Below are 56156 nucleotides of genomic sequence, written 5' to 3' on the forward strand. Positions count from 1 at the left end.
TGGCCAGTGCGTTGATCTTCGGGCTGATGCCCATGCGCACTGAAGCAAAAACCTTCATCGGCAACGTCGTCGAACTGGGCCCCGCCACGAAGCTGGCGATCACCACGTCGTCCAGCGACAGGGTGAAGGCCAGCAGCCAACCAGCCAGCAGCGCCGGGGCGATGATCGGCAGGGTGATCTTGAGGAACACGGTCAGCCGGCTGGCACCCAGGTCCATCGCGGCCTCTTCCAGGGATATATCCAGCTCCTGCAGCCGCGAAGACAGCACCACCGTCACGAAGGACAGGGTGAAGGTCACGTGGGCGATCCAGATGGTGGCCGCGCCCCGTGCCGGGAAACCGGGAATGCCGCCCATCGACACCAGCAGGGTCATCAGTGAAAAGCCCAGGATCACATCCGGCATCACCAGCGGCGCGGTGATCAACGCACTGAAGGCGGATTTGCCACGGAAGTGCCGGAAGCGGGTCATCACCATGGCCGCCATCGTGCCCAGCACGGTGGCCGCACAGGCGGTCCAGAACGCCACTTTCAGGCTCATCCACAGCGCATCCATCAGTGCGCGGTCGTTGAACAGTTCGCCATACCAGCGGGTGGAAAAACCGGCCCAGACCGTGGCCAGCCGCGAGCTGTTGAAGGAGAACACCATCAGCAGCAGGATCGGCAGGTACAGGAAGGCAAAGCCCAGCGCCAACGCGCCCCAGCCCATCCAGCGGTAACCGCGCAGGGTGCTCATGCCTGCTTTCCTTCCAGCACGCGCTGCTGGGACCGGTTGAACAGGAAGATCGGCACCAGCAGCAGCAACAGCATCACCACCGCGACCGCCGAGGCCACCGGCCAGTTGCGGTTGTTGAAGAACTCGCCCCACAGCACGCGGCCAATCATCAGTGTGTCCGGTCCACCGAGCATTTCGGGAATCACGAATTCGCCCACCGCCGGGATCATCACCAGCATGCAGCCGGCGATGATGCCGGCCCTGGACAGCGGCAGAGTGATGCGCAGGAAGGCCTGCCACGGCCTGGCGCCGAGGTCGTAGGCGGCCTCCAGCAGGCGCTGGTCATGCTTGACCAGATTGGCATACAACGGCAGCACCATGAACGGCAGATAGCAGTACACGATGCCGATGTAGGCTGCGGTCGGGGTGTACAGGATCTGCAGCGGCTGGTCGATCAGGCCGGTTTTAAGCAGCAGCTGGTTGAGCAGGCCGTTGCGGTCCAGGATGCCGATCCAGGCGTACACGCGGATCAGGAAGGAAGTCCACGACGGCAGCACCACGAGCATCATCATGATGTTGCGTGTGGAGGGCTTCATGCGCGCGATGGCATAGGCCATCGGATACCCGATCAGCAGGGTCAGCACGGTGGAAATGGCAGCGATCCTGAACGAGCTGACATAGGCCAGCACGTACTGCTGGTCGCGCACCAGCTGCAGGTAGTTTTCCAGGTTCAGCTTCAGCGCAAGCGCGCCATCCACGTACTGCAGCAGCCAGGTGTACGGCGGCGAACCCACCCGGGTATGCGCGAAGGAGATCATCAGGATGATCACGAACGGCACCGCGAAGAACAGCAGCAGCCACAGGTACGGCACGCCCACCACCGCATCGCGCAGTCCCGGCATCCAGCGCTTGCGCACGGCCGCGCTCATGAGGTCAGCACCACGCCGTCGTTGTCGCGCCAGTGCACCCACACCTCATCGCCCCAGGTCAGGCCATCGCTGGCCCAGCGCTGCGAATTGGCGAAGTTGGCCATCACCCTGGCCCCGCTGGGCAGTCGCACGTGGTACACCGAATGGCTGCCGAAGTAGGCGATGTCCTCGATCACGCCCTGGGCCTTGTTGGTCTGCCCTTCCGGCTCGTCCTTGCCGATCATGATCTTCTCCGGACGCACCGCGAAGGCGACCGGCTGGCCTTCGTAGCAGGTGATGCCGTGGCCGATGTAGATCGGCGCGGGGAACGCCGGCGAGCGCACGGTGACGTACTCCGGCAGGTCCTCGTCGATCACCCCTTCGAACGAATTCACCGAGCCGATGAAGCCGGCGACGAAGCGGTTGGCCGGTTGCTCGTAGACATCCTCCGGCTTGCCCACCTGCTGGATCCAGCCGGCGTCCATCACCGCGATGCGGGTGGCCATGGTCATCGCCTCTTCCTGGTCGTGGGTGACCATCACGCAGGTCACCCCGGAGGTTTCGATGATGTTGACCAGCTCCAGCTGCATCTGCGAGCGCAGCTTCTTGTCCAGCGCCCCCATCGGTTCGTCCAGCAGCAGCAGCTTGGGCCCCTTGGCCAGCGAACGGGCCAGCGCCACGCGCTGCTGCTGGCCACCGGACAGCTGGTGCGGCCGGCGCTTGGCCAGCTGGGTCATGTGTACCAGCTCGAGCATTTCGCCCACCCGGCGGCGTATCGCGTCACTTGCCAGCCCATCCTGCTTCAATCCGAAAGCGATGTTCTGCTCCACGCTCATGTGCGGGAACAGCGCGTAGGACTGGAACATCATGTTGACCGGACGCTTGTACGGCGGCAGCGCCACCAGCGGCTGGCCATCGAGCACGATGCTGCCCTTGGTGGGCGTTTCGAACCCGCCCAGGCAACGCAGCAGCGTGGATTTGCCACTGCCCGAGCCACCCAGCAGGGCGAAGATCTCGCCCTTGCGCACGTCCAGGTTGACGTCGTCGACCGCGACGAAACCGTCGAATTCCTTGCGCAGGTCACGGATGGACAGGTAGCCGGGCTCGCCGTGGGTATCGGCGACGACGGCTTCCGGCAGGGCTTCAGCGGGCATGGGGGGCTCCGGGAGCGGATGGTGGACAGCGGCGCCATTCTAGCCATGCCCGTGCCGAAGCGACATGACGGCAGTTGGCGGCCGGCGGCGCACCACTGCGGCGCGTCGCGGTCCGCTCTTACCCTGCGCGCGGTGGACAGGCACGCTCATCCCTGGACCTGCACCGCAGTCCCCGAAGCCGAGATCCCTTCCATGCGCACCCTCCGCCCCCTCGCCGCCCTGATCCTCGCCTGCGCACCGCTGGGTGCCTGGGCCTGCAGCCCTACCGGCTACCCCGGAACCGGCCAGACCATGCTGTCGGACTTCACCAACGGCGCCTTCCTCATCCATTTCCACGACGACGGCTGTACGGCCAGCTTCTGGGGAGTCAGCGGTGATGCAATCGGCAACAACAACACCGTGGAGTACGCGTACACGCCCATGGGCGCCGGCCTCCACAGGCTCACCTGGGTGGCATACAACCCGGAGAAAGTGGTGTTCGCCAACGTGGTGCACATACAGAACTGGAACACCTGCATGGTCAATAGCAGCTTGAGCAAGCCGGATATGACGTTCGAGCACTGGCAGGGCCCGCAGATCCGCAACTGGGACAGCACGTCAAACTCCGCCACCTGCCCCGGCACCAGCATGTCCCCACCCGAAGGCGGGGATCTGGCTGGCTGACCGCACCGATCAACGGCCGGTTTTGATTTCCGTCCACAAGCGGGTGTACAGCTTGTCGGTTTCCGGGGTGTTGATCGAATAGGTGAACATCTTCTCCGCCACGTCTGCCGGCGGGTAGATGGTCGGATCGGTACGGATCGCCTCGTCCACCAGCGGCGTCGCCTCGCTTACCGGGTTGGCGTAGTGGATGAAGTTGGTGTTGGCCGCGGCGACCTTCGGTTCCAGCAGGTAATTGATGAACTGGTAGGCGGCTTCCGGGTTCTTGGCATCTTTCGGGATGGCCAGCATGTCGAACCACTGCGGCGCCCCTTCGCGCGGGATCGAATAGGCCACGTGGACGCCGTTGGCCGCTTCTTCGGCGCGGTCACGCGCCTGGATGATATCGCCCGACCAGCCCACCACCAGGCAGGTACCGCCGTTGGCCAGCGAGCCCACGTACTGCGAGGAGTGGAAATTCTGCACGTACGGGCGGATCGACTTCAGCAGCTCGCCGGCCTTCTGGATGTCGGCCGGGTTGTTGCTGTGCGGGTCCAGGCCCAGGTAGTGCATGGCCACCGGAATCATGTCGGCCGGGGTGTCCAGCAGGGTCACGCCGCAGTCCTTCATCCTGGCGATGTTTTCCGGCTTGAACACCAGGTCCCAGCTGTTGGCGATGTCGGCGCTGCCGCCGAAACGTTCCTTCAGCATGTCCACGTTGTAGCCGATGCCGGTGGTGCCGATCATGTACGGCACGCCGTACTTGTTGCCCGGGTCCTGGGTGGCGATGCGCTCCATCACCTTCGGGTCGAGCTTGGCCAGGTTGGGGATCTTCGCCTTGTCCAGCGGCAGGAACACGCCGGCCTGGATCTGCCGGCCGAAGAAGTTCAGCGTCGGCACCACCACGTCGTAGCCGCTGTTGCCGGCCAGCAGCTTGGTTTCCACCATCTCGTCACTGTCGAACACATCGTAGGTGACCTTGATCCCGCTCTGCTTTTCGAACTCCGGGATGGTGTCTTCGGCGATGTAATCACTGTAGTTGTAGACGTTCAGGACCTTGCTGTCCTGCGCGGTGCCGCTGCCACCACCGCCACCACAGGCGGCAAGCAGGGCGGCGGAAAGACCGAGGGTCAGGGTGCGCAGCTTCATGGGAGGGGGCTCCATAGCGGGGTGGGGGCCGATGCCGGCCTGCAGGGGCTGCCAGCCTAACGCCGCAGCGCCGGAACGGGTAGCGCCGAGCCATGCTCGGCCGAATGTATCCACTGTCTAGACATTCAGCAGCAGAAACTCGCGTTCCCACGAACTGATGACCCGGAAGAAGGTCTCGTATTCCTTGCGTTTCACCGAAATATAGGCCCTGCAGAAGCGCTCGCCGAGCAGCGCCTGCAGTTCGGCGCACTGCTCCAGCCCATCCAGTGCCTCGCCCAGTGATCGCGGCAGGTCGTAGCCCAGTTCCTTGGCGCTGCCGCTGATCGGCGCATCCGGTGCCAGCTGTCCCCGCAGGCCCAGCAGCCCGCAGGCCAGGGTGGCCGCCATCGCCAGGTACGGATTGGCATCTGAACCGGCAAAGCGGCTTTCCACCCGCATGTTGTCCGGCGTATCCATCGGCACGCGCAGGCCGCAGGTGCGGTTGTCGAAGCCCCAGTGCACGTTGCTCGGTGACACCTCGCCGAATACCAATCGCCGGTAGGAGTTCACGTTGGGCGCGAAGAACGCCATCGCCTGCGGCGCGAACTTCTGCAGCCCGCCCAGGTAATGCCCGAACACCGGACTGAACTCCCCTTCCCCATCGCCATCGCCAGCGAACACATTGGCTCCGTCGCTGATCCGCAGCAGGCTCTGGTGGATGTGCATGGCACTGCCCGGCTCGTTTTCCATCGGCTTGGCCAGGAACGTGGCATACACCCCGTGGCGCATGGCTGCCTCGCGCATGGTGCGCTTGAACAGGAATACCTGGTCGGCCAGGTTCATCGCATCGGCATGGGTGAAATTGACTTCCAGCTGCGCCGCGCCGGATTCGTGAATCAGCGTATCCACGTCCAGCTTCATCGCATCGGCGTAGTCGTACATCAGATCCAGGATCGGATCGAACTCGTTCACTGCATCGATGGAATAGGACTGCCGCGCGGTCTCCGGACGGCCCGAGCGACCGGCCGGCGGCAGCAGCGGGAAGTCCGGATCGGTGTTCTTCTGCACCAGGAAAAACTCCAGCTCCGGCGCCACCACCGGGCGCAGGCCCAGTTCGGTGTAGGCATCCAGCACGCGGCGCAGCACGTTGCGCGGCGCCAGTTCGTGCGGCTGGCCGTTCTTGGTGTAGCAGTCGTGGATGATCTGCGCGGTGGGATCGGTGGCCCACGGCACCATGCGCACCGTTTCCGGATCCGGGCGCAGCACCATGTCCGAATCCGAAGGCGAAGTCAGTTCGTAGTAATCATCCGGATAATCACCGGTGACGGTGGTAGCGAAGATACCCTCAGGCAGGCGCGTGCCGTAATCGTGGGAGAACTTGTCGGCCGGGATGATCTTGCCGCGCGCGATGCCGGTGATGTCCGGTACCAGGCACTCCACTTCGGTGATGCGGCGGTCCTTCAGCCAGCGCAGCAGGCTGCTTTCCTGCGCATCTTCCTCCGTTGGCATCCTGCGCGTGCGGCTGTCGGTACTCATGCGGAATCCTGTTGAAATCGTTGTCGCTGCCGGCAAGCTTGGCCGAACGCATGCAACACAGCGTGATAGAAGGGATTGTGGGTGACGCGCCACTGCGGATGCCACGGCAGAACGCCCGCCGTGCCACTGCGCCAGCCCGCCGCCCGCGGGCAGCGGCGGCTGCAGCGAGGGCAGCAGCACCGGGGTCACCACAGCGGCATCCACCAGCGCACGCACATACATCCCGCCGGCCATCGCGAAGCGATGATGGCCCTGCAACGTGCTGTCGGTCGGCAATCCCACGAGGGGCGGAAGGCGCATGCGAAGGTCCTCGGCGCTGCGCACACGGTAACCCCGGCAGATGACCGCAGCAACCTTACCGGCAGTCACACCATCACCGTGGCAACTGCGCCAGACTATGCCCATGGACCCCACGCACGCCCTGCGCGAAGACCCTGCCCTGCCACCCAGCTGGTATGCCGCCAGCGTACGACCCCGCGCCCCGCTGCCGGCGCTGGACGGCGATGTCCACGTTGACGTGGCGATCCTCGGCGCCGGCTACACCGGGCTTTCGGCGGCCCTGGAACTGGCGCGCCGTGGTCTGCGCGTGGTGGTGCTGGAAGCCTGCCGGATCGGCTGGGGGGCCTCCGGCCGCAACGGCGGACAGGCACTGGTCGGCTATGGCTGCGAGGTGGACGTGCTGGAAAAGCAGGTCGGCGCGGAAGACGCACGCACCCTGTTCGACTACTCCCGCCAGGGCGTGCAGCTGCTGCGCGATCGCATCGACCAGCACCGGATCGACTGCCATTGGGTGTCCGGCCATGCCAACGTACCGATCACCACGCGACAGTCGCAGGCGCTGCAGCGCGACGCGGAACGGCTGACCACCCAGTACGACTACCCCATGCAGTGGTGGGACCGCGCTACCCTGCGCGCGCAGCTGGACAGCCCGCGCTACCAGGGCGCGATGTTCGACCCGCTGAGCGGCCACCTGCATCCGCTGGCCTACGCGCAGGGGCTGGCCGATGCCGCGATCGCCGCCGGCGCGATGATCCACGAACACACGCCCGTGCTGGAACTGCAGCGCACGCCGCGCCCTGCCCTACGCACCGCCACCGGCACCGTGCATGCCGCCCACGTGCTGCTGGCCGGCAATGCCTGGCTGGAAGGCATCGCCCCGGAACTGGAGCGCCACGTGATGCCGGTCGGCACCTATGTCGGCGCCACCCCGGTGCTGGGCGAAGCGCGCGCGCGGTCGCTGATCCGCAACGACATGGCCGTGTCCGATACCGGGCTGGTGCTGGACTATTTCCGGCTCAGCCACGACCACCGCGTGCTGTTCGGCGGCGGCGCCAGTTACTCCTCGCGCCCCCCGGCCGGCCTGGACGCGGTGATGCAGCGGCGCCTGTGGCAGGTGTTCCCGCAGCTGCACGGCGTGCCGCTGGACTACCTGTGGGGCGGCTACGTGGACATCACTCCCAGCCGCGCCCCGCACTGGGGCCGGCTGACCCCGGACATCTACTTCGCGCAGGGCTTTTCCGGGCATGGGGTGGCCTCGGCCAACCTGGCCGGGCAGGTCATCGCCGAGGCCATCGCCGGCCAGGCCGGACGGCTGGAGGTATTCGAGCGGCTGCCGCACCGGCCCTTCCCCGGCGGACGCCTGCTGCGCACCCCGTTGCTGGTCGCCACGATGGCATTTGTAAAGCTGCGCAATCTAATTTGGTGACGCAGTTCAAGTTTTCAGGGGAGCGGCCGATAGCCTTGAAGACCCAGCCCGTTCCGAGCGCACGCCTCATGCCCGCCTTGCTGCAGGGCGCTTTCGTAAGCGACCCCGGTGTTGATCCCCTGCCCCAGCGCATCCTGCTGGTGGAGAATTCGCGAACCTTCACCACCCTGGTGCGTGAAGCCATCGAACAGCGCCTGGAGCTGAAGGTAACGGTGGCTTCGACCCTGGCCGAAGCCGGCGGCCTGCTGGAGCAGGAACAGGGCTGGTTCCTGGTGCTGACCGGGCTGGTGCTTGCCGATGGCGACCGCGAAGCCGTGGTGGATTACTTCGTTTCCCGCGGCCTGCCGACGGTGGTGGTCAGCGGGGTGTATGACGAAGACGTGCGCCGCCGCGTGCTGGAACAGAAAGTCATCGATTACGTGCTGAAGAACACCCCCGGAAGCGTGGATTACCTGGTGTGGCTGGTGCAGCGGCTGGACCGCAACCGCCGCATCGCCGCGCTGGTGGTGGATGATTCGCCGTCCGCGCGTGCCTATGCCGCCGCCCTGCTGCGCATGTACGGCCACCCGGTGTATGAGGCGGCCGACGGTGAAAAAGGGCTGGCAGCGATCGATGCACATCCGTCCATCCGGCTGGCCGTGGTGGACCAGGAAATGCCCGGCATGCAGGGCGTGGAGTTCACCCGCCGGCTGCGCATGCAGCGTTCGCGCGACAAGGTGGCGGTGATCGGCCTGTCCGGCAATACCGATGCCTCGCTGATTCCCCGTTTCCTGAAGAACGGCGCCAACGACTTCCTGCGCAAGCCGTTTTCGCGCGAAGAGTTCTTCTGCCGCGTCTCGCAGAACGTGGACCAGCTGGAACTGATCGGCACCCTGCAGGATCTGGCCACCCGCGATTTCCTGACCGGCCTGCCCAACCGCCGCTGCTTCCTGGAACACAGCCAGCGCCAGTTGCACGGCGTACAGCAACAGGACGACTGGATCGCGGTGGCGATGGTGGACATCGACCACTTCAAGCACATCAACGACACCTTCGGCCACGACGGCGGCGACGACGCGCTGCGTGCCTGCGCCGATACCGTGGCCACGCACGCGCGCAGCGGCGATCTGGTCGCCCGCTTCGGGGGTGAAGAGTTCTGCCTGATGGTGCCCGGGCTGGCGCCGGACGAAGCGGTGGAGTACTTCGAAACCCTGCGCCAGAGCATCGCCGCGCTGCAGGTTCCCATCGCCGGCACCGCGCTGCGCATGACCGTCAGCATCGGCCTGTGCTGCATCCGCCCCCAGCATGACAGCCTGCACGAACTGATCACCGAAGCCGACCGCCAGCTGTACCTGGCCAAGGCCGGCGGCCGCAACCGGGTCTGCAGCGCCGCACTGAACGCCACCCCCGCCTGACCACCGCCCTGGTGGGTGACGACCGTTGGTCGTCACGCTGTTAGCTCGGCGGCCTTTCGGCGCGGACTGCGACACCTGGAACATTCCGCCGAGCATGGCTCGGCGCTACCGGCCTACCGCCTTGGTGGGTGACGACCGACCGCCCCGGTGGGTGGCGACCGCCGCCCCGGTGGGTGACGACCGTTGGTCGTCACGCTGTCACCCGCTTTGATCCAGATCAGTGTCGCAATCGGCACGCCCGCCCAGACTCGGTCCCATCGCACACAGGGAGCACGCAGATGGCCTTACTGGTCTGGCAGGACGATCTCAACATCGGCATCGAGGTCATCGACAACCAGCACAAGCGGATCGTGGAGATGCTCAACCATTTGCACGTGGCCCAGCAGGGCCTGCAGCGGCTGGCCGTGGCTGATGTGATCGACGAACTGGTCGACTACACCATGTCCCACTTCGCCTTCGAAGAAGAGCTGATGGAAGAAGCCGGCTACCCGTTCTGCGCCGCGCACAAGCGCGTGCACGAGATCTTCGGCAAGCGCGTGTCCGACTACCGCCTGCGCTTCCAGGCCGGCGAAGACGTGACTGACGAACTGCGCACCATGCTCTCGCGCTGGCTGTTCAACCACATCCGCGGCGATGACAAGGCCTACGCCGAATCGGTCAAGCACCACCTCAACCAGTTCACCCGCGAACACCAGGGCGGCAGCTGGCTGGGACGCACGCTGAAGCGCTTCTTCGGCTGATCAGCGCACCCGCCGCTGCAACGCCAGCAGCGCGCAGATGGTCACCAACGCGGCGATGCACAGGTAATAGCCGACCGCCACCAGCCCGAAGCGTTCGGCCAGCCATGTCGCCAGGTACGGTGCCGGCGCCGCGCCCAGGATGCCGGCCAGATTGAACGACAATGACGCGCCGGTGTAGCGCACCTCCACCGGGTAGATTTCTGCCAGGAACGTGCCGCACGGACCGTAGGTGAGGCCCATCAGGAACAACCCCAGCGACAGGAAACCCAGCACCATCCACGGGCTGCCGGCCTGGAACATCGGCGCCAGCAGCACCCCGAACACCACGATCAGGCCACTGGCGACGATCATCGTGCGGCGCGTGCCCCAGCGATCACCGTAGCGCGCCGAAATGGGAATACCGGCGGCGAAGAACAGGATGCCGACCATCTGCAGCAGCAGGAACTGCTCGCGGCTGTAACCCAGAACCGCGGTGCCATGGCCGAGCGCGAACACGGTCATCAGGTAGAACAGCACGAAGGTAGCGAACGCGCCCAACGTGCCCAGCAGCATCGGCACGGCGTGGTCGCGCAGCACGGTCAGCATCGGCAGCTTGACCCGCGCATGCGCATCCAGCGCCTTCTGGAAGGCAGGCGTCTCATGGATGTTCAGGCGCACCCACAGGCCCAGGCCGACCAGCAGCGCACTGGCCACGAACGGAATGCGCCAGCCCCACTGCAGGAAGTCATCGGCGCTGAGCAGGCGGCCCAGGATCAGGAAGATGCTGGCCGACAGCAGGAAGCCCAGCGGCGCACCCAACTGCGGGAACATGCCGTACCAGGCACGCTTGCCCGGCGGCGCGTTTTCGGTGGCCAGCAGCACCGCACCGCCCCATTCACCGCCCAGCCCCAGGCCCTGCCCGAAACGACACAGCGCCAGCAGTGCCGGCGCCCACAGGCCGATCTGCGCATGCGTGGGAAGCAGGCCGATCAAAACGGTGGACAGGCCCATCGTCAGCAGCGCCGCCACCAGCGTCGCCTTGCGCCCGATGCGGTCGCCGAAGTGCCCGAACACCGCCGACCCCACCGGCCGGGCGATGAACGCCACCGCGAAGGTCGCCAGCGACTGCAGCATCGCCGCCTTGTCACTGCTGTCCGGGAAGAACAGATGCGGAAACACCAGCACCGCCGCAGTGGCGTAGATGTAGAAGTCGAAGAACTCGATGGTGGTGCCGATCAAGCTGGCCAACAGCACGCGCTGTGGCGAATTGGCCGGCGCGGACGGGAACGTGGCGGGTGCAGCAGTGGACGACATGGGCAGGATCAACAAGCAGAGAGCGTTCCGGATTCTGCCACGCCCCTCTCGAAGGGGGGCAGATTGGTTTCAGCCGACACCGCCGGTAGCGCCGAGCCATGCTCGATTTTGGTAGCGCCGAGCCATGCTCGGTTTTGGTAGCGCCGAGCCATGCTCGGCGAGCAAAGCGGCCGCCCCCGAACCACCCAACGAAACTTTCCGCCCTCACGCCTACTCTCACCCCGAAGGTAACCGCATGGATGCACCGCCGATGTCGACCCTCGCCCTGACCCGCCCATCACTCCCCGCCCCCGCCCCGCACGTGATCGCGTGGGCGCTGGTGATCGCCATGCATGCCCTGATCGGCTGGTGGCTGCTGACCACCACCCGCGCCACCCTGACGCGCAACGATGCCCATCGCACCAGCGTGCGCTGGCTGCCGCCGCCACCGCCTGCAGAGCAGCCTATCGCACTGCCCAGGAGACCCGACGTTACGCCCGCGCAACGCAACCGCCGCATGGTCAGCCCGCTACAGCCCGTCATTGCCGCACCCGATAAGGCCAACCTGGTGGACATCGCCGAGCCCGTTGCGCGTGCGCCACTGGACCTGCACCTGCGCGGCGATGCCGTCAGCGGCGGTGACGGCATCGACGCCGCCACCCTCGCCCCGAAACTGATCGGACGCCGCACCGTGCATGCGGCCTTCCAGGAACGACCTCGCTACTTCCGCATGCGTCCGCAGATGAGCCCGCAACAGATCATCGCCGGGGTGGCGCAGTTCCTTGGATTGTGGCCGCCAGGCTATACCGACGATCCCTGCGGACTGGGCAAGCAGGACCTGCAGTACTTCCAGGATGCGGTGGACGAGCGGGATCGGCAGGCGCTGCGCGATGCGATACATCAGGTCAGCGCGAGCTGCCGTTGAGGCGCGCGGTTTGTCGCGGCAGACGCATTTTGCATCTTTGCCCATGTACGTCGCCAGGTCGCGTTAAGCACGATGGCGATGCTGGCGACATAGAAGCGCCAGCCGGGATTGGCATCCTGATACGTGTGGTCACTTGCTCTCTCTTGCTGCCCCTCTTGGGCCCGGCAGAGAATGCATCACCTCGTCGGAAATACGGCGGGCGATGCGTGGGGATTTGATCCGCCGGTTTTTTTGATCACACGGCCGGTATGCCAACCCGCACCGCCCGCCACCCTCCGACTTGGCAGGGGGCCCATCCGGCTACGAGGTTGCCCATGTCCGATCACACCCTAAGCGGTATGCGCCTGTATTCCCTGTTGGGCGATGCCATGCATGACCTGCCGCCCCACTTCATCGACAAACTGGAGCGGATCCTGCGCGCCAATGGCGTGCCGCATCCCGTGTTCCAGGACACGCCCCGCCTGCGGCTGGTGCAGCCGCTTGCTGACCCTCCGCCGGCCGCCGCAAAAGCAAAGGCCAAGCAGCAGCCTGACACCGGCAGTTCCCCCGTCTACAGCAGGCAGCAGTGCGTGATCGTCATCCTGGACATCCTGCATGCGGTGCATGTCAGCCACACCAGCGGCAACGACGTGGTGGTGATGAACGAAGAACTGGTGGAAGGGCTGATCATCGCACGCGAGCTGATTCGAGAAGCCTGAAAGGGCGGTCCCTCGTCATTTGCTACTCGCCTTCCACGTCACGGTCTTGCCGTGCTGTAAAACAGACCACAATGTGGAACCCGTGCTGGGCATGACTCCCAAACAGGCTTCAATGGCCTACTGCGTAGTGCTCCCTCCAAATGAGCAGCTAACTGAACGGCGAAACTGGCAGCACGTGGGCACGGCCTGAAGCAGGTCACCGCACCTCAGAGTGATTCAGTCGCGAGCAACGACGCGTCGTACCACACGTCTTCGTAGCCATCCGCGCCAATCAGGAATCGCCACCCCGGAGGCAGTGCCAAGTAATGCGCGAACACCATCTCATCCGATACGGCATGGCTGACGTGCAACGGCTGAAAGAACTCAGAATCTTCGGAGTAATCACCGGATCACACGTACCAGCCGGACATATCGCCGCTTGGCGGATGCCGCAATCCGCTGATAGGGATAATCCCGCATGCCGCGGCCTGAGCCAGGCCCAGCTTGGACCCCGGTTCGGGCATATGGATTTCCGTGCCGTATCGCCTGCGCACGTCCGCCTGCTGCACCACGTGTGGATCCTGCATTCCGACACTCTCCATTCGATTCACCCCGACGGGTCCGCGTCATCCGCGCAGTAGGGACGCGAGCGCATGATGCATTCGCAGGCCAAGGATTCTCATCGCTAGGCCAGTTAGTAGAACCTAGCGGAGCTGGCATCAGGAGCAAGCGGCGAGCCCTCTCCCCACCGGATGATCTCAAGCTCGTAAAGTCGATTGTTTTCGTCTGCGTATAGCACGGCAGTCAACTCTGCGCCGTCTGCGTCTGATAGGCGAATCTCAACCGGATAGCTGTGCTGGCCCTGGTAAGACGGTCGCTTATATCCCGCGATAGCGAACACAACCCTTGCACCCGGCACAGCATCATCGGCTACAGCAGCGCGTTCCAGGTCTGCCGTAAGCCCTGAGGCCTCAAGGGGAGCAAGTCTGCTCGCGACGCCCTCGATCAACAGCCTTTCGAGATCGGTGATCTTTCGCATGATTGTTCCTACTACTCTACGAGCGCGAAAGCCATGAGACAAACACCGCGCTGTAGAAAACACTCTTGGCACGGTGCGAAATTTTCAAAATTACGTACAGGACAATCTATTCAACCTGATGAAACGTAACGCTAACCTCTGAGCTATCACTATCGCTCAACAGTATTACGTTGAATTTTAACCGCGGAAACTGGGACGCGAGCTTCGCGGCCCATGCGTTTCGCAGAATTGCGCCGACGCACTCGTTGAGGGAGACCTCAATCCCCGGGAGGAGGCCATCAATATTCAAGTGATTGCACCAATACTCGACTTCCTTCCCAGTAACGCCCTGCGAAACCAGCTCGCGTACCCGGTCACCTCGCGACTGTAGGGTGACGAAGCCGTCCACCTCGACGAATGAAGGCCATACCAGAAAAATTACCGACATCAGTACATCAGCCGTCAATGTCCCTCGCAGAACCTGCGCACGGATGTAGTCCGCAAAATCAAATGAGGATCCATTTGCAGCCACCCATTGCCTAAAGTCAGGCATATATTCTATGGGATCATACTCTGTTGTCATATCATTCATATTTTAGGCATATCACCTCATTACCAGATATCCTTCCTTGCAGAATCCAGAGCGGCGCCCGGCCTGCGCGCAACCACACAAGAATTTATCGCCTGGAAATATGAGCCATATTCCTGATAGAAACTACGAATCCAGATAATGGGTCGTTAACGAAAAAGCCGGTTCCCTGTGTCTGATGGACTTGAAGCTTGCCGGCCAACGGCCGGCACTACCCTTGGATTTCGCGCAGATTTGTTCAGGCTCATCCCTAGCGAATCAATCGTTCAGCATCTTCAGAAACGGGACCGCGAATCCCTCAAAATAGTCCCGATTTTCCTTCAGGAACTCTTCAACGAACGCCCGGGCTTCATCCTTGCGACACATCAGGTATAGACACGCTGCAACCCGCTCTGGGTAGGCTCCCAGCATCGGCACCCGATCAAGTAGCAATGGCAACAAAAGCTCATAGGTACCTATCGACAAAGCATACGAAAGGCCAACATCAGTATATAGGCGCGCCAGTCGGGCCGCCTCCGCCTTAAGGTCGGTTTGCTGCGTAAAATGGAACGCCTGTGCGTTCGGCGTCAACTGGCCCATATGAACGGCGAAGGTGGCTACACGCCGATCATACTTCATCGGATACTTGCCGACTTTTATTGATATGAGTTTTTCGACTGGGACGACATGCACGCCGACAAACGGGTTGACCGAAATGTATCCAGCCTCTACCGTCGCGTTGAGCCCGACCCAGCAATGCACGCCATGCTCCATTGGCCAGTCCACGCCTTCTTTGCGAAAGCGAGTAAACCCCGCTTCCGCCAGCGCGTCATAACAGTGCTGACGCACAACCTGCTTGTATGACGCATCGCAGCGTTCGCTCACGTTCATTGACAGCGCTTCACGTCGTAACACTTCATTTGTGTCGGCACATTTGGCTGAAGACCAGCATCCAAAGCATTCCTTCCTCTAGGCGTAACCGGGCGACCCGCCTCGACATCAGCCTTGATGGCTTTTTGGCCAGAACTTAGTTTAGCACCGCCGCTCTTCACCTCCACAACGCCCTTATGTGACGTCACAATGTCCGCCACGCTGCGTTGCCCCGTGCTGGCTTCCAACGTGACGCGTTTGCCGGCGACTTCGGCACCCATCTCTGCCGCTACCTTTGCTTCCGCCTTGGCACCCTGCGCAGCATTTTTTGCCAGCTGAGCGGCTGCTTTGGCCTCCACTGCAAGCGGCCTAGCCATTCGAGCCAATGGCGCAACTGACAGTTTACTAAATCCAGAGCCCTGCGGTCCCAGCGCAGTCATGAACTGATCGACGGCCTCTAATCCATCGGCCGCCCACCCCATAATAGTGGCTGAGTACTCGATAGTGGGCTGAATATCGCCCGGGCATGCCATCGGGCAGCGCCCATCCGGATCGGTGAATTTGTACGGATTATTGTAGGCGTAGGCGTAGACATTGAAGTGCCTCATGTCACCGCCATGAGCGGTCACCGGATCAGTGCTGAGGAACAGCCCCACCTCAGCATCATAATACCGCTGCTGCATGTAGCTCAGCCCGGTAGCCGCATCACTCACATGCCCCGTATACCCCGGGCCGTCAGCCACCGCGCCGCCCACCACCGCGCCATACGGCTCGAAGGTAGTCCGCTCCACCACGTTCCCATTGGCATCGGTCTTCGCCACCACCGTACCCAGCGCATCGGTGTGCAGGTAGCGCACCGTCGTCTGCGCCTGGGCAGGCGCCATACATGTGACGGCCGCCGTGATCACCAGCAATCCGAACGCCCTGAGCATCTTCGTCATCATCATTGCTCCAATGCTCACGGGATCACCCCACCGCCATCGCCCGGATACGGGTCCTGCTCCAATGTCTGGTGGACTGGCGCGGACCAATCCGAGCAGCCCGCCGCATTGCATGCGCGCACAACATAAACCGTCGCACAGAATTGAATGGTCGGGTACTGGCCTTCTACAGTCGTGGCCGCTCCGCTGTAGAGCAGCGCTCCGCCGTGAGCCTGGAGGTCATAATGGCTCGCATATGACGCGGGCGTCCAAGTCACTTTGCACAAGGAGAACTCCCCGTTGTGAGGACCGGCATAGTAGTTGTGCTGGTGCGCATAGGTAATGCTGGGTGTGGCTGGCGGGCGCTGCACCGCCACTGTCTTGGTGGCCGACCACCCACCGCAACCCGTCGCATTGCAGGCCTGCACGCGATACGCGTAGCTCCCGGAGCTGCCCGGGTTCAGCCCCACGCTGGTGCTGCCATAGCCGCCAAGCGCGCCCCAGCCCCCACCGTTGATGTTCTGCTGCACGTTGTAGCCGGTAGCGGTAGAGACGGCTGTCCAGCTGATCGTGTATGCAGCGGCGGCGGAGGCGGGAGCCGTCAACGTAGGCGCACTCTGCGGCACCAGCAGCACTGCCACGGTACCCGTGCCCGAATATGCGCCGCAGCCACCTGCGTTGCAGGCACGTACCCGGAAGCGATAGCTGCCCGTCGCCCGTCCGGTGAATGCCTTGCTCAGCGCGGAAGTGTTCTGCTGCTGCGTCCACGCACTTCCGACCTGCTCTTCCAGTTCGTAACGCGTGGAGGTGGCCACCGCGGCCCATGACACGCTGAAGCTACCGTTTCCATTGGACGCGGGCACACTCAAGGCCGGTGCAGCACCTGGCGGCCTCGTTACTACGGTGGTGACAATTGCAGAATAAGCACCACAACCGCTGGCGTTGCATGCCCGGCCGCGATATCCATGACTTCCCGTGCCGCGAGCGCTGGTTGCCCAGTTCACTGACGTCCCGGTGTATGCAAGCCCCCACGCGCCGGCGTTGACCCGCTCTTCCAGCTGGTAAGAGGTTGCCGTAGCCACAGCCGCCCAACTCACCGTCCATGCACCACTGCTATTGGTGGCTGGCGTGGTCACTGCCGCGGCACCTGGCACACGTAGCACCGTGGTGGTTTTCTCCGCCGACCAACCGCTGCAGCCGCCGGCGTTGCAGGCCTGTACGCGGTAACCGTAGGTGCCGTTTCCCTTGCCGCTGATCGCGCGCAGCGTGGCCGCTTCGGCCTGCAGCGCGCCCCAACTGCCTGCCGCGGCACGGGGCGGAGCTGGCCGATGCGCTGGAGCGGCTGATCGCGCTGCACGATGCGTCCACCATCGCGGCGGTGTTCGTGGAACCCATCGCCGGCTCGGCCGGGGTCATCCTGCCGGCGCCGGGCTACCTGCAGCGCCTGCGCGAAATCTGCGACCACCACCGCATCGTGCTGGTGTTCGATGAGGTCATCACCGGCTTCGGCCGCGTCGGCATGCCCTTCGCCGCGCAGCGTTTCGGCGTCACCCCGGACCTGATCACCTTTGCCAAGGGGGCCAGCAACGGCGCGGTGCCGCTGGGCGGCGTACTGGTGGCTGATGCCATCCATTCCAGCCTGCAGCAGGGTCCGGCGCAGGCCATCGACCTGTTCCACGGCTATACCTGTTCCGGCCATCCGCTGGCCTGCGCCGCCGCGCTGGCTACCTTGGATGTGTATGCCGAAGAGCGCCTGTTCGAGCGCGCCATCGAACTGGGCGAGTACTGGCAGCGCGCTCTGCACAGCCTGCAGGGCCTGACCAACGTGGTGGACATCCGCAACTTCGGGCTGGTCGGCGCGGTGGAGCTGGCGCCGCGCCGCGATGCCCCGGGCAGCCGCGGTTACGAGGTGTTCCGGCGCTGCTTCCACGACGGCAACCTGCTGGTGCGGCAGACCGGCGACACCATCGCGTTGTCGCCGCCGCTGATCGTGGAACCGGCGCAGATCGACCAGATCGCCGACGTTCTCGGCGCGATGATCCGCGCCACCGCCTGAGCCGGGACGCGCCAGCCCGAGCCGGTACAATGGGCGGTTCCGCTCCACGACTGCCCGTTGCCCATGAACATCGTCGTCAAAGAAGAACTGAAGGCCTACATCGACCCGCTCACCGCAGACGAGTACGAAGCGCTGGAGCGCAGCATCCTGGCTGAAGGCTGCCGCGATGCGCTGGTGTTGTGGGGCGATGTGCTGGTGGACGGACACAACCGATATGGCATCTGCCAGAAGCACGATCTGCCGTTCAATACGGTGCAGAACACCCGCTTCCAGAGCATGGACGATGTCCACTTGTGGATGATCGAACAGCACCTGGGCCGGCGCAGCGTGTCGGACTTCCAGCGGGGCGAACTGGCGCTGCGCAAGCGCGAGATCCTGGCCGAGCGCAAGCGCATCGAGCAGGAAAAGCTGCAGCGCGAAAGCGACGGCACCGCCGACAGCCAGGACGAGGACCAGGACAGCCCGCCGTGGGATCCGGCACCCAGCTTCAGCCGCGCCGAACTGGCCCGTGAGGCGAAGCTGAGCAGCAACCAGATCAGCATGATCGAACGCATCCGTGCGCAGGCGGCGCCGGAAGTGGTGGAGGCGGTGAAGAACGGCCAGCTGTCGATCAGCGCGGCGGCAGCCGTGGCATCGCTGCCGGAAGACGAGCAGCGCGCGGCCGCCACCGGTGGCAAGGATGAACTGAAGCAAGCCGCCAAGCGCGCCCGTGAAGCCAACCGCAAGCCGCGTGCGGCCAAGCCGGACGTAGCGGTGCAGGCTGAAGAGGTCAGCGAGGACGAGCAGGCGCTGCGCGATGCCGAGGTGATGCATGCCCTGGAACAGCTGGGCGAAGGCGCCCCGGCGCTGCGCGCCCGCATCGTCAGCCTGACCCGCGAAAACAATGCGCTGCGCCAGCAGCTGGCGGCGCTGCGCGCGCAGCTCAGCGCGTAATTCGGACGTGGGGCGGCGTGCATCACGCTGCAGCTGCGCTCGCCGAGCATGGCTCGGCGCTACCGCATGCACTTGCCCGTCAACGGGGCCCAACACCGGCCCCGGTAGACTGCCCGCATGACCATGACTCCCGATGATCCGCGCCGCGCCCAGCTGCGGCGCCTGAAAGCCATCGCCTTCGGCATGCTGCTGGTGATGCTGGCCGGTTTCGCGGTCAGCCACTGGCAGGGCGAGCGCGGTATCTGGGCCTGGGTCGCCGCGTTCTGCGAAGCCGCGGCGGTGGGCGCCATGGCCGACTGGTTCGCGGTGGTGGCCCTGTTCCGCCGGCCGATGGGCCTGCCCATCCCGCATACCGCGATCATCCCGCGCAGCAAGGAACGCATCGGCGACAGCCTGGCGGTCTTCGTGCGCGACCAGTTCCTGGCGCCGGACATGCTGCTGGCGCGATTGAAAGTCTTCGATCCGGCTGCCCGCCTGGGCAGCTGGCTGTCCGCGCCCGAGCAGGTGCGCATGCTGGCCGACATGGCGCGCGGCTGGGCCTTGCAGGCGCTGGATTTCTTCGACGAAGCGGCCGTGCGCCGCCAGCTGCACGGCTTCGTGGTGCAGCAGCTGCGGCAGTGGAACGCGGCCTCCACCGCCGGCGAACTGCTGACCCTGCTGACCGCCGATGGCCGCCACCAGCGCGTGCTGGACGAAGGCCTGCAGCGACTGGGGCGCTGGCTGGAACAGCCGGAGGTCAAGGAGCGGGCCTCGCAGCTGATCGTGCGCTACATCCAGCGCGAGTGGCCGACCCTGTCCAGCACGGTGAACTGGATCAAGCCGATCGACGAGATCGGCGACAGCGTGGCCGAACGGCTGGCCGGGGCGGTGCTGGAGGAAATGCAGCAGGTGCTGGCCGACCCGCTGCACCCGCTGCGGCAGGACTATGAACAGTGGCTCGGCACCTACGTACAGCGCTTGCGCGAGGACCCTGCGCTGGCTACCCGCATTGAACAGCTGAAGCAGGAAATGATCGACCACCCTGCCCTTCAGGAGTACGTGCAGGGCCTGTGGTCGCGCATCCACGCCAGCCTGCGTGCGGACCTGCAGAGTGAGAACTCCGCGCTGGCCGGGCACCTGGAGCGCAGCATGGCCGCGCTGGGCCGCAGCCTGTCTTCGGACCCGGCGCTGCGCGATGCGCTCAACCTGCACCTGCTGGAGGGTGCGCAGCGGCTGACCTCGCGCCTGCGCGAAGGCGTCACCGCACATATCGCGCAGACGGTGAAGGGGTGGGACGAACGCCACCTGGTGGAACAGCTGGAACTGAGCGTAGGCCGCGACCTGCAGTTCATCCGCTTCAACGGCACGCTGGTCGGTGGCCTGATCGGGTTGCTGCTGCACGCGGCCACCACACTGCTGCCGATGTGAGTGCGGGCGTGCGGGCGTGCTGCCGAGCTGTCCGATTGATGGCATAGCCATCAATGCCACCTCCGATGGAACTTTCCAACGCCGGTAACTTTGTGATTGCCGACAAACCCGGCGTTGTCCCACGTACCTAGCATTGGCCCTGCCCGCCAGCCAATAGCGGCAGCAGCGAGCCAGCCCCGACATCTCGACGCGGTCCCTTCCGCAGGGTCCAGGGAAGGTTGCGGCCTGAATACACCATGCCGCTCAGATCCACTCTGGAATCCGAACGATGACCATCCATACGCGCCGATTGATGAAACCTGCACTGCTGGCCGTGCTCTGCGCGGCATCCACGCTGGGAACGGCGCAAGCCGGCGGGCCTGCCGTGCAGAGCCAGGACCTTGTGTACCAGTACGAGGAAATGTTTGAGTTCGATATCGCCACCTGGCTGGCCGGGCATGCGCCACAGCTCAGCCCCCAGGCCGAAGTGCTGTCCCATTGGGCGGGCTACAGCGGCATCAGTCCGCGCGTCCTGCTTGCCCTGATGGAGCTGCAGACCGGCGTGGTGGGCAACCAGGATGCTTCGCCTGGCAGTCTGGAACGGCCCTTCGGCACGCTGGTCACCAGGACCGGCTTCGGGCCGCAGCTGCGCGAAGTGGCCGAAACGCTGCGTGATGCGATGTATGACGCCGCTGATACCGGCACGATGGGGCCTGTGGCGCTGTCGGCCGACAACCCGCTGCGCACCCTGTACGCGCTCTCAGGCATGGACACTGTGCGTGCCACGGCGCTGGCCGACGCCGGCTTCAATGATGTCTACCGCAAACTGTTCGGAGGCAGCCCGGCGAGGGCGCAACGCGACGGCGGGGCGCGGGCGCAGGCCGATGTGCCGCCGACCACCCTCTTGCAGTTTCCTTATCCACTGAAGGCGAAGTGGCATATCGGCGGCGCACACACGCACTCCGGCAGCGGCCGGTTCCCGATGTCTTCGCTGGACATGTCGGTCGGCGGCTGGTGGGGCAGCAACCAGAGCAACTACTGGGTATCGGCATCGGCGTCGGGACGTTTCAAGCGCCACTCCTCCTGCATGGCCGAGATCGTGCACGAAGGTGGCTGGTCCACCACCTACTACCACCTGATGAACATCCGCCCCGCAACAGGCGCGATGGTGGCGGCCAACGATGCCATTGCCAACCCGGCCAATACCCCGAACCAGGCCTTGTGCGATGGAGGATCCTCTACCGGCCCGCACGAACATTGGTCCCTGAAGTCCAACGGCAGCCAGCACCATCTGAACGGTGTGACCCTGTCCAGCTACCTGATCACCGCCACGGGCACCAGTTACGACACCAACTGCCAGCGCTTCAACCTCAGCCGTAATGGCAGGCGCTACTGTTCGGATTTCTACACCAACATAGGTGTTGACGCTCCCTGAATCGGGTATTCTCCCGCGCATCGCGCGCCAAGGCGGTGCGCCGGGGGGATCAATGACCAGGATGTTGGTGACGCTGGCGCTGTGTGCGCTGGCCACGCAGGCTCACGCGCAACGCGTGTACAAGTGCAGCGATGGCAAACAGGTGGCCTATCAGTCGGTGCCCTGCCCGAAGGAGCAGGACACCGGCATCAGCCGGCCGGTCGTGCGCGATCCGAACCTGACCAGCGCCGACCGCGTGCGCGTGGCGCAGGAATCATCACAGGCGCGCCGCTGGGTGCGTCAGGGCGCCGGTTACGACCAGCCCGACGTGCGCGGCACGGTGATCGACAACGTGGTCGATCCGCAATCCTGCGAAGACGCCCGCCTGCGCAAGGAGATGGCCGAAGTGTTCACTGGCCGCAGCGCTCCTGCGCGCATCGACCAGGAAATCCACCGCGCCTGCGCGGTACGCTGAAAGCCCGTGCGGTCACACGTGTGACCGTACTGAAAACGCTTGCTTAACTAAATGAGAATACTTATCATTTAGTCAACACGTACGCCCAGCCAGTCAGTCGCGGATCCCTTCCGCCGTTGCCGCCCCGTGTACCAGCTAACGTTCGCCGCCCCAGCCTGGTGCGGTGACGATGGGAGCGGGCGCTGCATGCTGGCGCTGGGCATGCGCGCCTGCGCGGCCGTTTCCATCGCCGGCTTTTTTACCTGCATGGAATCGCACCCCTCATGTCGTCGCTGTCCAACGCTTCCCCCCGTTCGCTGCTCGCGCTTGCCATCACCAGCCTGTTGCTCGCTTCGGCCGCCCACGCAGACACCCCGGCCGATGCCTCCGCGCCTACCCTGGACGCGGTGCAGGTCACCGCCGATGGTGAAATCCGCAACGGCTATACGGTCAAGCACGCAAACACCGCCACCAAGCTGGACCTGTCGCTGCGCGAAACGCCGCAGTCGGTCACCGTGGTCACCCGCCAGCGGCTGGACGACATGGGCCTGTTCGCGCTGTCCGATGTCATGGGCCAGGTCACCGGCGTGCACGTGTCGGTCACCGACAGCGAGCGCATCAACTATGTGTCGCGCGGCTACAACATCACCAATTTCCAGGTCGATGGCATGCTCAACACCTTCGGTGGGTCGATCAAGACCAACACCGACAGCGTGATCTACGAGCGTATCGAAGTGATCCGCGGCGCCACCGGCCTGACCACCGGTGCCGGCGATCCTTCGGGCACCATCAGCTTCGTGCGCAAGCGCCCCACCGATACCTTCCAGGCCGGTGCCAACCTGACCGTGGGCCGCTGGGGCAACCAGCGCCTGGAAGCCGACCTCGGCGGTCCGGTGGCACTGGATGGGCGCATCCGGGCGCGCGTGGTGGCGGCCAAGCAGCAGAGTGATTCGTTCCGCGATGTGTACCAACTGGACAAGGACGTGTTCTACGGCATCGTGCAGGCCGACGTCACCGACAGCACCCTGCTGGAACTGGGCTATGAGTACCAGTCGCCGCATACCTCCGGGGTGACCTGGGGCGTGGTGCCGTACTGGGGCGCCGATGGCACGCCGGCGAACCTGCCGCGCTCGACCAACCTGTCAGCCTCGTGGAGTGCCTGGCCGATCGTTGAAAAGACCCGCTTCGTGCGCCTGGAGCAGCAACTCGGCAACGGCTGGTCGGCCAAGGCCAGCCTGACCCACGCCGACCGCGATACCGATGGCAGTGTCTGGTATGGCGCCCAGGGCTATCCGCGCGCGGATGGCACCGGCGTGTCGGCTTACGTTTCGCACTTCAACGAGCAGAGCACGATGGAGGTGTTCGACCTCAACGCCAGCGGTCCGTTCAAGCTGTTCGGGCGCGACCACGAGCTGGTGTTCGGTCTGGGCCGGTCGGTGCGCAAGGGGGAATCCGATGCGCTCGATTTCGACTACACCTCCGCCTATGCGGTGGTGCCGGACTGGCGCAGCTGGACAGGCGATGTGCCGCGCTTGCCGGTCACCCGGCTGGGCTACCTGGCATCGGAAAACGAGCTGAAGCAGAGCGCCGCTTACCTGGCCGCACGGCTGCAGCTGGCTGATCCGCTGCTGGCCGTGGTCGGTGCCCGTTATGGCAGCTGGGAAACCAGGACCTGGCGCTATACCCATGACGCCGCCAGCAACCTGACCGCCACGACCCGCACCGGCTACAAGCCCGATGATTCGCTGACTCCGTACCTGGGTCTGGTGTACGACTTCAACGCGATCTTCAGCGGCTACGTCAGCTACGCCGATATCTTCCAGCCGCAGAATTACCGCGACCGCAGTGGCGACTATCTGGAACCGGTGGTCGGCACGATGTGGGAAGGCGGCCTGAAGGCCGAGTTTTTCGGCGGCCTGCTCAATGCCTCCGCGGCAATCTTCGAAGGCGAGCAGGACAACGTGGCCGAGATCGATGATTCGGTCCCGCCGTCGTCGCTGCCCGATGGCAGCCAGGCCTACCGTTCCACCGGCAAGGGCAACAAGGTGAAAGGCTGGGAGCTGGAAACGCAGGGCAGCATCGGCGAGCACTGGAACCTCTCCGCCGGCTTCGCCCACACCACCATCCGCAACCGTGCCGGCGTGCTGCAGAAGACCACCAACCCGCAGGACACCTTCCGGCTCAACGCCAGCTAGCGCCCGGGCGGCATCGACGGCCGGTTCTGGCTGGGCGGGGGTGCGACATGGCAGAGCGGCATCTGGAACAACAGCACCAAGCCGCGCGCGGACTACCTGACCAGCGGCCGCACCGAAAGTGCGCGCATCCAACAGGATGCGTTCTACCTGGTGAACCTGTCGGCCGGTTACCGCTTCAATCAGAACTTCAGTGCGCAGCTCAACCTCAACAACGTGCTGGACAAGGCGTACTACAACAATGTCGGCTTCTACCAGGGCGTGTACTGGGGCGAACCGCGCAACGTGACCATGACGCTGCGCTGGAAGCTCTGAAGATCTGATGGATGCCGCCGGCGATGTGCCGGCAGCCGGCCACGGATGGCCACCTTTTCCACCGGCAGCGATGCCATCAACCGCAACTGCAGGATCACCGTGGACCGCTCGCCTTCTACTGCCAACACGACCGCCAACACTCGCTTGGCCACGTTCTTCGCCCGCCCCGGCTGGGGGGTGTTTTCGCGCAGCATGGCCGCCATCTTCGGTGGCTACGCGCTGGCCGCGGTGACCAGCGTTTTCTGCGCGCTGGCGTTGCCCGGAGCGCGCGGACAGACCGTGCTGACCGGCATGCTGGTGGCGATCGTGGTGTGTGCCTGCGCGGCGCTGTGGGCCTTTGCCACGCGCACGGCGTTGCGCGCATGGATCGGTATTCTGCTGCCCACCGTGGTGATGGCGGCGGTTGCGCGGGCACTGGGAGCGTGGGCATGAAGAACGGATTCCGCCAGTCGATGGCCTGGCTGCATACCTGGACCGGCCTGCTGGTGGGCTGGCTGCTGCTGCTGATCTTCATGGCCGGCACCGCCAGCTATTACCGCGAGGAAATCAGCCGCTGGATGCGCCCGGAATTGCCGGCCACGACAGTCAGTACCGACGTCGCGGCCGAGCGCGCGGTGCACTACCTGCAGGAACACGCCGGCCACGCCGAGACCTGGTTCGTCACCCTGCCCGACCCGCGCAACCCGGCCATGCGGATGTTCTGGCGCAATCCCGAATCGATGGTCAAGCCGCCGGTGGAAGGCGAGCGCCGCCGCCGCGGTGGCGGACGCTTCGGCGATGCCACGGTCGATCCGAACACCGGCGACAAGCTGGAAGCCCGCGAAACCCGCGGCGGTGAGTTCTTCTACCGCCTGCACTTCGACCTGCACTACATTCCAGTGCTGTGGGCGCGTTACCTGGTGGGCTTCTGCGCGATGTTCATGCTGGTGGCGATCATCACCGGGGTCATCACCCACAAGAAGATCTTCAAGGACTTCTTCACCTTCCGCAAAGACAAGGGCCTGCGTTCCTGGCTGGATTTCCACAACGTCAGCGCGGTGATGGCGCTGCCGTACCACGCGATGATCACCTACACCGGCATCGTTACCCTGATGGTGATGTACCTGCCGTGGGGCATCAAGGCGGCCTACCCGACCGATGAAGATGCGTTCTTCAGCGAAGCGTTCGGCGGCATGCCAGAGGTCAGCGCACCGGCCGAAGGGCGCGCTGCACCGCTGCCGATCCAGCAGTTGCTGGACAGCGCGCGCACGCACTGGAAAGGCGTGGATGTGTCCGGCTTCAGCGTCGCCCACCCGGGCGCGGCCAATGCGGTGATCGACATCCGCCAGCGCGATGGCCGCCGCCTGTCCGTCGATACACCGGCGCTGCGCTACGACATGGTGACCGGCACGCTGCTGATGGAATCACCGGCCTCCGGCGCAGCCACTGCCACCCGCGGGGTGATGTACGGACTGCACCTGGCCCGCTTCGCCGACTGGGGGCTGCGTGCGTTGTTCTTCCTGTCCGGCCTGACCGGCTGCCTGATGGTCGCCAGCGGCGTGGTGCTGTGGGCAGTGAAGGAACGGCCCAAACATGCCAAGAGTGGCCGGATCGGCTTCGGCCTGCGACTGGTGGACGCGCTGAACATCGGCGCGGTGGCGGGGCTGCCGATTGCGTTCGCATCGTACTTCTGGGGCAACCGGCTCCTGCCGCTGCAGCTGCCCGAGCGCGCCGATGCGGAGGTCAGCGTGTTCTTCTACGCCTGGGGCGCGGCCCTGCTGGCAGCGTTCATCTGGCCCAAGCGGCTGATGTGGACTTGGCAGTTGTACCTCGGCGCGGCCCTGTTTGCGTTGTTGCCGCTGCTCAATGCGCTGACCACGCAGGCCCATCTGGGCGTGACCATCCCGGCCGGCGACTGGGTATTGGCCGGCTTCGACCTGGTGATGCTGGCCTTCGGCGCGATGCTGGCGATGTGCGGCTGGCGGATGCAGCGCTGGACGCCGCCGTTGAGCGCGGCAGAGAAGAAAAAGCGCGCGGCCTCGGCAGCCGGGGGCAGTGCGGTGCCGATCGAGGCGAAGGCATGATGCTGCTCGCCTTGGGCCTGTCCTTCAGCGCATTCACCGCGCTGTCGCTGGCGATGGAAAAGCACCAGCTGGACCTGCATGGAAAGCAGGCCGCCCCGGTGTCGCGGCGTCGGCAGTGGTCGGGGCTGGGCTGGGTGCTGCTGGGCGCGGCATTCGGGCTGAGCGTGGTCGACCACGGCTGGGCGATGGGACCGGTGCTGTGGCTGGGCACGATGACCATCGCCGGGCTGCTGCTGGCCTTCGGGCTGTACCCGTGGAAGCCACGCTGGATCGCGCCCCTGGCGCTGGCGTTGCCCGCGCTGGGGCTGGTTGCGGCGTTGGTTTGACCCGTGTTTGTGGGTGACGACCGTTGGTCGTCACGCTTCGGCGCCCCGCGCGATCCCGGTAGTGACGACCAACGGTCGTCACCCACCGTAAGCGTCGGTCGTCACCCACCCGGTGCCATCACAGCGCGCGCAGTTCCCACGCGCGATGGATGCGCGCGTTGCGTTCGAAATCCGGCCCGATGGTGCGTGGGCTGATCTCGCGGCACGTGGCGAACCCGGCGATCGCGTTTTCTTCCAGCTTGAAGCGGCGGAAGTTGTTGGAGAAGTACAGCACGCCGCCCGGTGCAAGCCGGGCCACGGCCGCGCGCAACAGCCGCAGCTGCTCGCGCTGCACGTCGAAATCTTCGGCACGCGCGGAGTTGGAGAAGGTCGGCGGATCGCAGAAGATCACGTCATACAGGCCTTCGTCGGCCTCCAGCCAGGCCATCGCATCGGCCTGCACCAGCAGGTGCTGGTTGCCGCCCTGCCCGTTCAAGGCCAGGTTGTCGTAGCACCACTGCAGGTAGGTCGCTGACAGGTCCACGCTGGTGGTGCTGGCCGCCCCCGCCACCGCCGCCTGCACACTGGCCACGCCGGTGTAGCAGAACAGGTTGAGGAAATGCTTGCCGCGTATCTGTTCGGCCATCGTCCGGCGCAGCGGACGGTGGTCCAGGAACAGGCCGGTATCCAGGTAATCGAACAGGTTCACCCGCAGCAGCGCGTTGTTCTCGCGCACGATGAGGAACTCATCGCGCCGCTCGAAGCGACCGTACTTGCTGCCGCCCTTGCCGCGCTCGCGCGACTTCAGCGCCACCTGCTCCGGCGGCACCTGGAACACCTCGCGCGCGGCCGACAGCAGTTCGTTGCGGCGACGGCGTACGTCGTTCTCGGGGATGGTCGCCGGCGGGGCGTATTCCTGCACGTGCAGGAAAGTGCGGCCCTTGCCGCCGTCTTCCTGGTAGACGTCGATGGCCGCCGCGTATTCGGGCAGATCGGCATCGTAGGCACGGAAGCAGGTCACCTGCTCGCGCGCACGCCAGGTCTTGAACTTCTTCAGGTTCTTGCGGATGCGGTTGGCCACCATCTGCGCGCCTTCGCTGAGTTCGCGCGGCACCGCCGGGTCGCGCTTGGGCACGGCCACCGGATCACAGACGATCAGCGCGCACTCCAGCGCACCGTTGAACATCTGGTACTTCTTGCCGGCACGCAGGCCGGTGGCGAAGGCCAGTTCGTCATCGCCACACAGCAGGCTGGCGCGCCACTGCGGTACCGCCTTCTGCAGGGCATCGCCGAGGCGGCGATACAGCGCCGGATCGGCCGCCAGCCGCTCGTCGTAGGGCGGATTGCAGACCACCGTGCCGATCTCCAACGGCGGCGCCGGCAGGTCATCGATGTCGGCGCGGGTGAAGGTGATCGCATGCGCGACGCCGGCCACTTCGGCATTCTCGCGTGCTGCGGCGATCGCCAGCGGATCGATATCGCTGCCGAACACCACCGGCTTCAACGCCGCCAGGCCGGCGGTCTCGCGCTCGCGCGCCTCGGTCAACAGGGCCTTCCAGCTATCCTTGTCAAAGCCCAGCCAGCGGCTCGGCGGCAGGCTGCCGTGGCGCATCAGGCCGGGCGCGACGTCGGCGGCCATCAGGGCGCCCTCGATCAGCAGCGTGCCACTGCCGCACATCGGGTCCAGCAGGCCACCCCCGGCAGCATGCAGGCGCGGCCACTGGCCACGCAGCAGCACGGCGGCGGCCAGATTCTCGCGCAGCGGCGCATCATGCGCGGCGCCACGCCAACCGCGGCGGTGCAGCGGGCCGCCACCGAGGTCGATGGAGATCGTGGCCCGGCCTTTGCGCAGGGACAGGTTGATGCGGATGTCGGGCAGATCGGTATTCACCGACGGGCGCTCCAGCCCCTCGCTGCGCATGCGGTCGACCACCGCGTCCTTGATCCGCTGCGCGGCAAAACGCGCATGGGTGATCTTGTCGCCGGACACGTGGGCATCCACGGCCAGGGTCATCTCCGGCTTCATGTGGTCCTGCCACGGCATCATGTGCACGCCGTCATACAGGGCCTGTTCGTCGGGGCATTCGAACTCGGCCAGCGGCCACAGTACGCGGCTGGCCAGGCGTGACCACAGCACCACGCGCTGCGCCTGGGCCAGGTCGCCTTCGGCGTTGGCGCCGGCAATGGTGGCGGTCGCCTTGGCAAGGCCCAGGGCCGACAGCTCGTCGGCAAGCAGGTATTCCAGGCCCTTGGCGCAGGAGACGAAGAAATTCACGGGATCGGTTTCGCAGGTGGGGCGGCCGCTTGCGCGGCGCAGGATCGGGCAGGCCCTGGCAACAGGCCCGCGCCCATGCCGGCGGCACGGGGGCACCATTGTAATCGCTGGCGGGCCGGCCCGCCCTGAAGGGTGGCGGGTGCTGGGACAAGAGCGTGACGACCAACGGTCGTCACCCACCGTGGGGAATGGTGGTCACCCACCGTGGGAAGAGTCGTCATCCACCGTGGGGAATGGTGGTCATCTACCTTGGGGAATGGTGGTCACCCACCTTCAGGCCTTGGTGGGTGGCGACCGTTGGTCGCCACGCCTTACAGCCGGCGCAGCAGGGCCTCGAAGGCGGCCGCCGATTCGGCCACGTGGTCGTTCAGGCGGTGGCCGTCGTTGACCAGCAGCAGCGAAGCGGCGCGCTTGCGCGCCCATTCGATGACCCCGGCCGCAGGGATCAGTTCGTCATGCCAAGCGTGGACCACGCTGGTGGGGACAGCGGCCGCATCCAGGGCCGGCATGGGGCCCATGGTGGTTGGCGGCACCATCAGGAACAGGCCGGCCACCGGCACGTGCAGCGAGGCGATGGCGGAGATGTAGGCGCCCAGGCTGGAACCTGCCAGCACCACCGGGCCGCGTGCCACGGCGGACGTGGCCCGCTCGATCAGCCGCTGCAGCCGTGCCGGCACATCGCCGAGCCGGCTCACGTCCGCTTTGGCATCCAGGTCCATGAAGTCGGGCCGCTCGTGGGTCCAGCCCAGGCGCTCGGCAACGTCGGCCAGCGCGGTCACCTTGATGGCATCGGGGCCGCTTTCGAAGCCATGCGAAAGGATGCAGTGGCCGCGGCTCATGCGGACACCGGCAGAACGCGCGCAGGGGTCATTTCGGGAATGCAGTTCATCGCGCAATGCTAGCATCGGCACATGCCGAATCCGCTGATTCCCGGGCTGCAGATCCAGCCGCTGCCCTACCACGACCTGCTGCCACTGCGCGCGACGGATACGCTGCAGACGGTGGTGGTGCATTGCACCGAACTGCCCGACCTGGCCATGGCGCGCCAGTACGGTGAGAAGCCGCTTTACGAGAGCGGCACCGGCAACAGCGGGCACTTCTACATCGACCGCGATGGCAGCGTGTACCAGTACGTGGCCACCGACCGCATCGCCCACCACGTGCGGGGCATGAACGATAAGTCCATCGGCATCGAGCTGGTCAATACGGGCCGTTATCCGGACTGGTTCGACAGCCGTTGCCAGACCATGCCGGAGACCTATCCCGAAGCACAGATCGCCGCGCTGGTGCGCCTGGTCCAGGCATTGGCGACGCGGTATCCGTCATTGCGCCACATCGTGGGCCATGACGAGCTGGACCTGGAGCAGATCCCGGCCAGTGACGATGCGGCGATCAAGGTGGCGCGCAAACGCGATCCCGGTCCGTTGTTTCCGTGGCGCGAGGTACAGGCCGCCGTGCCGCTGCAGCACGCCGTGCCGTGAACCAAGCAGATGTGTAGTGGCGAGCTTGCTCGCCATCGAGTAGCGAGCAAGCTCGCTACTACGGGTCAGGGATGCTATGCGCCGGTCGCCACCGGCCGGCTGCCGTCACTGATCCAGCCGCTCCAGGAATCGGCATAGATGCGTGCGCCGTGCAGGCCGGCCGATTCCATCGCCAGCAGCAGATGGCAGGCGGTAACCCCGGATCCACACATCAGCACCACCTGCGCCGGATCATGCGCGCCGATCACCTGCTGCAGTTCGGCGCGCAGTTCATCGGCCGGGCGCATCCTGCCGCCCGCCACGTTCAGGCCGAACGGGCGGTTCACGGCGCCAGGTACGTGGCCGGCCACGGGATCCAGCGGCTCCACTTCACCGCGGAAACGTTCGTTGGCGCGTGCATCGACCAGCCAGCCGGATGCGTGTTTCAGCCGCATTGCCACTTCATCCACGCTGGCCACCTGACGGGCATCGAGGTGGCCGGGATACGGTGGCAGGGCGGCAGGTTGGACGGCCTCGGTGGCCACCGGAAGACCTGCCTGCTGCCACGCCGCGAAGCCACCATCGAGCACGGCCACCTGGCGGTGACCCATCAAGCGCAGCAGCCACCACAGGCGCGCGGCCGCCATGCTGCCTTCGGCCGCGTCGTACACCACCACCTGCGTGTCCGGGCCGATACCCCAGCGACCCACGGTGGCAGCGAAGGTCGCGCTGTCCGGCAGCGGATGCCGGCCGTGGCCCACGCTGCGCTTGTCCGATAGATCGTGGTCGAGGTCGGCATACACCGCACCGGGAATGTGCCCGGCGGCGTACTGTGCTGCCCCGGCCTGGGCCTCAGCCAGCGAAAAACGCGCATCGACCACGCGCACTGCGGTGCTTGCCGTGGCGCGCGCGTCCACCACGCGGAGCACATCGGCATCGAGCATCGCGGCCAATGATGCCGCATCGACAAGCGGGGTCCAGCTTGCATCGTTGGCGTTCATGACACTTCCTCCAGGCGACGGCGCAGGTTGTACAGGATGGCCGCGGTTGCGCCCCATATGCGCTGGCCGGGCCAGCTGTATTCCAGGACGTGGCGCACGCGTCCACGATGGACGATTTCCACGTGGCGCAGGTTGTCCGCTGACATCAGGAAGTCCAGCGGCACCTCGAACACGTCGGCCACTTCGTCAGGCGAGGGCACCGGCTTGAAACCTGGATCAATCACCGCCACTACCGGCGTCACGCGGTAGCCGGTTATGGTCACGAACGGGTCCAGGTAACCCAGGGCCTGCACCTGGCCGGCCGCCAGCGCGATCTCTTCGTTGCTTTCGCGCAGCGCCGCGGCCATCGCATCGGCGTCGTCGGCTTCGGTGCGGCCACCGGGGAAACCCACCTGCCCCCCATGCTGGCGCAGCGCTTCGGTGCGGCGCGTCAGGATCACCTGCGCGCCGGTGGCACGCGGCACGATACCGGCCAGCACCGCTGCTTCGACAAGCGGTCCGGGAGGCAGCAGATCCTCCAGCTCGCTGCGGTTCCAGCCATCCCCCAGCGGCGGCGCATCCAGCGGATGCAGCGCGCGCATCAGGCGTTGATGATCGGCCAGCGAGCCTTCCAATGAAGCTCGGAGCTGCTCGCGCAGCGGCAGGCGATGGTGCATGACGTGCTGCCGTTCGCGCTCGCTCATCGACGACCACCGCGCGATTTCGTCGAGGCTGCGCAGGCAGCCGGTGCACGACCGATGCGGGTCGAGTTCGCATTTTCCAATGCAGGGACTGGGCACGGCACGTGCTGGTTTTTCCGTGGTTTGCACCGCCGTACATTACCGCGAATGGACCGCGGCCGGCACCCGGCGCAAACAAAAACGCGCCGGTGGAAGCCACCGGCGCGTCGGGTTGAACGGTGTTGCTGATTACTTGACGCTGACCAGCTTGATTTCGAACTGCACGGCCACGTTCGGCGGGAACGGGGTACGCGGGTCGGCACCATAGGCCTGTTCCGGCGGCAAGGTCACTTCCCACTTCGAACCGGCCGGCATCTGCAGCAGGGTCTCGCGCATGGCCTTCATTTCCACTTCGCTCAGCTTCATCGCAGGAATCTGCTGGGCGGGGCGTGCTTCAGCCGGACGGGTGCCGTACGGGAATGGACCGGCCACTTCCAGCTGCACGGTGCTGGCCTGCGTCGGCTTGGCGCCCTTGCCGGCTTCGATCACGCGGTACTGCACGCCGCTGGCCAGGGTCTGCACGCCGGCCTTGGCCTTGTTGGTGGCCAGGAACTGGGTGCTCTTGGTCTTGTTTTCAGCAGCAGCCTTGTCGTACTCGGCCTTGGCGGCCTGCGCACGACCCTGCTCGCGCTTCTGGAACGCTTCAACGGCCGGCTTCAGCTGGTCGGCGGTAATGGCCGGCTGCTTCTTGGCGTAGGCATCCTGCAGGCCCTTCACCACCGAGTTGATGTCCAGCTGCTCACCGCGACCGGTCAGCTCGGCAAGGTTGTTGCCGTAGTCATAACCGAAGTAATAGCTGAGCTTGCCCTTTTCGGACGCAACGTCCTGGGCGAAGGCATTGCCCGTCAGGGCCAGGGCCGCGACGGCGACCGCGATAGAACGCAACTTCATCAAACAATTCTCCAGGGGTGGTAACTCAGGGGGCGTTTTCGCCGCCCTGAGGCGACGGGTTAGGATAGCGGCCGCGAGGGGGGTTCCGCTACTGACAACGCAGGCTTTGACCTGATTGCGTTTCAAGAGTTCAACATCACTGTTTTTTAACGTTTCTGGAGATTCCGCGTGGCCGACGCCCCGATTACCGCCCCCGTTGCCGTAATGGACCACGGTGCCATCCGCACCGTGACGGTGCAGCGGCCGGAGAAACTCAATGCACTCAACGGGGAAACCCTGCGCGCGCTGGCTGCGGCCTTCGAGGACGCCGCCCGGGACCCGGCCGTACGCGTCGTGATCCTGACCGGCGCCGGGCCGAAAGCCTTCGTTGCAGGGGCTGACATCAGTGAGATGAACACCCTGTCGGCCGTGGACGGGCGGGACTTTTCCCTTCTGGGACAGCGCCTTATGCGTCAGATCGAGCGGATGCCCAAGCCGGTCATCGCACGCGTGAACGGGTTCGCACTGGGCGGCGGGCTGGAGCTGGCCATGGCCTGCCACCTGCGCATTGCCGTCGATACCGCCCGGCTGGGCCAGCCGGAGATCACCCTGGGGCTGATTCCCGGCTTCGGCGGCAGCCAGCGCCTGCTGCGCCTGTGCGGACGCGCCGCCACGCTGGAACTGTGCCTGCTGGGCACTCCCATCGATGCCGCACGTGCGCTGCAGCTGGGCCTGGTGAACGAAGTCGCCGGCGCCGACGCGCTGGATGCGCGCGTGGCCGCGCACGCCGAACGCCTCGCAAACGCGGCGCCGCTGGCCCTGCGGGCGCTGCTCGATGCGGTGCATGTAGGCGGCGAATGCAGCCTGGAATCGGGTCTGGAATACGAAAGTGCGCAGTTCGGGCTGCTGTTTGCCACCCAGGACATGCGCGAAGGCACCAGCGCCTTCCTTGAACGCCGCCCTGCCGTATTCCAGAACCGCTGAACCATGGCACGTGCGATCGACCCTGCAGTGCTGTTGGAACGGGTGTTGGCCGACGACCTGGATGGCGCGGTACAGGCTGGCCTGATGGAGTACGCGCCCGGTGAGGCCGATCCCAGCCGGGTGCCCGGGCATCCGGATCTGCCGCAGCGGTTGCTGCAGGTCCAGCACCAGCTGCGCCAGGCTTGGGCAGCCCGGGAGCGCTACCGGGCACGTGCGGTACGCCTGGCGCGCCGCGAAGCCGAGCGCGACGCGCGCCGCGCACCGCCGCCGGCACCCGACCAGAAGCCCGCCCTGCCCTCTGCCGCCGCGGCGATCCTGGCGCGCGCCAAGGCGCGGGCGGCCGTCCCCAAAGGAAGCTGATGGCTACCGCCAGCAAGACCGCACGCGCGCCTGCGCGGCGTACCGCGAAGATGCCGCGCGCCGACGTGGTGGAGATGTTCACCCGGTTGCGCGAGCTCAATCCGCATCCGAAGACCGAACTGGAGTACAGCTCGCCGTTCGAGCTGCTGGTGGCCGTGGCGCTGTCGGCGCAGGCCACCGACGTGGGCGTCAACAAGGCCACGCGCAAGCTGTTTCCCGTGGCCAACACGCCGCAGGCGATCCTGGACCTGGGCGAAGAAGGCCTGAAGCGCTATATCTCCACCATCGGCCTGTTCAACGCCAAGGCGAAGAACGTGATCGCCGCCTGCCGCCTGCTGGTGGAGCAGCACGGCAGCGTGGTGCCGGAAGACCGCGCCGCGCTGGAAGCCCTGCCCGGCGTGGGCCGCAAGACCGCCAACGTGGTGCTCAACACCGCCTTCGGGCAGCCGACCATGGCGGTGGACACGCATATTTTCCGGGTGTCCAACCGTACCGGGCTGGCACCGGGCAAGGATGTGCGCGCCGTTGAGGACGGGCTGATGAAGGCGATTCCGGGGGAGTTCCTGCTCGATGCGCACCACTGGTTGATCCTGCACGGGCGCTATGTGTGCAAGGCGCGCAAGCCCGACTGCCCGCAGTGCGTGATCCGCGATCTGTGCCGCTTCAAGGACAAGACACAAACCGCCTGAAGCCACTGCGCGGCCTGCCATCCCGACGCAATCCTGCCGTCATATGGATCGGGCCTGATAAGGGCCCTGCGCCACGGCAAAGGCCGTGGCGGCCGAGGCGCGTTCGCGAACTGTCATATTTACGCAATCTTCACGATCTAGCCTGCGCGCATCTTCCCACCTGCCTGCAAGGCTACTTTCTCCATGAAACTGCATCGCCAACTTCTCACTGCGGCCGTTGCGGCTGCGCTGTTCGTCCCGGCCGCCCACGCTGAAGTGGCCATCGATGTGATCGGCGGTTCGGAGATCACCTTCGAAGGCCTGGTCCAGGCCGATGGCAACTGGTTCGACAACGATGTAGCCGACCTCAACGGCGGCGATGCAGCCAACGGCAAGGACAGCGAGTTCGAGCTGCGCCGTGCCGAACTGGTGCTCAAGGGCAAGGGCCCGGGCAACGTGGAATGGGTGGTCGGCTACGACGCGAAGGCCGACAAGTTCCTCGACACGAACATCAAATACAAGCTGGGCGGCAACAGCAGCCACTTCATCCAGCTGGGCCAGTACAAGCAGCCCAACAGCCTGGAAGAACTGTCCAGCACCAAGAACAACGACTTCATCTCCAAGGCCGCGGTGACCAACACCTACGCCGTGGCGCGTCGCCTCGGCGGTGCCTGGGGCTACGGCCAGGACAACTGGTCGGTGACCGCCAGCGCCTTCGGTCGCGAACTGACCCGCAACCTCGCCCACGGCAGTGGCTACGGCGCGCGCGGCACCTTCGCCCCGATCAACGAAAAGGGCCAGGTGCTGCATTTCGGCCTGAGCTACGTGGCCTATGACACCGACGCGGACACCCTGCGCGTGCGTGCCCGTCCGAATGCCGACCTCGCCACCGTGCGCCTGATCGACAGCGGCAACATGGTCGACACCGACAACGTCACCACCCTGGGCGTGGAAGCGATGTACATCGGTGGCCCGTTCAAGGCGCAGGGTGAGTACTACAGCAGCAAGGCCAAGCGCATGGCCAACGACAACTACACCAGCGATGGTTTCTATGTCAGCGGCCTGTGGAACATCACCGGCGAAACCTGGGGCTACAAGGGCGGCGTGCCGGGCACCGGCCTGCCGGACAACCCCGCCAGCGGCATGTGGCAGCTTGGCGCACGCTACGACCACATGGACCTCAACGACGGCAACCTGAGCGCCAACCCGGTCGCCGGTCGTCCGCCGATCGTGGACGGCGTGCTCGGCGGCAAGATGGATATCTGGACCGTGGGCGTGAACTACTACTGGCGCTCCAACACCAAGTTCGCCCTGAACTACGTGATGGTGGACAGCCAGAAGTACAGCTCCAGCGTGCGTGGCTTCGTCAATGACGACCCGAACATCCTGGAAGCGCGCCTGCAGTTCTTCTGGTAAGACCTGCAGTTGCAACACGCTGATCAGCAAGGGCACGGCATTGCGCCGTGCCCTTCTGCGTTTGTGGGCACCTTCCCGCCGTCTGGTCGGATTTTTACGCTGTCATGGATGCGTCATGTGACAGTCGCGCTGGTGTCACGCAATCGTTATGGAATGTGCAGCGACACGACGGGTACCCACCCGTCCACCACCCAGGAGCCATCCCCGTGATCCACGCCTTCAAGTCGCGCGCCGCCGTCGCCATCCTGGCCGCGTCGTCCGTCTTCGCCGCCAACGCCGCTGATGTGACCGGCGCCGGTGCGTCCTTCATCTTCCCCGTGATGTCCAAGTGGTCGGCCGATTACACCGTCGCCACCGGCAAGAAGGTCAATTACCAGTCCATCGGTTCCGGCGGTGGCATCGCGCAGATCAAGGCCGCCACGGTCGACTTCGGTTCCTCCGATGCGCCGCTGAAGCCGGAAGAGCTGGCTGCTGCAGGCCTGGCCCAGTTCCCGTCGGTGATCGGCGGCGTGGTGCCGGTGATCAACGTGGCCGGCATCGCCCCGGGCGCGCTGAAGCTGGATGGCGCCACCCTGGCCAACATCTTCCTGGGCAAGATCAAGACCTGGAACGACCCGGCCATCGCCGCGCTGAACCCGGGCCTGACCCTGCCGGCGGCGAAGGTCACCATCGTGCACCGCTCCGACGGTTCGGGCACCACCTTCAACTTCGTCAACTACCTGTCCAAGGTCAGCCCGGAGTGGAAGACCAAGGTCGGTGAAGGCACCTCGGTCCAGTGGCCGGCCGGCATCGGCGGCAAGGGCAACGAAGGCGTCGCTGCCTACGTGAAGCAGATCAAGGGCGGCATCGGCTACGTCGAACTGTCCTACGCGCTGCAGAACCGCATGTCCTACGCTTCGATGAAGAACGCCGCCGGCAATGTCGTGCAGCCGTCGGACACCACCTTCGCCGCCGCCGCCGCCAGCGCCGACTGGGCCAACGCCAAGGACTTCTACCTGGTGATGACCAATGCACCGGGCGCCCAGGCTTGGCCGATCACCGCCACCAACTTCATCCTGGTGCGCAAGCAGCCGCGCAACGTGGCCAATGCGAAGGCGACCCAGGACTTCTTCCGCTGGATCTACAAGAGCGGCGACAACCAGGCCAAGCAGCTGGACTACGTGCCGCTGCCGGACAGCCTGGTGCAGCAGATCGAAACGTACTGGACGCAGAACCTGAAGTACTGATCCATCACGACATGGGGCCGGCGGGGACTCTCTCCCTCCGCCGGCCCCGTCCGGGGCGCGTGACCTTTCCAGGGTTGCGCGTTTTTTTTTGCGCCCGGTCTTGCTCGCGTGCATGCTCGGGCGAGTGGGCGAAGGGAGCTGGGCAGGACACGCCGCAAGTACGTCCATGTAGGCTTCTGTTCGGCTCCTGCCTCACAGAGTCCTGCCCAGCTCCCTTCGCCCACTCCTGACAGACTGCGGGCGCGGCGGGGGTGAAAGGCGAGAGCGGAAGCCGCGCAGTTCTGGTCCCCCGCGCGGGAAGCGGGCGCTGGCGTGGGGGTGTGAAAGGCCCGTCATATGGTGACGTGGCGGGTGTTCGCGACCTGCGTCATCAGGCTGTAACAAAAACATCATTTCATAGCCGCAACCGCCGGACAGACCGGCAACCTACCGCTATGGAGTGACGCATGAAACTGCAGAAGGCCGGCCTGGCCACCCTTTCCCTGGCCATTGCCCTCGGCCTGTCGGCCTGCGGCGGCAACGAAGCGCCGACCGCCCAGCAGCCGGCCGATGGTTCCACTGCCGCAGCCCCGGCCGCCGGTGACAAGGTCAGCGCCGAAGTCTCCGGCGCCGGCGCTTCCTTCATTTTCCCGCTGGTGTCCAAGTGGTCGGCCGATTACAACGCGGCCAGCGGCGCCAAGATCAACTACCAGTCGATCGGCTCCGGCGGCGGCATCGCCCAGATCAAGGCCGGCACCGTTGATTTCGGGTCGTCGGACAAGCCGCTCAGCAGCGAAGAGCTGGCCCAGTCCGGCCTGGCCCAGTTCCCGTCGGCGATCGGCGGCGTGGTGCCGGTGGTCAACATCGAAGGCCTGGAGCCGGGCAAGCTGCGCCTGAGCGGCGCCCTGCTGGCCGACATCTTCCTGGGCAAGATCAAGACCTGGAACGACCCGGCCATCGTCGCCGTCAACCCGGGCGTGACCCTGCCGGAAGGCAAGATCACCCTGGTGCACCGCTCCGATGGTTCGGGCACCACCTTCAACTTCACCAACTACCTGTCCAAGGTCAGCGCGGACTGGAAGGGCAAGGTCGGCGAAGGCACTTCGGTGCAGTGGCCGGACGGCGTGGGTGGCAAGGGCAACGAAGGCGTGGCTTCGTACGTGAAGCAGATCAAGGGCTCGATCGGCTATGTCGAACTGGCCTACGCCCTGCAGAACAGCATGCCGTACACCTCCATGCAGAACGCGGCCGGCACCTGGGTGCAGCCGAGCGCTGAAACCTTCGCCGCCGCTGCCGCCAGCGCCGACTGGGCCAGCGCCAAGGACTTCAACCTGGTCATCACCAATGCACCGGGTGAGCAGGCCTGGCCGATCACCGCCACCAACTTCATGCTGATGCAGAAGCAGCCCAAGGATGCCAAGCGCAACCAGGACGCACTGGCGTTCTTCAAGTGGGCCTTCGAAAACGGCCAGGCGCAGGCCAACGAGCTGCACTACGTGCCGCTGCCGGCCGAGCTGGTCACCCAGATCGAAGCCTACTGGGGTACTGAACTGAAGTGATGCCGGCACGGTGCCCGCCCCGCGCGGGCACCGTCCTTTCGAGTACCGCGTCACCCCGCCCCCAACTGGCCGCGTCGCCTATCCCATGAATGCCATCGCACAGCCTGCCGCCGTACCTTCCACGCGTGATGCGCGTGACGCCCGCAATGACCGCCTGTTCCGATGGGTGCTGGTCGGCACCGTCATCTTCGTCCTGGCCGCGCTGGCCTGCGCCGCGCTGTCCATGCTGTGGGGCGGACGCCACGCCCTGGAAGCGCAGGGCCTGAGCTTCTTCTACTCCTCCGAATGGAATCCGGTGGAGAACAAATTCGGTGCGCTGGCACCGATCTACGGCACCCTGGTCACCGCGCTGATCGCGATGGTCATCGCCGTACCGGTGAGCTTCGGCATCGCCTTCTTCCTGACCGAAGTCGCCCCGCGCTGGATGCGCGGCCCGGTCGGTACGGCCATCGAGCTGCTGGCCGGCATTCCTTCGATCATCTACGGCATGTGGGGCCTGTTCGTGCTGGTGCCGGTGATGACCGAGTACGTGACCCCCTTCCTCAATGAAACCTTGGGCGAATGGCCGATCATCGGCCCGATGTTCCAGGGTCCGCCGCTGGGCATCGGCATGCTCACCGCCGGCTTCGTGCTGGCCATCATGGTCATTCCCTTCATCTCTTCGGTGATGCGCGAAGTGTTCCTCACCGTGCCGACCCGCCTGAAGGAATCGGCTTATGCGCTGGGTTCGACCAAATGGGAAGTCAGCTGGGACATCGTGCTGCCCTACACCCGCTCGGCGGTGATCGGCGGCATCTTCCTGGGCCTGGGGCGCGCCCTTGGCGAGACCATGGCGGTGGCCTTCGTGATCGGCAACAGCGTGCGCCTGTCGCCTTCGCTGCTGGAGCCGGGCACCACCATCGCCGCGCTGATCGCCAATGACTTCGGCGAAGCCACCGAGACCTACCGTTCCGCCCTGCTGCTGCTCGGCTTCGTCCTGTTCATCGTCACCTTCGTGGTGCTCGCCATTGCCCGCCTGATGCTGATGCGCCTGTCCCGCAAGGAGGGCAACTGATGTCCACTGCCACTGAATCGCTGTATCTGCGCCGCCGCATCGGCAACGTCGTGGCGATCCTGCTCTCCGTCGTCACCGCGCTGTTCGGCCTGTTCTTCCTCGGCTGGATCCTGTGGACGCTGTTTTCCAAGGGGTTGCCAGGTATCAACTGGGCGCTGTTCACCCAGATGACCCCGCCGCCCATGCAGGAAGGAGGCCTGGCCAATGCCTTCTACGGCAGTGCGGTGATGTGCGCCATGGCGATCGGCATCGGTACCCCGCTGGGCGTGCTGGCCGGGACCTGGCTGGCCGAGTACGGCAACTTCCGCAAGGCCGGCACGGTGGTCCGTTTCGTCAACGACATCCTGCTGTCGGCCCCGTCGATCGTGCTGGGCCTGTTCGTCTACACGCTGTTCGTGATGCAGACCGGAGGCAGCTTCTCCGCCTTCGCCGGTGCGCTGGCGCTGGCCTTCATCGTGCTGCCGGTGGTGGTGCGCACCACCGACGAGATGCTGCGCCTGGTGCCTTCGCAGATGCGCGAAGCGGCGCTGTCGCTGGGCATCCCGCAGTGGAAGGTCACCGTGCAGGTGCTGTACCGCAGCGCCTCGGCCGGCATCGTCACCGGCATCCTGCTGGCGCTGGCGCGCATTTCCGGCGAGACCGCCCCGCTGCTGTTCACCGCCTTCGGCAACCAGTACTGGAGCAGCAACGTGTTCCAGCCGATGGCTTCGGTGCCGGTGGTGATGAACCAGTTCGCCGGCAGCCCGTACGAATCCTGGCAGGTGCTGGCCTGGGCCGGCGCACTGGTGCTGACCGTCTTCGTGCTCCTTATCAGCCTGAGCGCACGCGGCATCCTGCTGCGCAACCGTATCTCCCATGACTGACCTTTCCGCGGACACTGCCATGAACGATCTTTCCAACGCCGTGCCGATGCAGCGCATCGTGGTCCCGGCCTCGCATGAATCGCTTGCCACCCCGGCGCCGGTCAAGCTGGCCGCGCGTGGACTGGACTTCTACTACGACAAGTTCCATGCCCTGAAGAGCATCGACATCGAAGTGCCGGAGAAGCGAGTCACCGCGCTGATCGGCCCTTCCGGCTGCGGCAAGTCGACCCTGCTGCGCATCTTCAACCGCATCTACGCGCTGTACCCGAAGCTGGAAGCCCGTGGTGAGGTGCTGCTGGATGGCGAGAACATCCTGTCGCCGAAGTACCCGATGAACCGCCTGCGCAGCAAGGTCGGCATGGTGTTCCAGAAGCCGGTGCCGTTCCCGATGACCATCTTCGAGAACGTGGCCTACGGCATCCGCCACCACGAAAAACTGTCCAAGGCGGACATGAACGACCGCGTCGAGCATGCACTGCGCCAGGGCGCGCTGTGGGACGAAGTGAAGGACAAGCTGGGACAGAGCGCGTTGGGCCTGTCCGGTGGCCAGCAGCAGCGCCTGTGCATCGCACGCGCCGTCGCCCTGCGCCCGGACGTGCTGCTGCTGGACGAACCGACCTCCGCGCTGGATCCGATCTCCACCAGCCGCATCGAGCAGCTGGTGGAGGAGCTCAAGCACGATTACACCATCGTCATCGTGACCCACAACATGCAGCAGGCCGCGCGTGTTTCCGACTACACCGCCTTCATGTACCTGGGCGACCTGATCGAGCATGACCGGACCGAAGTGATCTTCTCGCAGCCCAGCAAGCAGCAGACCGAAGACTACATCACCGGCCGCTTCGGCTGATCCGACGCACGCCCTTTTTCGAGAGCATAGACATGAACCTTCCCAACGACCACATCGTCAAGAGTTACGATGAAGAGCAGCAGCGCCTGGTCGCCGAAATCGTGCGCATGGGCGAGATGGCCGTGGCACAGCTCGAGGCGTCGATGGACGTGATCGAGAAGCGCGACGAGAATGCTGCCCGCCGCATCATCGCCAACGACGAAGCCATCGACGCGCTGGAACAGCAGATCAGCCACGACGTCATGCGCCTGTCGCTGCGTGGCCCGATGGCGCGCGACCTGCGCGAGATCCTCGCTGGCCTGCGCATCCCGGCCGACATCGAACGCATCGGCGACTATGCCGCCAACGTGGCCAAGCGCTCCATCGCGCTGGGCAAGGTGCCGCCGCTGCCGCAGATCCAGGGCCTGCGGGCTCTCGGCCGCTTGGCTGCGGTGCAGGTACGCCGGGCCATCGAGGCCTACCGGGACAACGACGTGGAAGCGGCGCTGGCGCTGCGCGAGGACGACGCCCGCCTGGATGCGCAGTACACCGCGCTGTTCCGCGAGCTGCTGACCTACATGATGGAAGACCCGCGCAACATCACCCCCTGCACCCACCTGCTGTTCATGGCCAAGAACCTGGAACGGGTCGGCGACCACGCCACCAACATCGCCGAGAACGTCTGGTTCCTGGTGCATGGCGAACAGCCGCTGCCGCCGCGCGAGAAGCGCGACGAGACCTCCAGCGCTGCGGAGTGATCCCCCCGGCGTGGCAGTGCCCGGAAGCCGAGCCCTGCTCGGCTTTCCTCGTTCATGGCCCCTGGAGGGGGCGACCGGCGGCCTCTGTTAGAATTCGGGTATGACTGACACCCCGCTGCCCCCGCCCGTCGACGCCCCTGCCCCGCCTCCTGCCACGCACCGTGCGATGTCGCAGCGCTTCCGCGGCTTCCTGCCGGTGGTGGTGGACGTGGAAACCGGCGGCTTCGACTGCCGACGCAATGCCCTGCTGGAAATCGCGGCGGTTCCCATCGAAATGGACGACAACGGGCTGCTGTACCCGGGCCAGACGGCCAGCGCGCATGTAGTGCCGGCCGAAGGCCTGGAGATCGATCCCAAGTCGCTGGAGATCACCGGCATCATCCTGGACCACCCGTTCCGGTTGGCCAAGGAAGAGAAGCACGCGCTGGACCACATCTTCACCCCGGTGCGTGCGGCGATGAAGAAGTACGGTTGCCAGCGCGCGATCCTGGTCGGCCATAACGCGCATTTCGACCTGGGATTCGTCAACGCCGCGGTCGAGCGCGTGGGCCACAAGCGCAACCCGTTCCACCCCTTCAGCGTGTTCGACACGGTGACCATGGCCGGCATCGCCTACGGCCAGACCGTACTGGCTCGCGCCGCCACTGCGGCAGGACTCGGTTGGGATGCCGAAGAGGCGCACAGCGCGGTGTATGACACCGAGCAGACCGCCAAACTGTTCTGCACGATCGCCAACGCCTGGCCGCGCTGAGCTGCATTGGAAGCGCGACGACCACCGGTCGTCGCCCACGTGGACGAGCATCGGTTGACCCGAGTGGGTCAGCCGATGCTCGTGCGATCGCGACCGTCGCTCTTGGCGCGGTAAAGCGCGCGGTCGGCGCGCTGGTACAGCAGCTTGGGCGTGCGGTCGGCCGGGTCCAGCTCCACCAGGCCGGCGCTGAAGGTGACCCGCAGGTCCGGGATTCCGGCCCAGTCCGGATGGTCGTGGAACAGCCCGTGCAGGCGAGCGCAGACCTGCGCCGCTTCCTCCAGCCGGGTGTCGTTGAGCAACAGGGCGAACTCTTCACCGCCGGTACGCGCAGGCAGGTCCGAATCGCGGCAGGCGGAGGCCAGCACCTGCGCCACCTCGACCAGCACCGCGTCGCCCACACTGTGCGAATGGCGGTCGTTGACGTTCTTGAAGTGATCCACGTCAAGCACCACCAGGCACAGCGGATGCCCGCTGCGCTGCGAACGGGCGAAGTCACGCGCCATCGTTTCGTCGAAGGCACGGCGGTTCGGCAGGCCGGTCAGCGCATCTTCGCGGGCCTGGCGTTCGAACGCCTCGGACTGCAGTGCCAGCCGGTCCACCAGGTCGCTCTTCTCTGAATTCAACGCCTGCAGGTGCACGGTCTGCGCCTGCAGGTCGCGCGTGGCCTCGTCCACCATGCGCGCCAGGCGGATATTGGAGGTCTTGTAGCGGTTGATCAGGAAACGGTACAGGGCGATCAGCGCGGCCAGCAGCAGCAGCGCCGCCACCGCCTGCACGCTGTGCCGCTGCCACCAGAACGGCTCGATGGTGAACGACCACACCGCTTCACTGTCACTCCAGGCGCCGCCTGGATGCGCCGCCGATACATGCAGGGTGTAATCACCCGGCGGCAGGCCGATGAACTCCACGCTGCGTTGCTGCCCGCGCTCCACCCAGCCACTGTCCAGTCCGTCCAGCCGGGTGCGGTAGCGGATCCGTTCGGACATCAGGTAGCTCAAGCCGACAAAGCTCACCGCCAGCCGTCGCCCGCCTTCGATGCGATTGCGCTCGCTGCCTTCCCAATGGATGGGTGCGCCGTCCACCTGCACGTTCTCGATCGCCGCCGGCGGCGCCAGACGCTCGCGGAAGCGCTGCAGCCGCAACGGATCAACCATGCTCAGGCCACCGGCGGTCACCACCCAGTAGGTGCCGTCCTGGCGCAACAGCGCCGCCGGCCCGGAACTGCCGTTGGCCTGCGAGTTCGCCATCCCGTCGATTTCGTTGTAACGCTCCACGTCCAGGCGCGGGGCGCGGCCGTCGGCCACTTCGTTGAGCATGCCCATGTCGGTACGCAGCACGCCGCGGTTGCTGCTGATCCAGACGTTCCCCACTTTGTCCGGCACCAGCTGGAACACCGTGTCCACCGGCATGCCCTGCTCCAGCCCGACGCGCGAAAGCACGCCGTGCTGATAGCGATAGAGACCGCGGTCGCTGCTGATCCACATCGCATCGCCGATCTGCTGGAACCCGAACACACTGCGCCCCCCGCCCAGTCCGGCCAGGTCGATGTACTGCACGGTATCGCCGCGCAGCACGCGGATGCCTTCGATGGTGCCTATCCACAGGTTGCCGGCGGCATCGTGGGCCAGCGCGGTGATCAATGCGGTCGGCATGCCTTCCATGCGCGGCAGGCTGGCACCCTTCTCATCGATGCGTGCCACGCCCCTCTGGGTACCGGCCCACACCACGCCCTGCGCATCGATGCTGATCGCGCGGATGTTGCCGATAGGCACCCCGTCGACGCTGTCATAGGTGCGTTCGGGATGTCCGCTTTCGTCCAGCCGCATCACCCCGTCACCGAAGGTGCCTACCCATACAGCGCGGTCCCTGCCCTGTGCCAGGCTCAGCACCGATGGGGGCTTGCCGCCCCGGTTATGCAGGATGACCGGTGCGAAACGACCGTCCGCGCCGCGCCGGTCCAGGCCGCTGGCGCTGCCGACCCACAGCGTGCGCTGCGCATCTTCCAGCACCGTGCGCACGTAGTCACCGCTCAGGCCGTCGCGCTCGGTATAGCTGGCGAACAGGGTTTCGCGCAGCCGGTACAGCCCGCCATTGGCGCCGACCCAGATGCTGCCTTCGGCATCCTCGCGCAGGCTCACCACCCGCCCGCCGGGCAGGTTCAGGCCCGCCGGCAGGCGCTCCAGTCCGTGCTGTGAAATGCGCAGCAGGCCCTGGTTCTCCGTACCCAGCCACAGATCGCCGTGGCGATCCTGCAGCATGGCGGTCAGGTGGATCTGCCCTGGCAGGCGATGGACCAGGTGCGGTGTATCGTCCTGCAACCGGTACAGGCTCTCCCCGCCGACGATCCACAGCACCCCATCGGGAGCGCGGTAGGGCCACACCAGACCGCTACCCACGCCCCAGGCGGCTGGCGCGCGCTTGAGCGTGCCATCGGTATCGCGCAGCACCAGGCCGTCCAGGGTTCCGATCCAGACCCGGTCCTGCGCATCGACCACCAGCTTGGTGAAGTTCAGCGCGAACGGCAGATCCTTCGGTGGCGCCTCGTAGACCATCTTCCCGTCCGGCCCCAGATAGCCGATTCCCTTGCCTTCGAACAACAGCCACAGGCGGCCATGGCTGTCCATCTGCATGGCCTGGATGAGAACCTGTGGAGTGTGCTGCTGGCGCTGCCACACGTCCCACTGGCCATCGGTCGAACGCCGGGTGATGTTGCCGCGCGAATCGCTGATCCACAGCCCGCCCTGCCGGTCCACCAGCAGCGAGCCCACGCCGTTGTCGCGCAGGCCGGGGCGCGTGCTGCGGTCGAAGACGGTGAAATCCAGGCCGTTGTAACGCACCAGGCCTTCCCAGGTGGCAAACCACAGGTGGCCTTCGGGGGTCTGGGCGATGTCGCGCAGCGAGTTGTGCGGCAGGCCATTGCGTGAGGTCCATACATCGATGGCGTAGTCGCGCAGCGGCGGCGCGCCGCCGCCGTGCGCGGATGCCGGCAGGCAGCCCACCAGCATCAGCAGCCCCAGCAGCACGTACAGCGCCAGGCGCCGCAAGCCGGCCACGTCTCCATCGCGCCGCCGCGCGATGGCTTGAATCCCCCGGTGCCTCATCGCAGCGCGTCAGCTCCCGACATACGATGGCACCGACGCACGCGCACGCAAGTGCGCCGTGCGCCCTTGCGGGCAGGGGCGGGAACGATCTGGTTCATCGGGTTGACGCTGGGAAGATATGCGCATCATAGGCAAATCCGCGCCCGCCTGTGTCAAGCCCCGCCGCGCGGGGCGGCCATCACCGGCGCCGGCCAGTAAACGACTGCATCCAGACCGCCGCCTGCGCGGTTCTCCAGGCTCACCCGGGCGCCGTCCTTGCCGGCCAGGGCGCGGGCGATGGTCAGGCCCAGTCCGGCCCCGCCGGTTTCCCGCGAACGCGAGGTTTCCAGCCGCACGAAGGGATCGAACACGCTGCGCAGCTCGTCTTCGGCCAGCCCGGGGCCCTGATCGCTGATGCGCACCCGCACGCCCTTGCCATCCCGTTCGGCCCGCACGCTGGCCGACTGCCCGTACATCAGCGCGTTGTCCAGCAGGTTGCTGAAAAGACGGCGCATGGCCAGCGGCCGCAGCATCAGCACCGCGCCACAGCCGCCATCGAAGCGGGCGTCGGCGCCGGCTTCCACGGCATCTTCCACCAGGCTTTCCAGCAGCGAATCCAGGTCCAGCGGCGCCCGCTGTTCGGCGCTTTCGGCGCTGCGCGCCAGCTCCAGCCCTTCGCGGATCAGCGCCTGCATGGCCGCCAGGTCAGCGATCAGGCGCTCGCGCAGGGCTTCGTCTTCCACGTTCTCAAGCCGCAGGCGCAGGCGCGTGACCGGCGTCTGCAGGTCATGGGTGATCGCCGCCAGCATGTGGGTGCGCTCGGCCAGGTGCCGCTGCAGTTGCTGCTGCATGGCATTGAAGGCCTCGGCGGCGCGCTGGACTTCCAGCGGGCCGGTGACCGGCATCGGCTCGCGGTGCAGGTCCTGGCCCAGCTCCTGCGCAGCGCTGGCCAACCGCTGCAGCGGCGCACTGGCCATCCGCGCGACGGCATACGCCAGCACGGCGATGGCCAGCACCAGCAGGCTCAGGAACAGCGGATCCACTGCCAGCACGCCGTTGTGCGCCACTGCAGGCGATTCCAGCGCCAGCGCCAGCGCGGTGCCATCGGACAGGGTCAACTGCACTGCGCGGCAACGCGGTGGGATGAAGGCCGGATCGCGCTCGCGCGGCGGCCGGTTGCGGTGCTTGTCCTTGTCCGGCGGCGGCAGCAGGTCTTCCATGCGCGGCAGGCAGGCCCGGAAGGAAGTGAAATGCACCGACGCACTGGCCACCGGACCGGGGCGCGCCGCCAGCACGTCCATCAACGCGCTGTCCGCCCTGCCCTGGCGGGCACCGGGCAGCAGCACGCGCACGCTGGGACCGCCCGCCGCCAGCAGCCGCTCGCGCAGTTCCGGATTGCCGTCCAGCAGGTTCACGTAGCCCTGCAGGCGGTCGGCGATGCGGGTCAGGTTCTGCCGTTCGAACTCCTGCTGCCGCTTGGCGCCGGCCAGCAAGGTCGCGCCGATCGCCGCCACGCTCATGCCCAGCAGCAGGATCACGAACAGCCGGCCCACCATCGAAGACAGGAAGCGGCGCAGCCGGCTCATTCCAGCGTCACCGCCGCAGCCAGCACATAGCCTTCGTTGCGCACGGTCTTGATCAGGCCATCAGGGCCACCGTCATCGGCCAGCTTGTTGCGCAGGCGGCTGACCTGCAGGTCGATCGCGCGGTCCTGCGATTCGTAGTTGCGCCCGGTACTGAGGGCGACCAGCTGTTCGCGCGAGAGCACCTTGTTGGCGTGCCCGACGAATACCCGCAGCAGGCGGAACTCAGCACCGGACAGCACCACCACGCGACCATCGGGATCGACCAGGTGGCGGTGTTCGAGGTCGAAGATCCAGCGCGAGAAGCGCGCACGGCGGATCGCCAGCGGCTCCAGGTTGGCCGGCAACGCTTCGGTCCTGCGCAGCACGTTGCGGATGCGCGCCAGCAGCTCACGCGGTTCGAACGGCTTGGCCAGGTAATCGTCGGCCCCCATTTCCAGCCCCAGCACGCGATCGATGGGTTCGGCGCGTGCAGTGAGCATGATCACCGGCGTGGCCGAGCGTGCGCGCAGGTCGCGGCAGAGGGTCAGCCCATCCTCGCGCGGAAGGTTCAGGTCCAGCACGATCAGGTCGACATGCTCGCGCTCCAGTACCTGGCGCATGCCCGCGCCATCGGCGGCGGTGCTGACCTGGTAGCCGGCGCGACCGAGCTGCTCGGCCAGCAGGCTGCGGATGTCGTTGTCGTCATCGACGATGAGCAGGCGGTGCATCGGGTGGGTGGTCTCCATGGCGGCATCATCCCCTGTCGGCAGCTGAACCGCACTTGGGCCAATGCGTTGCAGTGTATCCAGTGGCATACGCGATACACGGTGAAACACGCTTGATGCCGCCATGTTACACACGGACACACGTTGAGGATTGAGCCTGCGGGCAAACGGTTCGCACAATGAACACGATGCCGCTGGACGGCCTGTCGAGTACACCCCACCGTGAATTTCCGCCTGCTGCCCAAGACCCGCCGCGGTCGTCTGTTGCTGTCACTGCTGGTCATCGTGTTGCTCGCCGCGATTGCCTGGTGGCTGCTGCGCAAGCCCGCTGCACCGACGCTGGCCACGTCCCCGGTGACCCGCGCCGACGTAGAGCAGACGGTGGACGCCACCGGGGTCATCGACGCCTACCGGCTGGTCAGCGTCGGCGCGCAGGCCTCCGGCCAGGTGCGCTCGCTGAAGGTCCAGCTCGGCGATACGGTGAAGGAAGGCGAGTTGATCGCCGAGATCGACGCCACCACCCAGCAGAACACCGTGCTCAAGGCCGAAGCCACCCTGCAGCAGCAGCGCGCGCAGTTGGCGGTGCAGCAGGCCAGCCTGCGCCAGGCCGAACTGGACTTCGCCCGCCAGCAGCAGATGCTCGCCGCCGAAGCCACGTCGCGGCAGGAATACGACGCCGCCGAAGCCACGCTGAAGACCGCCCGCGCGCAGATCCAGGCCAACCAGGCGCAGATCAAGGGCAGCGAAACCGAAGTCGCCACCGCGCGTGCCGACCTGGCCTACACCCGCATCACCGCGCCAATGGATGGCACGGTGGTGGCGGTGGTGACCGAAGAAGGCCGCACCGTGAATGCCAACCAGACCGCACCGACCATCGTGATGCTGGCGCGGCTGGATCTGGTGACGGTCAATGCGGAGATCTCCGAAGCCGACGTGGTCAAGATCAAGCCGGGCATGCCGGTGTACTTCACCACGCTGGGCGAACCGGACCGCAGGTACCACGCCACGCTGCGCCAGGTGAATCCGGCGCCGGCATCGATCGCCAACGAGAGCTCGTCCAGCTCCAGCAGTTCATCCAGTTCGAGCTCCAGCACGGCGGTCTACTACAACGCGCTGTTCGACGTTGAAAACCCCGATGGCACCCTGCGCATCGACATGACCGCGCAGGTTTCGGTACTGCTGAAGCAGGCCAAAGGCGCGCTGACCGTGCCATCGGTCGCGCTGGGGCCGAAGACCCGTGATGGCCAGCAGGTGGTGCGCGTGGTCGGTGAAGACGGCCAGCCGCAGCCGCGCCGGGTCAAGGTGGGGATCAACAACGGCGCCAATGCCGAGATCCTGTCCGGGCTGGCCGAAGGCGAGCGCGTGGTGGTCGGCGAAGGCGGCTCGGCCAGCGCCTCGACCTCGTCCAACCGTGCCCCCGGCATGCGCATGGGTCCGGGCATGGGCGGCGGCGGGCCGCGCCGATGAGCACGCCGGCCGCTTCCACCGTGCTGCTGCGGCTGCGCGACCTGCGCCGCGAATTCCCGGCCGGCGAAGACACCATCGCCGTGCTGCGCGAGGTCAACCTGGACATCCATGCCGGTGAGATGGTCGCCATCGTCGGCCAGTCCGGCTCCGGCAAGTCGACGCTGATGAACATCCTGGGCTGCCTGGACCGCCCTACCCGCGGCAGTTACCAGGTGGCCGGCCGCGAGACCGGTCGCATGGACCCGGATGAACTGGCGGAACTGCGCCGCGAGCATTTCGGCTTCATCTTCCAGCGCTACCACCTGCTCGGCGACGTGGATGCGCGTGGCAACGTGGAAGTGCCGGCCATCTATGCTGGCAACCCGAGCGAACAGCGCAGCGCGCGTGCGGTGCAGCTGCTGCAACGCCTGGGGCTGGGTGATCGCATGCAGCACAAGCCGGGACAGTTGTCCGGTGGCCAGCAGCAGCGCGTGTCCATCGCGCGCGCGCTGATGAACGGCGGCGAGGTGATCCTGGCCGACGAACCCACCGGCGCACTGGATACGCGTTCCGGCGAAGAAGTGATGGGCATCCTGGGCGAGCTGCATGCCGAAGGCCACACCATCATCATCGTCACCCACGACATGAGCGTGGCCGAGCACGCCCAGCGCATCATCGAAATCCGCGACGGCGAGATCATCGCCGACCGCATCAACGAGAAGGCGCCGGCCTACCGTGCGCAGCGCGCGCCAAGCATCGATGCCGGCAAGGGAAACAGCTGGCGTGCGGCCCGCGACCGCTTCACCGAAGCCTTCCGCATGGCCCTGCTGGCCATGAACGCGCACCGCCTGCGCACCTTCCTGACCATGCTCGGCATCATCATCGGCATCGCCTCGGTAGTGTCGGTGGTGGCACTGGGCAATGGCTCGCAACAGCAGATCCTGCAGAACATCAGTTCGCTGGGCACCAACACCATCGATGTCTATCCGGGACGTGGCTTCGGTGACATGCGTTCGGCGCGGGTGCAGACGCTCAAGGCCAGCGACGCCGATGCGCTGGCCGGGCAGAGCTACGTGGACAGCGCCACGCCCAGCGTCTCCACCTCGGTGACCGCACGTTACCGCAACCTGTCGGCGACCGCGTCGGTGAGCGGCGTGGGCGAGCAGTTCTTCCGGGTGAAAGGGGTGAGCCTGGTCAGTGGCAGCTTCTTCGATACCGAAGCGGTGAAGTCACTGGCGCAGGTCGCGGTGATCGACGAAAACACCAGGACCCAGTTCTTCCCGGACAGCGACCCGATCGGCCAGGTGATCCTGCTCGGCAACGTGCCGGCGCGCGTGGTCGGGGTGGCAAAACGGCAGAGTTTCGGCTTTGGCGGCAGCACCAGCCTGAGTGTCTGGGTGCCACACACCACGGCGATGTCGCGCATGCTGGGCCAGAACCATGTGTCCAGCATCACCGTGCGGGTGAAGGACGATACGCCGATGGACGCCGCCCAGTCGGCGATCACCAACGTGCTGACGATGCGCCACGGCACCGAAGATTTCTTCCTGAGCAACAGCGCGGAAATCCGCGAGACCATCGAGCAGACCACCCGCACGATGACCCTGCTGATCGGCGCGATTGCCGCCATTGCGCTGCTGGTCGGCGGCATCGGAGTGATGAACATCATGCTGGTGTCGGTGACCGAGCGGACCCGCGAGATCGGCGTGCGGATGGCCGTGGGGGCGCGCCAGAGTGACATCCGCCAGCAGTTCCTGATCGAAGCGGTGCTGGTCTGCCTGCTGGGCGGGCTGATCGGCGTCAGCCTCGCGCTGGCGCTGGGCTGGGCGTTCGGAAGGTTCTCCAACGATTTCCAGATGGTGTTCTCCACCGGGTCCATCATTGCTGCCTTTGCCTGTTCCACCCTGATCGGCGTGGCCTTCGGCTTCCTGCCCGCGCGCAGTGCCGCGCAGCTGGATCCGGTCGACGCGCTGGCCCGCGAATGAGGATCCCCATGACCCGTTCCTACTCGATGCCTTCGCGCCTGCTGCTGGCCGCTTCGCTGCTCGCCGCGCTGGCCGGCTGCGCCACGGCGGGCCGTTACCCGGTGCAGGACGCCGCGGTTCCCGCCCGCTATGGCACCGCCGGCCTCGGCACGGCCGATGCAGCACCGCTGAGCGGACTGGACCAGCCTCGTCCGGATGTACGCGCCGATGCCTGGTGGACCGGCTTCGGTGATGCCGGGCTGGACCGCCTGGTCAGCCGCGTACTGGACGCCAACAACGACCTCGCCGTGGCCGGGCTGAACGTGCAACGGGCCCGCCTGCAGGCAGGCCTGGCGCGCAATGCGCTGTGGCCGGATCCGTCCCTGTCCGGCATCAGCACCAGCACGGCGCGGCCGATCGACCGCAGTGCGGACTGGCAGCGTACGGGCGATTACAGCACCGGCGTTTCGCTGCAGTGGGAAGTGGACCTGTGGGGCAGACTGCGCACCCAGCGTGACATCGCGGTGTGGTCGGCGCAGGCCAGCGAGGAAGACCGGCAGAACACCGCGCTGATCGCCATCGGCGATGCGGTCAACTACTACTGGAACCTCGCCTATCTCAACCAGTCCATCGCCGCAGGCGCGGAGGACCTCGCGCGCCTGCAGCGCACCCTGGAACTGGTGCAGGCGCGGCTGGATGCCGGCGCGGCATCGGGCAGGGAAGTGCGCCAGGCCCGGCAGAGCCTTGAAGCCCAACGTGCGGGGCAATCGGCGCTGGAACAGCAGCGGGTGGAGGCACGCAACGCGCTGACCGTGCTGCTGGATGGCCAACCGTGGCCGCAGGCGGAGGAGCCGCAGAGCCTGGCCGGCGCCAGCAGCCCGTCGCTGCAGGCCGGCCTGCCAGCCGAGCTGCTGGCGCGCCGGCCGGACCTGCGCGCGGCCGAACTGCGCCTGCGCAACAGCCTCAAGCAGATCCACGTGACGGCCACCAGCTACTACCCGACGCTGAGCCTGAACGGCGGCATCGGCACCAGCGGTCCGAACCTGGGCGATGTGCTGCGCAATCCGGTGGCTACGCTGGGCGCCGGACTTGCCCTTCCCTTCCTCAACCTGCAGCGTGCGCAGTTGGACACGGATGTGGCCGGCACGGACTACCAGATCGCCGCCACTACGTTCCGCAAGACGCTGTATACCGCGCTTTCCGAAGTGGACAATGCGCTGTCCGCACGTGACCAGCTGGCCATCCAGATGGCCGCATCGCAAGCCTCGTTCAACGAGGCGGTGGCAGTGGAGCGGGCCGAAGAAGTGCGTTACCGGGTCGGTGCGACCGACCTGCGCGATTGGCTGCTGGCGCAGCAGACCCGGCGCCAGGCCGAGCTGTCACTGGCGCGCGTGCGGCAGAGCCAGCTGGCCAATGACGTCACGCTGTTCAAAGCACTGGGAGGCAGCGCAGGCGGGTAGTACGGCCGCTGGCCGTCAGGCTTTCCGCCTTGGTGGGTGACCACCCGCTTTGGTGGGTGACGACCTGCCCTTGTGGGTGACGACCGTTGGTCGTCACGCTGTTGCTGCGTTACCGCTGCGCTCGCCGAGCATGGCTCGGCGCTACCCTCCTGGCGCTGGTAGTGACGGCCGCTGGCCGTCAGGCTTTCCGCCCTTGTGGGTGACGACCGTTGGTCGTCACGCTGTTGCTGCGTTACCGCTGCGCTCGCCGAGCATGGCTCGGCGCTACCGGGTACGGCGGCTCAGCCGCGCTGGCGTACCACTTCGAACAGGCTCACGCCGGTGGCGACCGACACGTTCAGGCTTTCGATCTCGCCCGGCATCGGGATCTTGACCAGCCCGTCGCAGTTCTCGCGGGTCAGCCGGCGCAGGCCGTCCGCCTCGCCACCCAGCACCAGCGCGATGTTGCCCTTCAGGTCCAGGTCGTACAGCGAGGCGGTCGCTTCACCGGCCAGGCCGTAGATCCACACACCCTGCTTCTGCAGGTCCTTCAGGCAGCGCGACAGGTTGGTCACCGCGACCACCGGGATACGGTCGGCCGCGCCGGCCGAGGTCTTGCGCACGGTGGCGTTCACCGTCGCCGACTTGTCCTTCGGAATGATCACCGCAGTGGCACCGGCCGCCGCCGCACTGCGCAGGCAGGCACCGAGGTTGTGCGGATCCTGCACTTCATCCAGCACCAGCAGCAGCGCCTTGCCCTCGGCAGCTTCCACCAGCGCTTCCAGCTCGTTTTCGTTGTAGGTGCGCGCAGCGGCATAGCGTGCGGCAACGCCCTGGTGACGCACCGACCCACCGACACCGTCCAGCGCCTGGCTGTTCACCTTGCGCACATCGATGCCCTTGCGGCGGGCATTCTCTTCGATCTCGACCAGCCGCGGGTTCTTCGCGCCTGCTTCGACCAGCACCTCGCGGACGTTCTCGGCATCGTTTTCGATGGAGGAAGCGACGGCGTTGACGCCGACAATCCACTGGCTGCTCTTGCTGCTCATGCTCGGCGTGACCGGTAAGGGGGGTGGGTATGGTAGAGCATCGGCCGCGCCGGCGCAGGCACCTCAGCGACTCTGCGGGGGCCAGTGCGGCGTGTCATGGTCCGGATGCTGGTGGGAGACCAGCCGGGCCAGGAACTCCAGCGCCTCCACGTCCTGCTCGGTACGCGAGGACGGCAATGCGCCCAGCGCATCGATGAACGGCAGCCGCGCTTCCATGCCGTACTGGCGCACCGGCGGCAGCCGCACAGGCTGGTCGAAGGCCCCGGCGGCGATGGCCATTCCGTCCGGCGCTTCGTAGGTGAGCGGGGTTCCGCACTGGTTGCAGAAGCCGCGCCGCACCAGGTTGGACGACTGGAAGTGGCTGGGCTGGCCACGGGTCCAGCTGAACTGCGCGCCGCGCACTGAAACCAACGGCGCGTAGTACGCACCGAAGGCTTTCTGGCACATCCGGCAGTGGCATATCGAGCTGTCCTTCAGCTCACCGCGGACTTCGAAGCGGACGGCGCCACACTGGCAGCCGCCGCTGTGTTCGGGTTGGCCCTGCATGGTGTTCGCCTCCCTCTGCAGCAGACGCCGGGCAGGACCCGGCGCTACCCGCGTCTTCTCAGTACTTCTTCTTGGTGCGCTTGGCCGGTTTGCCGTGCTCGGGCAATGGTGCCGCGCGCGGCGCTTCTTCTTCCTCGCCCTTGTGCTCGACCAGGCGGAAGTCGATCTTGCGCTCTTCCATGCTCGCCTTCAGCACCAGTACGCGCACGCTGTCGCCCAAGCGGTAGCTGGTGCCACGACGCTCGCCACCGAGCGTCTTACGCACCGCATCGAACTTGTAATAGTC

52 protein-coding genes and 1 pseudogene (2 of these 53 cut by a window edge) are annotated in these 56156 nt (G+C 66.0%); 31 read left to right on the forward strand and 22 right to left on the reverse strand.

Going from position 1 to position 56156, the window contains the following annotated elements:
- The 3 genes in view from ACI2JH_RS04165 to ACI2JH_RS04175 are tightly spaced (each overlapping or abutting the next) and all read right to left on the reverse strand, a layout consistent with a single transcriptional unit that may run on beyond the window.
- On the reverse strand, positions 1–733 hold the 5' portion of the coding sequence (locus tag ACI2JH_RS04165) for an ABC transporter permease subunit (RefSeq protein WP_042614388.1). 113 nt of this gene lie to the left of the window's left edge; only the first 733 of its 846 coding nucleotides appear in the window; its start codon is at positions 731–733; its stop codon lies beyond the left edge, outside the window.
- On the reverse strand, positions 730–1641 hold the full coding sequence (locus ACI2JH_RS04170) for an ABC transporter permease subunit (protein ID WP_182655441.1): 912 nt from the start codon (positions 1639–1641) through the stop codon (positions 730–732). The genes ACI2JH_RS04165 and ACI2JH_RS04170 overlap by 4 nt, the downstream gene beginning before the upstream one ends.
- The gene (locus ACI2JH_RS04175; protein ID WP_182655440.1) at positions 1638–2774 is read right to left on the reverse strand and encodes an ABC transporter ATP-binding protein; all 1137 of its coding nucleotides are present in this window, start codon (positions 2772–2774) and stop codon (positions 1638–1640) included. The genes ACI2JH_RS04170 and ACI2JH_RS04175 overlap by 4 nt, the downstream gene beginning before the upstream one ends.
- 192 nt (positions 2775–2966) lie before the next feature.
- Here ACI2JH_RS04175 and ACI2JH_RS04180 point away from each other — a divergent pair, with 192 nt between their 5' ends.
- Positions 2967–3437 carry a MoaF-related domain-containing protein gene (locus ACI2JH_RS04180; RefSeq protein ID WP_404735523.1) on the forward strand — a complete coding sequence of 157 codons (471 nt, stop codon included), beginning with the start codon at positions 2967–2969 and terminating at the stop codon, positions 3435–3437.
- Between the two features lie 9 nt (positions 3438–3446).
- Here ACI2JH_RS04180 and ACI2JH_RS04185 read toward each other — a convergent pair whose 3' ends face one another.
- A complete protein-coding gene (locus ACI2JH_RS04185) occupies positions 3447–4562 on the reverse strand; it encodes a polyamine ABC transporter substrate-binding protein (protein WP_319274004.1) in 1116 nt (371 codons plus the stop codon).
- Between the two features lie 117 nt (positions 4563–4679).
- Positions 4680–6077 carry a glutamine synthetase family protein gene (locus ACI2JH_RS04190; RefSeq protein WP_042614383.1) on the reverse strand — a complete coding sequence of 466 codons (1398 nt, stop codon included), beginning with the start codon at positions 6075–6077 and terminating at the stop codon, positions 4680–4682.
- Between the two features lie 397 nt (positions 6078–6474).
- Here ACI2JH_RS04190 and ACI2JH_RS04195 point away from each other — a divergent pair, with 397 nt between their 5' ends.
- The 3 genes from ACI2JH_RS04195 to ACI2JH_RS04205 all read left to right on the forward strand — a co-directional run bounded on the left by ACI2JH_RS04195 (position 6475) and on the right by ACI2JH_RS04205 (position 9916).
- The gene (locus ACI2JH_RS04195; RefSeq protein ID WP_404735524.1) at positions 6475–7782 is read left to right on the forward strand and encodes an NAD(P)/FAD-dependent oxidoreductase; all 1308 of its coding nucleotides are present in this window, start codon (positions 6475–6477) and stop codon (positions 7780–7782) included.
- A 68-nt stretch (positions 7783–7850) separates the two neighbouring features.
- Complete coding sequence (locus ACI2JH_RS04200) at positions 7851–9176, forward strand: diguanylate cyclase (protein WP_101100001.1); 1326 nt, start codon at positions 7851–7853, stop codon at positions 9174–9176.
- A gap of 278 nt (positions 9177–9454) precedes the next feature.
- A complete protein-coding gene (locus tag ACI2JH_RS04205) occupies positions 9455–9916 on the forward strand; it encodes a bacteriohemerythrin (RefSeq protein ID WP_182655436.1) in 462 nt (153 codons plus the stop codon).
- On the opposite strand, the gene ACI2JH_RS04210 is transcribed toward ACI2JH_RS04205, so the two are convergent.
- Positions 9917–11209, reverse strand: a complete 1293-nt coding sequence (locus ACI2JH_RS04210) for an MFS transporter (protein WP_404735525.1) — start codon at positions 11207–11209, stop codon at positions 9917–9919. It lies immediately after the preceding gene.
- Positions 11210–11459: 250 nt separating this feature from the next.
- Here ACI2JH_RS04210 and ACI2JH_RS04215 point away from each other — a divergent pair, with 250 nt between their 5' ends.
- Both ACI2JH_RS04215 and ACI2JH_RS04220 read left to right on the forward strand, forming a co-directional pair.
- On the forward strand, positions 11460–12113 hold the full coding sequence (locus ACI2JH_RS04215; protein ID WP_404735526.1) for a hypothetical protein: 654 nt from the start codon (positions 11460–11462) through the stop codon (positions 12111–12113).
- A 314-nt stretch (positions 12114–12427) separates the two neighbouring features.
- Complete coding sequence (locus tag ACI2JH_RS04220; RefSeq protein ID WP_319273993.1) at positions 12428–12811, forward strand: hypothetical protein; 384 nt, start codon at positions 12428–12430, stop codon at positions 12809–12811.
- A gap of 389 nt (positions 12812–13200) precedes the next feature.
- Here the strand turns inward: ACI2JH_RS04220 and ACI2JH_RS04225 are convergent, their stop codons facing one another.
- From ACI2JH_RS04225 to ACI2JH_RS04245, 5 genes are all read right to left on the reverse strand, one after another.
- A complete protein-coding gene (locus tag ACI2JH_RS04225; protein ID WP_404735527.1) occupies positions 13201–13377 on the reverse strand; it encodes a hypothetical protein in 177 nt (58 codons plus the stop codon).
- A 107-nt stretch (positions 13378–13484) separates the two neighbouring features.
- A complete protein-coding gene (locus ACI2JH_RS04230; protein WP_319273992.1) occupies positions 13485–13829 on the reverse strand; it encodes a DUF6984 family protein in 345 nt (114 codons plus the stop codon).
- An 826-nt stretch (positions 13830–14655) separates the two neighbouring features.
- Positions 14656–15267 (reverse strand): hypothetical protein, encoded by a 612-nt coding sequence (locus ACI2JH_RS04235; RefSeq protein ID WP_319273991.1) that lies wholly within the window; start codon positions 15265–15267, stop codon positions 14656–14658.
- Complete coding sequence (locus ACI2JH_RS04240) at positions 15264–16193, reverse strand: RHS repeat domain-containing protein (RefSeq protein ID WP_404735528.1); 930 nt, start codon at positions 16191–16193, stop codon at positions 15264–15266. The genes ACI2JH_RS04235 and ACI2JH_RS04240 overlap by 4 nt, the downstream gene beginning before the upstream one ends.
- Before the next feature lie 11 nt (positions 16194–16204).
- A complete protein-coding gene (locus ACI2JH_RS04245) occupies positions 16205–17035 on the reverse strand; it encodes a hypothetical protein (protein WP_404735529.1) in 831 nt (276 codons plus the stop codon).
- Between the two features lie 431 nt (positions 17036–17466).
- On the opposite strand from ACI2JH_RS04245, the pseudogene ACI2JH_RS04250 reads away from it, so the two are divergent.
- The 10 genes and pseudogenes from ACI2JH_RS04250 to ACI2JH_RS04295 all read left to right on the forward strand — a co-directional run.
- Positions 17467–18222, forward strand: a pseudogene (locus ACI2JH_RS04250) (aminotransferase class III-fold pyridoxal phosphate-dependent enzyme); the annotation flags it as partial.
- 63 nt (positions 18223–18285) lie between these two features.
- The gene (locus ACI2JH_RS04255; RefSeq protein WP_404735530.1) at positions 18286–19155 is read left to right on the forward strand and encodes a plasmid replication/partition related protein; all 870 of its coding nucleotides are present in this window, start codon (positions 18286–18288) and stop codon (positions 19153–19155) included.
- A 123-nt stretch (positions 19156–19278) separates the two neighbouring features.
- A complete protein-coding gene (locus tag ACI2JH_RS04260) occupies positions 19279–20562 on the forward strand; it encodes a DUF445 domain-containing protein (protein ID WP_404735617.1) in 1284 nt (427 codons plus the stop codon).
- A gap of 268 nt (positions 20563–20830) precedes the next feature.
- Positions 20831–21976, forward strand: coding sequence for a M23 family metallopeptidase (locus ACI2JH_RS04265; RefSeq protein WP_404735531.1), 1146 nt, complete (start codon positions 20831–20833; stop codon positions 21974–21976).
- Between the two features lie 52 nt (positions 21977–22028).
- Positions 22029–22430, forward strand: a complete 402-nt coding sequence (locus tag ACI2JH_RS04270; RefSeq protein ID WP_157825150.1) for a hypothetical protein — start codon at positions 22029–22031, stop codon at positions 22428–22430.
- A gap of 263 nt (positions 22431–22693) precedes the next feature.
- A complete protein-coding gene (locus tag ACI2JH_RS04275) occupies positions 22694–24604 on the forward strand; it encodes a TonB-dependent siderophore receptor (protein ID WP_404735532.1) in 1911 nt (636 codons plus the stop codon).
- A 150-nt stretch (positions 24605–24754) separates the two neighbouring features.
- Complete coding sequence (locus ACI2JH_RS04280) at positions 24755–24916, forward strand: hypothetical protein (protein WP_404735533.1); 162 nt, start codon at positions 24755–24757, stop codon at positions 24914–24916.
- A gap of 99 nt (positions 24917–25015) precedes the next feature.
- Positions 25016–25348 (forward strand): DUF3649 domain-containing protein, encoded by a 333-nt coding sequence (locus tag ACI2JH_RS04285; RefSeq protein WP_182655795.1) that lies wholly within the window; start codon positions 25016–25018, stop codon positions 25346–25348.
- Positions 25345–26979: a PepSY-associated TM helix domain-containing protein gene (locus ACI2JH_RS04290; protein WP_404735534.1), complete on the forward strand. Its 1635-nt coding sequence runs from the start codon at positions 25345–25347 to the stop codon at positions 26977–26979. Before ACI2JH_RS04285 ends, ACI2JH_RS04290 begins: the two co-directional genes overlap by 4 nt.
- Positions 26976–27305: a DUF3325 domain-containing protein gene (locus ACI2JH_RS04295; protein WP_101099990.1), complete on the forward strand. Its 330-nt coding sequence runs from the start codon at positions 26976–26978 to the stop codon at positions 27303–27305. The genes ACI2JH_RS04290 and ACI2JH_RS04295 overlap by 4 nt, the downstream gene beginning before the upstream one ends.
- Positions 27306–27423: 118 nt before the next feature.
- Here ACI2JH_RS04295 and rlmKL read toward each other — a convergent pair whose 3' ends face one another.
- Both rlmKL and ACI2JH_RS04305 read right to left on the reverse strand, forming a co-directional pair.
- Positions 27424–29559 carry a bifunctional 23S rRNA (guanine(2069)-N(7))-methyltransferase RlmK/23S rRNA (guanine(2445)-N(2))-methyltransferase RlmL gene (rlmKL, locus tag ACI2JH_RS04300; RefSeq protein WP_319273977.1) on the reverse strand — a complete coding sequence of 712 codons (2136 nt, stop codon included), beginning with the start codon at positions 29557–29559 and terminating at the stop codon, positions 27424–27426.
- Positions 29560–29870: 311 nt separating this feature from the next.
- Complete coding sequence (locus tag ACI2JH_RS04305; protein ID WP_319273975.1) at positions 29871–30398, reverse strand: hypothetical protein; 528 nt, start codon at positions 30396–30398, stop codon at positions 29871–29873.
- A gap of 72 nt (positions 30399–30470) precedes the next feature.
- On the opposite strand from ACI2JH_RS04305, the gene ACI2JH_RS04310 reads away from it, so the two are divergent.
- Entirely contained in the window at positions 30471–31040 is a 570-nt protein-coding gene (locus ACI2JH_RS04310) for an N-acetylmuramoyl-L-alanine amidase (RefSeq protein WP_404735535.1), read from the forward strand.
- A 74-nt stretch (positions 31041–31114) separates the two neighbouring features.
- On the opposite strand, the gene ACI2JH_RS04315 is transcribed toward ACI2JH_RS04310, so the two are convergent.
- From ACI2JH_RS04315 to ACI2JH_RS04325, 3 genes are all read right to left on the reverse strand, one after another.
- On the reverse strand, positions 31115–32020 hold the full coding sequence (locus ACI2JH_RS04315; protein WP_404735536.1) for a sulfurtransferase: 906 nt from the start codon (positions 32018–32020) through the stop codon (positions 31115–31117).
- Positions 32017–32829 (reverse strand): CoA pyrophosphatase, encoded by an 813-nt coding sequence (locus tag ACI2JH_RS04320; protein ID WP_101099985.1) that lies wholly within the window; start codon positions 32827–32829, stop codon positions 32017–32019. Before ACI2JH_RS04320 ends, ACI2JH_RS04315 begins: the two co-directional genes overlap by 4 nt.
- Positions 32830–32928: 99 nt before the next feature.
- Positions 32929–33630 (reverse strand): FKBP-type peptidyl-prolyl cis-trans isomerase, encoded by a 702-nt coding sequence (locus ACI2JH_RS04325; RefSeq protein WP_042614363.1) that lies wholly within the window; start codon positions 33628–33630, stop codon positions 32929–32931.
- Positions 33631–33834: 204 nt separating this feature from the next.
- Here ACI2JH_RS04325 and ACI2JH_RS04330 point away from each other — a divergent pair, with 204 nt between their 5' ends.
- The 11 genes from ACI2JH_RS04330 to rnt all read left to right on the forward strand — a co-directional run bounded on the left by ACI2JH_RS04330 (position 33835) and on the right by rnt (position 44056).
- Positions 33835–34593 (forward strand): enoyl-CoA hydratase/isomerase family protein, encoded by a 759-nt coding sequence (locus ACI2JH_RS04330; RefSeq protein WP_404735618.1) that lies wholly within the window; start codon positions 33835–33837, stop codon positions 34591–34593.
- Between the two features lie 3 nt (positions 34594–34596).
- Positions 34597–34953 carry a hypothetical protein gene (locus ACI2JH_RS04335; protein WP_404735537.1) on the forward strand — a complete coding sequence of 119 codons (357 nt, stop codon included), beginning with the start codon at positions 34597–34599 and terminating at the stop codon, positions 34951–34953.
- On the forward strand, positions 34953–35642 hold the full coding sequence (nth, locus tag ACI2JH_RS04340; protein WP_404735538.1) for an endonuclease III: 690 nt from the start codon (positions 34953–34955) through the stop codon (positions 35640–35642). Before ACI2JH_RS04335 ends, nth begins: the two co-directional genes overlap by 1 nt.
- A 183-nt stretch (positions 35643–35825) precedes the next feature.
- Positions 35826–37037 carry an OprO/OprP family phosphate-selective porin gene (locus ACI2JH_RS04345; RefSeq protein ID WP_101099981.1) on the forward strand — a complete coding sequence of 404 codons (1212 nt, stop codon included), beginning with the start codon at positions 35826–35828 and terminating at the stop codon, positions 37035–37037.
- 206 nt (positions 37038–37243) lie between these two features.
- Complete coding sequence (gene pstS / locus ACI2JH_RS04350; protein ID WP_042614357.1) at positions 37244–38263, forward strand: phosphate ABC transporter substrate-binding protein PstS; 1020 nt, start codon at positions 37244–37246, stop codon at positions 38261–38263.
- Positions 38264–38709: 446 nt separating this feature from the next.
- Positions 38710–39801, forward strand: coding sequence for a phosphate ABC transporter substrate-binding protein PstS (pstS, locus tag ACI2JH_RS04355; RefSeq protein ID WP_404735539.1), 1092 nt, complete (start codon positions 38710–38712; stop codon positions 39799–39801).
- A gap of 85 nt (positions 39802–39886) precedes the next feature.
- Positions 39887–40855: a phosphate ABC transporter permease subunit PstC gene (pstC, locus tag ACI2JH_RS04360; protein ID WP_042614355.1), complete on the forward strand. Its 969-nt coding sequence runs from the start codon at positions 39887–39889 to the stop codon at positions 40853–40855.
- Positions 40855–41718 (forward strand): phosphate ABC transporter permease PstA, encoded by an 864-nt coding sequence (gene pstA, locus ACI2JH_RS04365; protein ID WP_042614354.1) that lies wholly within the window; start codon positions 40855–40857, stop codon positions 41716–41718. Before pstC ends, pstA begins: the two co-directional genes overlap by 1 nt.
- Before the next feature lie 19 nt (positions 41719–41737).
- On the forward strand, positions 41738–42568 hold the full coding sequence (gene pstB, locus ACI2JH_RS04370; protein ID WP_042614353.1) for a phosphate ABC transporter ATP-binding protein PstB: 831 nt from the start codon (positions 41738–41740) through the stop codon (positions 42566–42568).
- Positions 42569–42600: 32 nt separating this feature from the next.
- Positions 42601–43305, forward strand: a complete 705-nt coding sequence (gene phoU / locus ACI2JH_RS04375) for a phosphate signaling complex protein PhoU (RefSeq protein WP_042614352.1) — start codon at positions 42601–42603, stop codon at positions 43303–43305.
- A 115-nt stretch (positions 43306–43420) separates the two neighbouring features.
- Positions 43421–44056: a ribonuclease T gene (gene rnt / locus ACI2JH_RS04380; RefSeq protein WP_372487490.1), complete on the forward strand. Its 636-nt coding sequence runs from the start codon at positions 43421–43423 to the stop codon at positions 44054–44056.
- A 68-nt stretch (positions 44057–44124) separates the two neighbouring features.
- Here rnt and ACI2JH_RS04385 read toward each other — a convergent pair whose 3' ends face one another.
- The 3 genes from ACI2JH_RS04385 to ACI2JH_RS04395 form a co-directional block, all read right to left on the reverse strand.
- The gene (locus ACI2JH_RS04385) at positions 44125–47061 is read right to left on the reverse strand and encodes a diguanylate cyclase (RefSeq protein WP_404735619.1); all 2937 of its coding nucleotides are present in this window, start codon (positions 47059–47061) and stop codon (positions 44125–44127) included.
- 248 nt (positions 47062–47309) lie between these two features.
- A complete protein-coding gene (locus ACI2JH_RS04390; RefSeq protein WP_404735540.1) occupies positions 47310–48722 on the reverse strand; it encodes an ATP-binding protein in 1413 nt (470 codons plus the stop codon).
- A complete protein-coding gene (locus ACI2JH_RS04395; RefSeq protein ID WP_042614348.1) occupies positions 48719–49447 on the reverse strand; it encodes a response regulator in 729 nt (242 codons plus the stop codon). The genes ACI2JH_RS04390 and ACI2JH_RS04395 overlap by 4 nt, the downstream gene beginning before the upstream one ends.
- Positions 49448–49648: 201 nt before the next feature.
- Here ACI2JH_RS04395 and ACI2JH_RS04400 point away from each other — a divergent pair, with 201 nt between their 5' ends.
- Genes ACI2JH_RS04400 through ACI2JH_RS04410 form a run of 3 tightly spaced genes read left to right on the forward strand, consistent with a single transcriptional unit; the run spans position 49649 to position 54296 of the window.
- Entirely contained in the window at positions 49649–50893 is a 1245-nt protein-coding gene (locus tag ACI2JH_RS04400; protein WP_404735541.1) for an efflux RND transporter periplasmic adaptor subunit, read from the forward strand.
- Positions 50890–52857, forward strand: a complete 1968-nt coding sequence (locus ACI2JH_RS04405) for a MacB family efflux pump subunit (protein WP_404735542.1) — start codon at positions 50890–50892, stop codon at positions 52855–52857. Before ACI2JH_RS04400 ends, ACI2JH_RS04405 begins: the two co-directional genes overlap by 4 nt.
- Before the next feature lie 8 nt (positions 52858–52865).
- The gene (locus ACI2JH_RS04410; RefSeq protein ID WP_404735543.1) at positions 52866–54296 is read left to right on the forward strand and encodes an efflux transporter outer membrane subunit; all 1431 of its coding nucleotides are present in this window, start codon (positions 52866–52868) and stop codon (positions 54294–54296) included.
- Between the two features lie 281 nt (positions 54297–54577).
- Here ACI2JH_RS04410 and rlmB read toward each other — a convergent pair whose 3' ends face one another.
- From rlmB to rnr, 3 genes are all read right to left on the reverse strand, one after another.
- The gene (gene rlmB / locus ACI2JH_RS04415; RefSeq protein ID WP_101099975.1) at positions 54578–55324 is read right to left on the reverse strand and encodes a 23S rRNA (guanosine(2251)-2'-O)-methyltransferase RlmB; all 747 of its coding nucleotides are present in this window, start codon (positions 55322–55324) and stop codon (positions 54578–54580) included.
- 63 nt (positions 55325–55387) lie between these two features.
- On the reverse strand, positions 55388–55870 hold the full coding sequence (locus ACI2JH_RS04420) for a GFA family protein (RefSeq protein WP_404735544.1): 483 nt from the start codon (positions 55868–55870) through the stop codon (positions 55388–55390).
- A 58-nt stretch (positions 55871–55928) separates the two neighbouring features.
- A protein-coding gene (rnr, locus tag ACI2JH_RS04425) for a ribonuclease R (RefSeq protein WP_101099973.1) crosses the window boundary here: on the reverse strand, positions 55929–56156 show its 3' end. 2244 nt of this gene lie beyond the right edge of the window; only the last 228 of its 2472 coding nucleotides appear in the window; its start codon lies off the right edge, out of view; its stop codon occupies positions 55929–55931.

Origin of the sequence: Stenotrophomonas sp. NPDC078853 (assembly GCF_044901215.1) — a bacterium.
In the GTDB taxonomy this organism is placed as follows: domain Bacteria; phylum Pseudomonadota; class Gammaproteobacteria; order Xanthomonadales; family Xanthomonadaceae; genus Stenotrophomonas; species Stenotrophomonas lacuserhaii.

Excerpts from the sequence above, each read along its gene's own strand:
- ACI2JH_RS04170 (WP_182655441.1), bottom strand. The coding sequence starts at position 1,641 with ATGAGCGCGGCCGTGCGCAAGCGCTGGATGCCGGGACTGCGCGATGCG.
- ACI2JH_RS04175 (WP_182655440.1), bottom strand. The coding sequence starts at position 2,774 with ATGCCCGCTGAAGCCCTGCCGGAAGCCGTCGTCGCCGATACCCACGGC.
- ACI2JH_RS04180 (WP_404735523.1), top strand. The coding sequence starts at position 2,967 with ATGCGCACCCTCCGCCCCCTCGCCGCCCTGATCCTCGCCTGCGCACCG.
- ACI2JH_RS04185 (WP_319274004.1), bottom strand. The coding sequence starts at position 4,562 with ATGAAGCTGCGCACCCTGACCCTCGGTCTTTCCGCCGCCCTGCTTGCC.
- ACI2JH_RS04190 (WP_042614383.1), bottom strand. The coding sequence starts at position 6,077 with ATGAGTACCGACAGCCGCACGCGCAGGATGCCAACGGAGGAAGATGCG.
- ACI2JH_RS04195 (WP_404735524.1), top strand. The coding sequence starts at position 6,475 with ATGCCCATGGACCCCACGCACGCCCTGCGCGAAGACCCTGCCCTGCCA.
- ACI2JH_RS04200 (WP_101100001.1), top strand. The coding sequence starts at position 7,851 with ATGCCCGCCTTGCTGCAGGGCGCTTTCGTAAGCGACCCCGGTGTTGAT.
- ACI2JH_RS04205 (WP_182655436.1), top strand. The coding sequence starts at position 9,455 with ATGGCCTTACTGGTCTGGCAGGACGATCTCAACATCGGCATCGAGGTC.
- ACI2JH_RS04210 (WP_404735525.1), bottom strand. The coding sequence starts at position 11,209 with ATGTCGTCCACTGCTGCACCCGCCACGTTCCCGTCCGCGCCGGCCAAT.
- ACI2JH_RS04215 (WP_404735526.1), top strand. The coding sequence starts at position 11,460 with ATGTCGACCCTCGCCCTGACCCGCCCATCACTCCCCGCCCCCGCCCCG.
- ACI2JH_RS04220 (WP_319273993.1), top strand. The coding sequence starts at position 12,428 with ATGTCCGATCACACCCTAAGCGGTATGCGCCTGTATTCCCTGTTGGGC.
- ACI2JH_RS04225 (WP_404735527.1), bottom strand. The coding sequence starts at position 13,377 with ATGCAGGATCCACACGTGGTGCAGCAGGCGGACGTGCGCAGGCGATAC.
- ACI2JH_RS04230 (WP_319273992.1), bottom strand. The coding sequence starts at position 13,829 with ATGCGAAAGATCACCGATCTCGAAAGGCTGTTGATCGAGGGCGTCGCG.
- ACI2JH_RS04235 (WP_319273991.1), bottom strand. The coding sequence starts at position 15,267 with ATGAACGTGAGCGAACGCTGCGATGCGTCATACAAGCAGGTTGTGCGT.
- ACI2JH_RS04240 (WP_404735528.1), bottom strand. The coding sequence starts at position 16,193 with ATGATGATGACGAAGATGCTCAGGGCGTTCGGATTGCTGGTGATCACG.
- ACI2JH_RS04255 (WP_404735530.1), top strand. The coding sequence starts at position 18,286 with ATGAACATCGTCGTCAAAGAAGAACTGAAGGCCTACATCGACCCGCTC.
- ACI2JH_RS04260 (WP_404735617.1), top strand. The coding sequence starts at position 19,279 with ATGACTCCCGATGATCCGCGCCGCGCCCAGCTGCGGCGCCTGAAAGCC.
- ACI2JH_RS04265 (WP_404735531.1), top strand. The coding sequence starts at position 20,831 with ATGACCATCCATACGCGCCGATTGATGAAACCTGCACTGCTGGCCGTG.
- ACI2JH_RS04270 (WP_157825150.1), top strand. The coding sequence starts at position 22,029 with ATGACCAGGATGTTGGTGACGCTGGCGCTGTGTGCGCTGGCCACGCAG.
- ACI2JH_RS04275 (WP_404735532.1), top strand. The coding sequence starts at position 22,694 with ATGTCGTCGCTGTCCAACGCTTCCCCCCGTTCGCTGCTCGCGCTTGCC.
- ACI2JH_RS04290 (WP_404735534.1), top strand. The coding sequence starts at position 25,345 with ATGAAGAACGGATTCCGCCAGTCGATGGCCTGGCTGCATACCTGGACC.
- ACI2JH_RS04295 (WP_101099990.1), top strand. The coding sequence starts at position 26,976 with ATGATGCTGCTCGCCTTGGGCCTGTCCTTCAGCGCATTCACCGCGCTG.
- ACI2JH_RS04305 (WP_319273975.1), bottom strand. The coding sequence starts at position 30,398 with ATGAGCCGCGGCCACTGCATCCTTTCGCATGGCTTCGAAAGCGGCCCC.
- ACI2JH_RS04310 (WP_404735535.1), top strand. The coding sequence starts at position 30,471 with ATGCCGAATCCGCTGATTCCCGGGCTGCAGATCCAGCCGCTGCCCTAC.
- ACI2JH_RS04315 (WP_404735536.1), bottom strand. The coding sequence starts at position 32,020 with ATGAACGCCAACGATGCAAGCTGGACCCCGCTTGTCGATGCGGCATCA.
- ACI2JH_RS04325 (WP_042614363.1), bottom strand. The coding sequence starts at position 33,630 with ATGAAGTTGCGTTCTATCGCGGTCGCCGTCGCGGCCCTGGCCCTGACG.
- ACI2JH_RS04330 (WP_404735618.1), top strand. The coding sequence starts at position 33,835 with ATGGACCACGGTGCCATCCGCACCGTGACGGTGCAGCGGCCGGAGAAA.
- ACI2JH_RS04335 (WP_404735537.1), top strand. The coding sequence starts at position 34,597 with ATGGCACGTGCGATCGACCCTGCAGTGCTGTTGGAACGGGTGTTGGCC.
- nth (WP_404735538.1), top strand. The coding sequence starts at position 34,953 with ATGGCTACCGCCAGCAAGACCGCACGCGCGCCTGCGCGGCGTACCGCG.
- ACI2JH_RS04345 (WP_101099981.1), top strand. The coding sequence starts at position 35,826 with ATGAAACTGCATCGCCAACTTCTCACTGCGGCCGTTGCGGCTGCGCTG.
- pstS (WP_404735539.1), top strand. The coding sequence starts at position 38,710 with ATGAAACTGCAGAAGGCCGGCCTGGCCACCCTTTCCCTGGCCATTGCC.
- pstC (WP_042614355.1), top strand. The coding sequence starts at position 39,887 with ATGAATGCCATCGCACAGCCTGCCGCCGTACCTTCCACGCGTGATGCG.
- pstA (WP_042614354.1), top strand. The coding sequence starts at position 40,855 with ATGTCCACTGCCACTGAATCGCTGTATCTGCGCCGCCGCATCGGCAAC.
- pstB (WP_042614353.1), top strand. The coding sequence starts at position 41,738 with ATGAACGATCTTTCCAACGCCGTGCCGATGCAGCGCATCGTGGTCCCG.
- phoU (WP_042614352.1), top strand. The coding sequence starts at position 42,601 with ATGAACCTTCCCAACGACCACATCGTCAAGAGTTACGATGAAGAGCAG.
- ACI2JH_RS04385 (WP_404735619.1), bottom strand. The coding sequence starts at position 47,061 with ATGCTGGTGGGCTGCCTGCCGGCATCCGCGCACGGCGGCGGCGCGCCG.
- ACI2JH_RS04390 (WP_404735540.1), bottom strand. The coding sequence starts at position 48,722 with ATGAGCCGGCTGCGCCGCTTCCTGTCTTCGATGGTGGGCCGGCTGTTC.
- ACI2JH_RS04395 (WP_042614348.1), bottom strand. The coding sequence starts at position 49,447 with ATGGAGACCACCCACCCGATGCACCGCCTGCTCATCGTCGATGACGAC.
- ACI2JH_RS04405 (WP_404735542.1), top strand. The coding sequence starts at position 50,890 with ATGAGCACGCCGGCCGCTTCCACCGTGCTGCTGCGGCTGCGCGACCTG.
- ACI2JH_RS04410 (WP_404735543.1), top strand. The coding sequence starts at position 52,866 with ATGACCCGTTCCTACTCGATGCCTTCGCGCCTGCTGCTGGCCGCTTCG.
- rlmB (WP_101099975.1), bottom strand. The coding sequence starts at position 55,324 with ATGAGCAGCAAGAGCAGCCAGTGGATTGTCGGCGTCAACGCCGTCGCT.
- ACI2JH_RS04420 (WP_404735544.1), bottom strand. The coding sequence starts at position 55,870 with ATGCAGGGCCAACCCGAACACAGCGGCGGCTGCCAGTGTGGCGCCGTC.